The sequence below is a fragment of the Marinobacter sp. B-21 genome (assembly GCF_056857895.1).
In genome coordinates this window covers 56,542-110,474 of sequence record NZ_JBSXNZ010000050.1, presented here as the reverse complement: position 1 = coordinate 110,474, position 53,933 = coordinate 56,542, and the positions used below count along the sequence as shown (strand labels likewise).

Here is a 53,933-nt window from a genome sequence, read left to right as displayed (position 1 = left end):
CCCGAGCTGGCCGTTTTTCGTCGCCGCCTGGCGAGCGCTTCGCAACGGAGTGCTCAACATGGCCGTGCTCGTGGTCCTGTCCGTGGGCACGGGGTATCTGTTCAGCGTCGGCGCGACCTTTTTCTTTCCCAGTGTTCAGTTTTACGAAGCGGTGGCGGTGCTTCTGGTCTTTATCCTGCTCGGCCACTGGCTGGAGATGCGTGCCCGTGCCGGGGCCTCAAATGCCATTCGCTCGCTGATGGATCTTGCTCCGCCCATGGCGAATGTACTGCGCGACGGGCGCGAAACCGAGGTTCCCACCTCCGACGTTCTCAAGGACGACGTCGTCGTTATCCGGCCCGGTAATAAGATCCCCGTTGACGGTGAAGTCCTGGAAGGCGAGTCGCAGGTTGATGAATCCATGCTGACCGGGGAATCCATGCCGGTGGCCAAGAAGCCCGGCGATGCGGTGATCGGTGCGACCATCAACAAAAGCGGAAGTTTCAAATACCGCGCAACCAAGGTTGGTGCCGACACAGCGCTTGCGCAGATCGTCAAGCTTGTGCAGGAGGCACAGAACTCCAAGGCCCCGGCGCAGCTGCTTGCCGACAAGGCGTCCCAATGGCTGGTGCTGATCGCGGTCGTCATTGGTCTTGCGACCTTCGCGGCCTGGTTCTGGTGGATAGGTCAGCCGCTGCTTTTCGCCCTGACGCTGACCATCACGGTCTTCGTTATTGCCTGTCCCGACGCGCTCGGGCTTGCCACGCCGATGGCAGTCATGGTGGGTACCGGCCTGGGCGCCATGAACGGGATTCTGTTCAAGAACGCCGGCGCGCTGGAGGAGGCGACGAAGCTCGACATGGTGGTCTTTGACAAGACCGGGACACTGACGATGGGCGAGCCCGAGGTGGTCGAGGTGGTTGCCGCTTCCGATGTGACGGTTGATGAGGTTCTCGCGCTGGCGGCCACTGTGGAACAGGGCTCCGATCATCCGCTGGCGCAGGCGATTTCGAAGCGTGCGGCAGATCTGGAGGTGCAGACATTGTCCGGCTTCCAGAACATCGAAGGCAAAGGTGCGCAGGCCGAAATCGGGGGCCGGGAGGTTCTTCTGGGCAACCGTCGTCTGATGGACGAACGCCAGGTTGCGATGAATGGTCTGGATTCCGAGGCTCAGCGGCTCCAGGGGGCCGGGCAGACGGTCGTGCACATCGCGCACGGGGGCCAGTTGGTTGGCCTGATCGCCATTGCGGATGCCCCGCGACCGACGGCTGCGGCAATGGTAGCCAAGTTGCGTGAACGAGGCGTCGAGGTTGCCATGCTGACCGGGGACAATAAGGCGACCGCCGACCGGATCGCGGCGAGCCTTGGCATCACCACCGTTCTCGCCGATGTCCTGCCGGGGCAAAAAGCAGACAAGGTAAAAGAGCTGCAAGGCCAGGGCAAGCGAGTGGGCATGGTCGGCGACGGCGTCAATGACGCCCCGGCGCTGACACAGGCCGACGTAGGCTTCGCGATTGGCGCCGGCACGGACGTTGCCATCGAAAGTGCCGACGTGGTGCTGATGAAAAGCGACCCTTACGACGTTGTGGGGGCGATTGAGCTGTCACGGGCGACGCTGCGGAAGATGTACCAGAATCTGTTTTGGGCAGTTGCCTACAATGTGATTGCCTTTCCGGTGGCCGCTGGCCTGTTCTACCCCTTTGTCATCAGCCCGGAAGTGGCGGCGCTGGCCATGTCGGGGAGTTCGGTCCTGGTTGCCGTGAATGCGATGTTGCTTAAGCGGACGCGGCTGGAGGGTATCCATGCAGCGGTAAGCTAAGCCCCGGTCTACGTGGACTCGTTTAAAGCCACTTGCGTAGCAGCAGGCCAAGCGTGTCATACACACCTTTTATGAATCCGCGGTGTTTCCAGGTGATGCCAGTGATTTCACTGGCATCCTGCAAGTCAGTTATGAACTCGTTTCTTAACTGGTCATTCAAGGCTTCGTTTGTGGAGATCAGCGTCAGTTCATAGTTAATAAACAAACTTCTGTAGTCGAAGTTCGCGGTCCCTATGCTGCCCCAGGCATCGTCAACGAGCAGTACTTTGGAATGCAATAGCCGGGGTGTGTACTCGAATATGCGAACGCCGTGCTCCAACAGTTCTCCGTAAATGGCGCGGGCGGCCCATTGTGCGGGGGTCGAGTCGGTCTTTTCGGTGGTCAGAATCCGCACATCGACCCCCCGGCGGGCCGCGAGAACAAGTAGTTTGCGTAATCCACGATCCGGAACGAAATAGGGCGTCGCCAGCCAGATTTTGTCCGATGCTCCGGCCAGTTGCTCTTTGATGGCACACCGCAACTGGACACGACAGGTGCGTGTTGTATTGGGAATGATCCGGCTGTCGCTGACTGTGTGACTGCCCGGGTTCCATTGCGTGTCACCGCACCAGAAGGCGTTGAACAGAGCGTCAGCCTCTGTGGCCAGAGGCCCGTTGATGCAGACATGCATGTCGCGCCATCGCTGGGGGCCGTAAAAGCGCCTTGAACCCTTGCGGTGAATGTTGAACCCGCCGATATACGCCGTTTCACCATCAATGACCAGCAGTTTACGATGATCGCGACGGTTATAGCGCATCGGTTGCCGCCAGCTCCAGCGGTGAAAGCGCTGCAGGCGGACGCCGGCGGCCCTGAGCTGGCGCCGGTGCTGCCGCGTAAGGACGCCGCTTGAGCCCAGCGCGTCAACGTGAATGCGAACGTCGAGGCCGTGGCGGGACTGCTTCATCAGTTCATCGAGCAGCTCAGCCCCCACCTCGTCCGCCGCCAGGATATACGAAGCGAGAAAGATACGCTGGCTGGCGGTACGGATCGAGCGGGCCATCTCCGCATAGAGTTGGTCTCCCTCACCGAACAGCCTGAACACATCCTTCACGGCCCCGCTCTCGGGTTCACAGGCAGCATCGCCGGGGTTGCCGTTCATATCTATAAGCCAAAAGAGCCGATACCCAGGCTGTCATTGGTGTTTCTGATCGACGTTTCCCCATCGTGTTCGGCCCCGGTAAGTGCGCGTATGGCATCGATGGTTTCCGGAACAACAATCGCCTGGTTGTCGACCATATAGGCATAGAACAGCTCATTGCCCTGCACCTTGAGCATGTCTTCCCAAAGTGCGACTTCATACAGGCTGTCGTGAGGCCGGCCAAGGTCGGCCATCAATTCCTTGACGCTGTTGATCGCGCTGAGCCCGTCACTGATCCGGATAAGGGCGATGCGGGAGGAAGTGCGAAACGCGTCGAGCACTTCGTCCCTGCTCGCATCACGTGTCAGTTGTACCGACCAGTAGTGCAGGTGGGCCAGTGTCTCCGGAACCTTGACCGCCATGGTTACCACATCCAGGTCCGGGTCGACACTTTGGGCATCCGGGCCCTGGTGACTGGGAATCTCCGGCTCTGGCACGACCGTATTCATGATCCCGCCCTGATGGCTCTCCCAGGGATCGGTGGCCCGGCGCAGAAGGGTTCCCCGTGCCCGGTCCAGCAGCCCGTGGCGTTTGAGCGCTGACAGGGTACGAATGATCGACGTCGTGTTGCACGATACAACGCGCGTGCAGTCACGGCCGACAGCGCTGGCGTAGTTGGCCTCGGCAACGAATGAATGGCCCGTGCTTTCATGTTTCTCGCCGCCATGAACGATGTACTTGATGCCGAGCTGCCGGTAGGTTTCGATGTTCTTGCTGGCCAGGTGTTTCGGTGTACAGTCCACCACGATGTCAGCGGCCTCAAGCAGGTCGTCAAGCGTGCCGGAGACATCAAGCCCTGCGGCCCTCATGCCGGTGGCATGCTCCGGAGTGGCGCCGTAAAGCGAGTATCCCTTGTGCAGGGCGGCCCGTGGCCGCCAGTCCGTGGCAATGTCAGCCACGCCGGCCAGGGCCATGTCTTTCTGTACGGCAACGGCGTCAGCTACCCGTTTGCCAATAACGCCATAGCCATTGATGGCGACCCGAATAATTCCCTGAACGGCCATATTTGCCCCCCGGTTTCCTGAAAAAGAGTGAACGATCCTGCCAAATCCCCAGTGTAACCACAGTATAGGCGAAGGCTGAATTTCAACTGAACATCCCTGTGAATATGTATCTTGGTGCACTGGCAGTTGCGAAAAGTTGATGCCAGTCAAAAAAGAAATGGCGCTAAAGTCCTTTTCAGGTTCAGTTCAGTCTGGTGTAGTGGGATGATAAACCAGCATGCGGCAATTCCATTACCGGGAGCCAGGTCGAACACTGTGTGGCTGGCCTGGAACAAACGAAAGGATGAACGGACGATGTCTGCAAAACATAATAGCGCTCGTGACGAGAATGACGAGAATACTGTAGCCGGAGAAGCAGGGGGGAAGTATACCTGCCCGATGCATCCGGAGGTGGTATCCGACGAGCCGGGAGACTGCCCCAAATGCGGAATGCACCTTGTGCCTATGGAGCAGGCCGGAACGAGCTCCCATTCCGGTCATTCGCACCATCATTCCGGTCATTCGCACCAGTGTTCCGGAGAGCATGAAAAACCGTCAGGTGATGACCGGAAATATGATCGCGTGCCGCCTGGATATTCGGGTGTGGTCTACACCTGTCCCATGCACCCTCAGGTGCGCCAGACCAAGCCCGGCGCCTGTCCTATCTGTGGCATGGGGCTGGAAACGGAGTCTGCCGCCGTTGACGATGAGGGTCCTAACCCCGAGCTGGTGGACTTTTCCCACCGTTTCTGGGTTGCCCTGGTCTTTACGGTCCCCCTGCTGATTCTGACCATGACCCCCTATGTTGGCATCATGGCCGTTCGCGAATTCTTTGGTGAGCGGGCCTCGCTCTGGATTGAGCTCGTGATCGCCACGCCCGTGATTCTCTGGTCCGGCTGGCCCTTCTTTGTCCGGGGCTACAATTCGTTTCGCACAATGAACCTGAACATGTTCAGCCTTATTGGCATGGGGGTCGGGGCGGCCTACATCTTCAGCATCGTGGCGGTGCTCCTGCCAGGGATCTTCCCGGAAGGCTTCCGGGACTCCGAGGGTAACGTTGGCGTTTATTTTGAGGCGGCAGCCGTTATTGTCACGCTGGTCCTGCTGGGCCAGGTGATGGAGCTGAAGGCTCGTGAGGGCACCGGCAAAGCCATTCGGGCGCTGCTGGATATGGCCGCGAAAACGGCGCGCGTGATCCGGCCCGATGGCACCGAGGAAGAGGTCGCTCTGGAGGATGTGAAGGTCGGTGATCATCTGCGGGTACGCCCCGGTGACAAGGTGCCGGTGGATGGTGTGGTTGTTGAAGGCCGGTCTTCCATCGATGAATCAATGATTTCCGGGGAGCCGGTTCCGGTGGAGAAGGTCGACGGTGACAAGGTAACCGGGGCCACCATCAACGGCACCGGAAGTCTGGTGATGGAGGCGACCCGGGTGGGGGCGGATACCACGCTTAGCCAGATCGTCGAAATGGTCGCTAATGCCCAGCGCAGCCGTGCGCCTATCCAGAAGTTTGCCGATATGGTGGCTGGCAAGTTCGTACCGGCCGTGATTGCCGTGGCGGCCCTGGCCTTTGTGGCGTGGGCCATCTGGGGGCCGGCGCCGGCTCTGTCTTACGCGCTCGTGTCCGCCGTGGCGGTTCTCATCATTGCCTGTCCCTGCGCACTGGGGCTGGCCACACCCATGTCGATCATGACAGCAACGGGGCGAGGCGCCCAGGTGGGTGTGCTGATCAAGAACGCCGAAGCCCTGGAGCGTTTTGCCAAGGTGGACACCCTGATTGTCGATAAAACCGGCACCCTGACAGAAGGCAAGCCAAAGCTGGTGGCCGTGCTGCCGGAATCGGATCATGACGAGACCGAGGTCCTGAGGCTGGCGGCCACGCTGGAGAAGGGGTCGGAGCACCCGCTTGCCGAAGCCATTGTCTCTGGTGCCGAGGCGCGCAATGTGACACTCGGCAAGGCTGACGACTTTGAGGCGGTCACGGGCAAAGGGGTTAAAGGGGTTGTTGATGGCAAGCCGGTGGCACTGGGCAATGCCAGGCTGCTGGAGGAACTGGGGCTGGACGGCGGCCATCTGATGGAGGTTGCCAATGCCAGGCGCGACGAGGGTGAAACGGTTATGTTTGTGGTGCTTGACGGCGCCGTTGCGGGCCTTGTAAGCGTTGCCGATCCCGTCAAGGAAACAACGCCGGCCGCGCTGAGGGCGCTACATGCCGCGGGATTCCGCGTCATTATGGCAACGGGTGACAATGAGCGCACCGCGAAGGCAGTGGCGGGCAAACTCGGTATTGATGAGATTCGCGCCGATGTGCTGCCAGAAGATAAGGCCAGCATCATTCGCGAGCTTCAGAGCCAGGGACGCAAGGTGGCGATGGCAGGGGATGGGGTCAATGACGCGCCTGCCCTGGCCCAGGCCGATGTTGGTATTGCAATGGGAACCGGTGCGGATGTCGCCATTGAGAGCGCGGGCTTTACCCTGGTCAAGGGCAACCTCGACGGCATTGTCCGGGCCAGGCGGCTGTCCCGGGCGACGATGCGCAATATCAAACAGAACCTGTTTTTCGCGCTGATCTATAATGGTGCGGGCGTACCGATAGCGGCGGGCGTGCTCTATCCATTCTTTGGCATCCTGGTAGGGCCTATCTTTGCCGCCTTCGCAATGAGTGCGTCCTCTTTGTCAGTGGTGATGAACTCCCTGCGTTTGCGTCGCGAGAAAATCTAGGGGGGCTGAAAAGCCCCCCAACCTTATTCTCACTGGGTGAAGACTGACTGAGAGGTAATCTTCACACCTGAAAGACCGGTGCGAACCCACCTCCGGGCGTGCGGAAGTTGGTTGTCTGACCCTGATATATACGTGCAGCGGCAAGCAGACTTTTGCCAGCGTATGTGTACAGGCGAATGTCGACTTTTCTGGTGGCCACGGCATCGTCAATTCTCAGGGTTCGTTCTCCTGCGGGAACCAGGTCCTGTGCGATATAACCGCCATTCAGAATGTTTTCGAAAACGCGCCGGGTCACTTTGTCGCCCCGGTAGACGCCCTTGCTGCCATGGCCCGCAACCGGCTTGAAGAACAGTTGGCGCCTGGCACTCCACAACTCAGCCGCGTCATTCCTCGAAACCTGCCTGGTTCTCGGCACGGCCCTCTCCAGATAGTCTGCATCCGCCTCATTTAGCCCCCAGTCCCGTAGCGACTGGGGAGCGGATAGCAGGGTCAGGTTTCGCTTGTCAGCCAGCACGGCGTGCACATGGGGGTTGGGTGTTACCACCGCCGCGCCGTCCAGATACGCATGCCTGAGCGTCGCATGGGACGGGGCGTCCAGTGCGAAATCCACCAGCCGGTTGTACACCATGTCAATGGGCTTGCCACAGGCTGTCAACGTGCCGCTGGCATACTCAAGCTCCGAGGGATCGAGTATCAACGTCTCAATTCCTTTCGCCTGGAGAAGCTGTTGGGCCAACCGGAACTCGGGGAACATAAACTGGGTCTTCGGGGCATCATCCACAATGGCCAGGCGGCTGGGTACGGAATTGGCATGCTGTCTTTGCCACTCCCGGCTGAACATTGTGAACACCGCGTCCTCGAACCCATCGAGCGCCCGATGGGTTGCGGCGGTCGGTTGAGATGGGTCACAGCATCGGTGCTGGGCCCTCGCCAGCACAACGTTCAGAAACGCACCGCCGGCATTGGTGTTGATCTCGATCAGCCGGGGGCCGTCGGGGCCCAGATGAAAGTCATAGCCCATGAACGCCCCTATGGGGCCGGGATCGAAGCGTGCGATTTCCGGTGCCCAGGACAGTACACGCTCAAGGTACGACGGAAGTTCGGTGGCTGATTCGATCGCCTGAACGATCCGTTCCATCGTCGCTATGTCGGCCCGGGGGACGAAAACCGGTGTGTTTGAAAAAAGATGGTGGAGTTCGGAGACCGTGGATGGTTCGTTTCCAGCGTCCGCCAACTGAGTCAGCAGGCTTTTGTCGAGGGCTTTGCGGTCGAGAGTGACGCAGTAGCACTGTTGGTTAAGTCGATCCGCGTGGGTATTGGCCGTCCGTTGGTAACCGTGGGTCGAGTCTTGCATCTGGAGCCCGTAGCTGAGGTGGGTTGTTCGGCGTGTGGAAGCGGGTGTCAGTTATCATAAACGGTCTGGACTATAGTGTCGGCATTAATCCTCGTCAAACAGATGCCAGACAACGGTTTTTAGGTCTGTTTCAGTTTACAGTTTGAGCTTTCTTTGCTATACCTCTGACAGGCTGGAGAATTCGGCCGTTACCAGATAACAAAATCTCATATAAAAAATCTCGTATAAAGAGACGTCGGAGGAACAATGAAAATAACAGGAAAACGCATCGGTCAGGGGTGTTTGGGCGCGTTGCTCGCCGTAAATGGGGTTCCCGCTGCCATGGCTTTGGAAGTGCCCACGTCATCGGGCGTGAAACTGGACATAATTACCCAGGGCAAGTTTCAGCCAACTTACTTTTCCAACTTTGATATGGACAGCAGTAAGGAGGATGGTGCCACGGGGACGTCTGCCGGTGCTGTTCAGGTGGGCGATGAGCACGTCAGGGCGGAAGTGAGGCTTGGTGTTGTCGCCACCGGTAAGAACTGGACCGGGAAGCTACTCCTTGAAAACGACTTTGCCCTGGACGCCAATTCCGTTGACCGTGCATACCGTGGTGAGCGGTTTGGCCTGGAGCAGGCTTACTTTACCTATACCTTTGATCCGGCCTTCACCGTTCAGGGTGGCTGGACCTTCAAGAATCTCGACATGGCCTCCGGGGGGCTGCTGTACGGCGACGACCACCCGCTGTTCGGCGCCACCGGAAAGACCTCCTGGGGCGGTTACGACATTTACTGGATGCCAATCAACGATGGGTTGATCTCGCGGACAAATCCGACTCCTACCATAGCTCAGGTTAACGGGCAGGAGGACTGGGATGTCTATGCCTCGAAGTTTGATATCGACCTGGGGGGTGGCAGTCGAATCTCGCCAATCCTGACGTTTAGTGATAATCAGCAGCAGAACGCCGTGGCGACCTATTTCGGTGTGGAGTACATTGGCAATATCGGAGCCCTGAAAATCCGCGCCGAAGTGCTAGGGGTAACGGGAAGCTTCAATGGCGGGTCATCCACGCTTGAGAATGGTACAGTGGTTGATAATTCCAACTCTGACATCAGCGCCTTTGCGGGTTACGCGAGCGTCGAGTACCCGGTTAGTGAAGCCTTCAATCCCTTTATCGCACTCCGGGTGGCGAGCGGGGATGACGATCCGACCGACAACGACGTAGAAGGCTGGTTGGGGATTACCGATATTGGCCGGTATTCGCCGCTGATCGGTATCGATGGTCAGTTCATGGGCTGGCAGCCTAACTCCAACCGGGCTATTGCCTCGGGTCTCTTTGGTGTGGCCCTTGATCAGGCCGGTCCTGGAGGAGCGGGTTACGGTGGTATATCCAACGCGGGTACCGGTAACAACCCGGGGCAGATCATGCTGTCGTTCGGAAGCTCCGGCAACCTTGCGGCAATCTCGCCGAAGCTGTCCTACCAGGCGCAGATCTTCCCGATGTGGTACCAGCAGACCGGGGGGCTTGAATCGCTCAGCACCGCCAGTGGCTCGGTGGACAGTTTCGCCGGTACCGAGCTGGACGTAGCCGTGAAATACCAGGCCAATGAGTACTTTGCGCCAAGGCTGGTGCTTTCCAGCTTCCTGCCGGGTAAGGGCGTTGAGGATGCGACCGGTGGAGATGATGCGGCCTATGTCGCAATGCTTGAGCTTAACTGGAATTACTAAAAGCTAGAGAGATTTTGTCAATTTATCGCAAAACGATTGAGGCCCGCCGTAACCGGCGGCCTCAATTTCTTTTTTTAAGGGGCATATTGTGAAACGAGTTCTGGCCTTTCTTGTCTTTTTATTCGTGTTGCCGAATGCCCTGGCCGAGGGCTACGACCTTCCTCTGGATTCACTGTCGGAATGGACTGGAAAAAAAGCCATTAGTGTTGTTTCGAATGTGCCGGATCTGGATAAAGATACAGAATTCCTGGCGCTGTTGGGGCGCCTTAGTGTTAGGGGGTTTGATGTTAATTTCGGTCGTTCCGGATTTTCCGATGAAGGGCTTGTTCTGGAAGTTCTTGAAGTAAATGATAAAATTGCGATCTCCATTAAATCCGCTGACTCACAGAAATACTTGCTTTCAACGTTTGTTGATCAGGCGCAACAGGCAACTTCAGTCACTGATTTCAGTACTTCTCCACAGAGAATTCTACCGTTGCCGGCAGGTTTTAATCCAGAGAGGGTTGAAGCGCTGCCTGGGTCAGCCCGTGCGGATAGCCGACTGATTTTTCTTTCCAATGCAACGCTGGCGTTGGGGTCACTCAAGGACGGTAATATACAGGTAATTGATAAACTCCAATCAGACATCAAAAACTCGAAAGCGATTTACCTTTCCATTGGCCAGTCAGACTCAGATCCGAATCCTGAGATTGCAGTGGTATGGGGGCAGGATCGGGACATCTCAGGCAAGGGGCAATACACGAAGATCTACTCTCAACTTTTCGAGGTCTCTGGGGAGGAGCTGCGGGAAGAAACTGAAAAAACAGAGAATGTTGCCATAAGGTTTATTAATAACCAGTTGCATGTCCAGCGATATGAATTGCTTGCCGGAGACATCGGGAAACTGATGGTTGCCTCTGTGAAGGGTTCAGGGATCGGAGCTGGCGAAGAGAGTTCGTCGCTTTCTGACAGAGAAATCTTTTCAGTTTTCCCCATCGACGACGCTACGAGGATCAGTGTCGCTGAAAGCTATCTTGAACTGCAGTCTCCCGGTGGGAAGCCTTTCCCCAGGCTTGAGTTGGGTAGAGTTTCTTTGCCGAGGGTCGCTATGCCATTAAAGGAGAGGAAAATCGTTACTACTCCCGATTACGCTTATTCCGTCAACGAACAATACCTTTCTATTCCCCGGAAGGTTATGGCTGAGGAGGGGGAGGTTATAACCTTTCTGAGAAAGCGCAGGGGGGCTTTTGCAGGGTTAACGTCCGCTTCAGGATCGGATGTAATGGTTAGCGCAAGTTGGGATAGAAGTTCGCCGGGCGCTGGGTTCTCGATTACTCCAATTCGTGAGATTAATTCCTTTGTGATCGATTTTTCATACGTGATAACTGGAGACGAATCGATATTGGTCGTTCTGGCTAATGAGGAGAGTGACAGTCAGGGAGCTAGCCACATATACATATACAGTGTCCCGTCTGGCTAATTCGTCGACCCTTTAAAAGCGTCAGATAGAGGGTCAATTAGGAATCTCGACAGTCACTTGCAAGCCACCACCAGAAGCTGTTGAGAAGGTAACGTGCCCACCGTAACGCTCAACGATTTCTCTCGCTATGGCGAGCCCAAGGCCGTGCCCCGGTGTTTGTTCGTCCAGACGTAGCCCGCGCTGACCCAGGCTGGTCATTTCGTTTTCGTTGACTCCTGGGCCATCATCGGTCACGACCATGCGAGTTAACCCGTTGTCTTGTGATAAGGAAAGTTCAACGTAACCGTTCGACCATTTTCCCGCGTTATCCAGCAAATTTCCCAGGATCTCGTTCAAATCATGCTCTTCAACCGGCCAGCGGCTTTCCTCGGGAAGGGCGCTGGACAGCTCAAAGGATTTTTCCGGGTACAAACGGCCTAGCATCCAAAGAAGATCCCGGGCCTGCTTCAAGGGGTACGCACTTTTTCCAACCTGCGGGCCGGCGAAACGACTGCGCCGCATTTCCGCTTCAAGCTGTTTGTCGATGTCATTCAGCCGGGCTGCCATCTGGTGTCTCAGATCGTTGTTTAGAGGGTGGCTTTTGTCGTCCAGAATCTGCCGGACAGCTGCGATGGGTGTTTTAACGCTGTGGGACAAGTTTGCCAGGGCGTCTCGTGAGCGCTCCAGTCGCTGATCCAAAGAGTCGAGCAACTGGTTGAGCTGCTCCACAAGGGGCTGAAACTCCTCGGGAGACTGGACGTCAATACGCGAAATTTTGCCATCCTGGAGCCTTTTTAGTGCAGCCTTGAGTGTTACAACAGGGCGCATGGATAGGGTAATGCCGAACCAGATCACGGCGACCAGAAGCAGTATCAGCAAAACGGAGACGATGGCAGTCCAGGCATGCAGTTCTGCCTGACTGCGTTTCAATGCGCCGAGATCCTCGGAGACAATCACAGTGATAGGCGTTTCGCCTACCTGGAAGGATTTTCGATAGGCAAGGATATCCGAGGGTGCGTCAGCTATTTCTGTGTCGTGCACCCGAAGGGTTCCGTCATTGCCGGACTCAATCAAGGGCGTTAAAAGAGGCGCCCAGGCCTCGGGCGAAATGATTGTCCCGGAGGGCGACCGTATGGCAAAGGCGTGATGGAAGACATCCTGGAAGTAATCACCGGTCTGGAGCGTATCCACGCGACCATTCGACGTGCGAATCTGGTGTACAAGGAACGCGACTTCGTCCTTGAGCCTGCTTTCAACGAATTCCCTGGACATCCGTTCCAGCAACAAGCCGTGCACCAGCCACGCAAGAACCATCAGGCCAATGCTGGCCGGCAATAGCAGGGCAAGCAGAGTTCCCTTGACTGACGCTGGTTTCCTATGAAACATCGTTGAACAGATACCCCTGGCCGCGCCGTGTTGAGATGGTTTTGGGGCCTACCAGCTTCCTTAGCCTCCGGATATAGGCCTCGATGACGTTTTCACTCGGGTTGTCATTAAGGTTGTAAAGCTGTTCCATCAGCTGCTCTTTCGAGAAAACCTGGCCAGGCCGGCTCATCAGGCAGCGCAACAGGCGGAACTCGGTGCCTGTCAGGGGGTGTTCCGTGCCTCCCTCCAGTTTCAGGCTCTGGCGATTCTCGTCCAATTCAAAGCGGCCGGCCTTTACCAGGGAATGGACTCTTCCTTCGCTTCGACGCACTATGGCGTTAAGGCGGGCGATCAGCTCTTCGGTCTGGAAGGGCTTGGCCAGGTAGTCGTCTGCCCCGGCCTTTAGACCATTGACCTTATCATGCCAATCGTCCCTTGCAGTCAAAATCAATACAGGAAAGCTGACGCGGTTCGCTCGCCATTTTTTCAGCACATCCAGACCGTTACCATCGGGCAAGCCCAGGTCTAATATGCTTATCCGGTAATCCTCCTGCTCGCCAAGAACGATAGCCTCTTTCGCCGTGTAGGCGGCATCCACACTGAACCCTGATTTCTCTAATTGGCGTGTGAGGCCTTGTGACAGCAAACGATCATCTTCGACCAATAGTAATCGCATAGTTGTTCCTTTCCAGTGGCAATATGATCGGCGCAGTCTCGCTGAAACGCCTGAATTCAGCCTGAATAATAATTATTTTGGTATTTTCAGCAAGAATTCAGGTTGGTGAGTGATGGTATCAACCGATTCTGGACATTGCTCAATTTTCGGGGCAAGACGCCACAGGCGTTTACTATAAATCACTACAGGAGAAGATGGGATGAAAGCATCAAAGTTCTTGGTGGCGGCAGCCGCGATCTCGATGTCCGCAACGGCGTTTGCCGCGGGTGCTCACGGTGACGGGCATGGCGACGAGCATGGTGGCGGGCACGGTGCCGGCAACGGCGAACCGGGAAAGGCCTCGGAAGCCTCCCGGACTATCACCGTGGAAATGCATGACAACTACTACGAGCCGGACTCGATTGACGTGAAGCCCGGCGAAACCGTGCGCTTCGTAGTGCAGAACAAGGGTAACCTGGTTCACGAATTCAATATCGGCACGCCCGCCATGCACCAAGCCCATCAGAAGGAAATGATGATGATGGTTGAGCACGGGATTATCCAGGGCGGCACGCTCAATCGCGACATGATGGAAATGGATATGGGGAATGGCAAGGCCATGAAACACGACGATCCGAACAGCGTATTGCTGGAGCCGGGACAGAGCAGGGAAGTGGTCTGGAAGTTTTCCGATAAAGGCGATATCGAGTTTGCCTGCAACGTGCCCGGGCACTATCAGGCCGGCATGTATGGCGAAGTGGATTTCGACTGATCCCTTTCTGATCAATCGTACCCGCCGCGCCGGCGAAATCCTCGGCCTGGCGGGCATTCCTCATAGACTGTTACGTAGTCGGGAAAATCAAAACCATGAACACAACCCTTTTGGCAGGCCTTGCGGCTCTGCTGTTGCCGGTGATCGGCCTGGCAGGGGAATACAGCCTGACAGTAGATCGGGTAAAAATCGATACCGGCGACTTTGTCAAAACGGGTATCGGATACAATGGCAAATCCCCCGGGCCGGTTCTGCGCTTCAGGGAAGGCGAAGAGGTTTCCATCAATGTGACCAATAACCTCGATGAGATGACCTCCATTCACTGGCACGGGCTGATCCTTCCCTTCGATCAGGACGGCGTGCCCGGTATCAGTTTCCCCGGAATCAAGCCGGGAGAAACCTTTACCTACCAGTTTCCCATCCAGCAGACGGGTACCTACTGGTTTCACAGCCACTCCGGCTTCCAGGAGCCTGACGGTGCTTACGGTGCCATTGTCATCGAACCCGAGGGGCGTGAGCCGTTCCGTTACGACCGTGAGTACGTGGTTCAGCTGACCGACAAACACCCGCACTCCGGTGACCGCATCATGCGGAACCTGAAAATGATACCCGATTACTACAACCGCAAGCAGCAAACGGTGGGTGAGTTTTTTTCGGACGTTTCTGAAAATGGCCTGATGAATACGGTCCGGGACCGGATGGCCTGGGGTAACATGCGCATGATGAAAGCGGATGTCGAGGACTTGCAGGGCTTTACCGGTCTGATCAACGGCAAGGGGCCGGAGCAGAACTGGACCGGCCTCTTCGAACCGGGGGAGCGCATCCGGCTGCGTTTCATCAACTCCTCGGCGATGACGTATTTTGACGTTCGGATTCCCGGCCTGGATATGACGGTTGTGCAGGCAGACGGCAATAACGTACAGCCGGTCAATGTCGCCGAATTCCGGATCGGCGTGGCAGAAACCTACGATGTGATTGTCCGCCCCAGGGAGGCGCAGGCCTACACCATCTTCGCTGAGTCCATGGGCCGTTCGGGCTATGCAAGAGCAACGCTGGCTCCGGAAGAAGGAATGGAAGCCGCCGTTCCCCAACTGCGTGAGCCTGCGCGCCTGACCATGGCCGATATGGGCGGCATGCCCGGTATGGACCACGGTAGCATGGCGGGCATGGACCACGGCAGTATGGATATGAGCGGTACCGACGGCATGTCCGGTATGGGCGACCCGTCCATGAAGGGGATGGATCACTCCGGTATGGCCGGTATGGATCATTCGAACATGCAGGAGATGGATCATTCGGGCATGGCGGGCATGGCGGGCATGGACCACGATTCCATGGAGATGCCCAAAGGTGGCGCGAGCGATCCGTTCTACGCGAAGGGCAGTGGCCTTGTGCCCGTGGCGGCGAATGGCGGCAAATTCCTGTCCTATGCAGACCTGAAAGCTCAAAACCCGCTGTATGAAGACCGGGAACCGACCCGGGAAATCGAGCTTCGACTGACCGGCAACATGGAGCGCTATATCTGGAGCATCAACGGCGTTAAGTACGAGGATGCGGATCCGATTCGTCTCCAGTACGGTGAGCGAGTCCGCTTCAAGTTTGTGAACGAAACCATGATGACCCACCCTATGCACCTTCACGGTATGTGGTCCATTCTCGAGGTCGGTGCAGGCCAGTGGAATCCCATCAAGCACACTGTCAGCGTACAGCCCGGAACCACAGTTTATATGGAAACCGAGGTTGATGAACCCGGGCAGTGGGCCTTCCATTGTCACCTGTCCTATCACGCGGCAGCCGGTATGTTCCGCAAGGTGATTGTTGAGGGTGGCCCGGAGTCGGCTCAGGCAAAGGCAGACGCCACGACCGAAGAAGGAGGTGATGCATGAGCCGTATCCGATTCCTGGGTGCCGTGAGCCTGCTTGTTTCGATCGGCTTCCCAACCGCGTTAGCGGCTCAGGAGATGATTTCCGACACCACCGCGCGTAAGCAGCCGCTCACGACCTGGGGTGTGCAGTTGGAGGAGTTTGAATACCGCTACAGTGACGATGATGAGGAGCTGGGAGTCTGGGATGCGGATTCCTTCTACGGCACCGACGATCTGAAACTCCGGTGGATTTCAAAAGGTGAGTACAGCCTGGAGGAGCGGGCCTACGAATCACTGGAAAATCAGCTGGTGGGGCAGGTGCCGATTTCCAGGTTCTTTGATGCCAAAGCCGGCGTCCGGTTCGACACGCCCGAGGGTCCGGACCGGACGTACGCGGTGCTCGGTGTTGTCGGGCTGGCGCCCCAGTGGTTTGAGATCGATGCGAACCTGTACATGAGTGACGAGGGCGACACATCCGCCGACCTGGATGCCGAATACGAGTGGCTGTTGACCAACTACTGGATCCTGTATGCGACTCTGGATGCGACGGTAGCGTTCAGCGAGGACCGGGAAATTGGCGTCGGCAAGGGGTTGGTGTCCACCGAAACCGGCCTCAGGTTGAGTTATGACCTGATTGACCGCACGTTCTCGCCCTATGTGGGTGTGGTGCACGAGCGCAAGTACGGCGATACCGCGGATTTCGCCAAAGCCGGGGGCGGTGGTACGGAAGACTGGTTTGCCGTGATCGGCGCCCGCATCGCGTTCTGATCGTGGGGCTGACGGGCCCGGGATACTCCCCGGGCCCGTTTCTGTCTACACTTTGATCTGGGTCAAGTCCACCTGGAATTTCCACCTGTATTCAGTCGCAGTTCAGGTTGGCATGGTGTGATAGAGGGTAGGTAGCGAGGCAACGAGGTGCACTCCCATGACCAAAGCACACAAAGCAAGTAATCAGGCGCAGTTTCTGTTGCGCCGAAAACTGACCGTCGAAGACCTTGGCGAGAGTGAGTGGGACGATTTTATCCACGAACTCAACCACCATCCCTGCGTCGATTTTGCCGAGCGCAAACCGGGCAACCAGCTGCATGTCACCTTCGATGGGACCCATTGGTCCACCGATGAGCTGCTGGAGCTGATCGAGCTCCATGGAGGCCGGTTGAAAGCGGGCTGGTGGACCCGGCGGAAACTGGCGTGGTATCGCTATACGGACGACAACGTCCGGGCCAATGCCAAGCATGAGCCGTTTTGCTGTTCTAAAATTCCACCCATGAAAAAATAACAGGAGGTTGTATGTCATACACTATCAATCGACTTGTCAGCAATGTGGGTTTCGAGGAGGTGGACAAACGAACGCGTCAGGCGCTTACCGATCACGGCTTCGGGGTGCTGACGGAAATTGACGTCAAGGCCACGATGAAGAAAAAGCTGGACAAGGATATGTCTGCGTACCGGATTCTCGGGGCCTGTAATCCAGGTATGGCCTGGGAAGCCATTGGCGTGGAGCCTCGTGTCGGCGCGATGCTGCCGTGTAACGTCATTCTTCGCGAAGTTGTGGAGGGTATCGAGGTCAGCGCGATAGACCCCGTGGCTTCCATGACCGCTATTGATAACGACGAGCTCAAGCAGGTTGCTGGAAAAGTCAGGGAAATGCTTTTAAAGGTTGTTGAATCGATTTGAGTGACCGAGAGAGATCTGATTCCCGTTGTATCCTGACCTGAGGAGGTGGTTTTATGAAACTCCAGGCGCGTAACCGGTGGCGCTCCTCGCTGGTAGCCACTGTCCTGATGAGCCTATCCCTGACGGCGATGGGAGACAGTGCCCGGGCATTCGTACCCATGGGGACGGCGGATTCCGTGGGCGTTATTGATCTGGAAAGTTACCAGATAACGTCGACGATCAGCGGGACCATCAATACCCATGGCTCGGCACTGACACCCGATGGCCGCTATCTGGTTGCCGGCAGCCTGACCGCTCACGACAGCCAGGAACCGGTCAGTCGCCCGGAGGGCGTGACGGAAGACGAACATGCCGCCCATCATGGGGGCGATGCGCCCGCTGCAACTCCGGAAGACGCCAATACCGGTCGGATCTATGTTGTCGATACCTCCACGAACGCGATTGCCCGCACGCTGGAGGTGCCTGGGCCGGTGCACCATGTCCTGGTGACCCCTGACGGTCGCTACGCTGTTTCCACGCATCCCATGGGCGGCGGTATCAGTGTGGTTGACCTGGAGTCCGGACAGCTGGTTGAAACCGTGGCGACGGGCCCGGCGCCCAACTACTTGGCAGCGACCGACAACGGTCAGTCCCTGCTGGTCAGCAATACCGGCAACGGCACGGTCAGCGAAGTGGATACCCGGCATTGGTTCGTCAAACGCAATCTTCGGGTTGGCGGTAGTCCGGAGCATATGGTGCTCGCCCCCGGCAACGAACGGCTTTATGTCAATGATGTCGACGCGGGCCAGGTTGTTGCCCTGGAGCTTTCCAAAGGCGCCGTGGCGGCAAGGTATGATGTCGGGGCGGAATCTCATGGCGTTGGCCTGAGCGCCGACGGCGGGATACTGTACGCAACCAGTAAGGGCGGCGACCGGGTCGTCCGGATCGATCTTGCCAGCGGGACCCGCCACAGCGTGTCACTGGCGCCGGCCCCCTACCATCTGGCGGTATCTCCCGGCAATGGCCGCCTGCTGGTTACCAGTCGTGCCGAAGGCAGGCTTTGGGTGCTCGATCCGGCATCCCTTGAAATTATTGACGAGATTGCGCTGAATGGCACCGGCCATCAGATTTCGATCCAGTCTCATTGACCGGGCCGGCGCAGGGCCTGAACCGGCGACCCATAACCCGACCATGGCGGGCGGATACCCGGGTATACCCCGCGTGGATTGATGGCAAACAGGCCTGCCGCCACCGGAACGGCAGCAGCAGGCTCAAAGGTTTATTCCCTGTCCTTTAACCTGCCTTTTGAAAACCAGGCAAACAACACCGGCAAGACAAACAGTGTCAAAAACGTGGCTGTCACCAACCCGCCCACGATGACACTGGCCAAAGGCTTTTGTATTTCCGCACCAACGCCATTGGAGAGCAGCATGGGGATTAGCCCCAGCGCCGAGGTGATGGCGGTCATCAACACCGGCCGAAGTCTTGAAACGGCCCCGTCAAACACGGCATCGGCAATGGTCAGACCGTCCGCAATCCGTTGGTTGATGCTTTCCACCATGACGACCCCGTTCAGCACGGCGACACCGAACAGGGTAATGAAGCCCACGGAACTGGGCACTGACAGGTACTGGCCGGAAACCCAGAGTGAAAATACGCCGCCAATCACGGCCAGCGGAACATTCACCAGGATCAGCATGGCCTGGCCAACCGAGCCAAAGGCAAAATAGAGCAGCAAGGCGATCAGTCCCAGCGAAACCGGCACCACCAGTGATAAGCGTTTTTGGGCCCGCTGCTGGTTCTCGAACTGGCCTCCGATATCCACGGAATAGCCGGTTGGCAGATCCACCTGCCCGGCAATCGCCTGACGAATATCTGCGACCACACTGCCCATGTCGCGCCCCTGGACATTGGCCTGTATCACCACCCGGCGCTGTACGTCATCACGACGCACCTGTGGCGGTCCCGATGCGATACCGACCGCGGCCACATCTCCGAGGCGCACCCAGGCACCCGACGGGGCCTGTAAGCGCAGGTCGGCAATGGCTTCGCGGTTCTCGCGAAAACGTTCGGCGAGGCGGACATAGATATCGTAGCGTTCGTTACCATTGATGATCTGGCCGGCACTGGCGCCACCCAGCCCTTCGCGCACCAGCTCCATCACGTCGCCCACAGCCAGGCCGTAACGGGACAAGGCACGGCGATCCGGTTTCACCACCAGTTGCGACTCACCGGCGATTTGTTCCATGGCCACATCGCGGGCACCTGCTATTTCCTTAACCACCGCTTCAATGGCCTGGCCCTTCTCGGCCAGCACGGTGAGATCAGGCCCAAACAGTTTGATGGCAAGCTGTGCTTTGACACCCGACAGCAACTCATCCACGCGGGTTGCGATAGGTTGCGAGAAGTTGAACAGCAAGCCCGGGTGTTGCTCCAGTTTCTGCTCCATCAACGACTGGAGTTCATAGCGGTTGTCGGCGCTGGTCCATTCCGGCACCGGTTTGAGGCCGATATATATCTCAATATTGTTGACGGGTTCAGGATCGCCACCGATTTCAGCCCGGCCAATACGCGACAGGGCATAGGTGACCTCCGGGAACTCCATCAGCATGGCCTCCAGCCTGGGGGCCACTTCCAGCGCGGTGTCCAGGCTGGAGGAGGGGGCGAGTGTCACGCGCAGGTTGATGGTGCCTTCCTCCAGTTCCGGCACGAACTCGGTGCCCAGGCGGGGCAGGACCAGCGCGGCGGACACCACCATGACAACGGCAATACCCACCACCAGTTTGCCGTGCCCCATCGCCCAGGTTAAACCCTTGCGATAGAGCAAATCGAGCGGCCTCAATACGAAGCTCTCGCGTTGCCGGACCCCGCTGCGAAAGAGGTAGGTCGCTAATGCCGGCACGATGATCAGGGCCACCAAAACCGCGGAGAGCATGGCCAGCATGATACTGATGGCCATGGGTTGAAACAGCTTGGCTTCGACACCCTCGAAACTGAACAGCGGCATGAAAACCACCAGAATGATGGCGGTCGCGAAAAAGATGGGGCGGGCCACCTCCTTGCCGGCCTCCTGCAGGCGCAAGGCAATGCCGTGGCGGTCATGGGCTGCATCAGCCGGGTCTTCGTCATCGGAACTCACCAGCGCTTTTCTATGGGTTTCATGCTCTGCATCCGGGTGGGTCAGATGTTTAAACATGTTCTCCACCATCACCACAGAGCCGTCCACCAACATCCCGATGGCCACCGCGATCCCTCCCAGGGACATCAGATTCGCTGACAGGCCAAACCACGACATAACCATCAAGGCGATACCAATTGAGATCGGGATTGAGATCAACACCAGAAAAGTGGCGCGCAGGTTCATCAGGAACAGCGCGAGGATCACCACGATGAAAACGAAAGCCAGCAACAGGGCATTGACGACGGTCCGCACCGCCTGGGTGATTAAATCGGCCTGGTCGTAAAATGCCTCGAAGCGGACACCTTCGGGCAATGCCTGGTTGATACGCCCGATGCGGTCATTGATTCCGTCGATGGTCGCCTTGGTATTGGCCCCCATGCGCTTGAGCACGATTCCGGACACCACCTCGCCGAGATTCTCCACCTCGCCGACGGCATTTTTGCGAGTCATGGTCACCGCGCCCTGGCGGATCTCGCTGCCCAGCGCCACCTGAGCCACGTCGGCTACGGTGATGGTGGTGCCGTCCACGGTTTTCAGCGGCACCTGGCGAATCTGCTCCAGCCCCTGCCCGCCATGATCCAGCCAGCCGGTACCCCGGATCACCAGTTGCTCCTGGCCCCGGTTCATATACCAGCCGCCGACATTGGTGTTGTTGCGCTCCAGCGCCGCCATAATGTCGTCCTGGCTGAGGCCGTAAGCCAATAGCCGGGATGGGTTCAGGTTGACCTGGTACTGGCGCACCTCACCGCCGAAAGAGAGTACATCGGTCACGCCCTCGGCCGGGATCAGCAGCAGCTTTACCACCCAGTCATTGAGGCTGCGCAGGGCCATGGCATCAAAACCTGCGCCCGGTTCGGCCACCAGCAGATACTGATAGACCTGACCGAGGCCGGAGGTATTCGGTCCCATTTCCGGCGTGCCAACCCCATCGGGAATCAGCTCCCTGGCGGCCTGAAGCCGCTCAAACACCAGTTGCCGGGCAAAATAGATGTCCGTGCCGCCCCTGAATACCACGGTGACGCCAGACAAGCCGGTCTTGGAAATGGAGCGCACTTCCTCGACGTCAGGCAGGGCATACATCACTGCTTCGATGGGGTAAGTTATGAGCTGCTCCACCTCTTCGGCGGCGAGCCCTGGCGCCTCGGTATTCACCGACACCTGCACGTTGGTCACATCCGGAAAGGCATCCAGGTTCAGTTTGGGAATAATAAAAACGGCACTGACCGTCAGTGTGATAAGCGCTATTACCACGAGCAACCGGTTGGTGACCGCCCAATCAATGATTCGGTTAAACATGGGGTCTCCTGCTGCTCAGTGGTTATGGGGGTCAAAGCCGCCCTTGGCGATCTGCGAGGCAACAAAGAACGCGCCCCTGGTTACGATACGGGTCCCCGGCCGGACGCCGGTGATTTCACGTAACTGCCCGAGTGCACGGCCCAACTCGACCTCCACCGGCTGGAACTCGCCGGGATGGTCTTCCACGAATACCGTCCAGTCCCCGTCCGCTGAGCGCATCAGCGCGGTTTCCGGTACCGCCAGCACGGGTTTTTGCGTGCGGAACCGGAAATACACCTCGGCAAACTGGCCCGGGTGCAGGCGGTGTTCCGGATTGTCCACCAGCAGGCGCACGGTGCGGGTGCGGGTGATGGGATCGATGGTGTGGGCCTCCTGCGTGACCGCGGCCGTTGCGCGTACATCGCCGGTTACGACGTCGGCCTGTGTTCCGGCACCCAGGGTCAGGGAGAGGTTAGCGGGCAGGTGGGCTTCCACCCAGAGCTGCTCTTCATCCGCCAGCGCAATCAACGGTGCGCCCGCCTCGATACGTTGGCCCTGCTCGAAATCGTCGGAAAGCACTGCGCCATCGATTTCGGCGCGCAGGGTATATTCTCCCAATGCCACGGATTGCGGTGACGCCAGCGATTGCAGATCCGAGTTGGACAGGCCGTAGGCCAGCAGCGTTGCCCGGGCCGCCTCAAGGCTGGCCTTGGCGCTGACATAACGCTGTTCCCCCACGGTTGTACGCCCCAGTTCCCGCACCCTTTGCCACTCGGACCAGGCCGTGCGGTAGCCGGCTTGTGCCTGTGCCACGCTCTCGCTGAACAGGGTGACCAGAGACTGACCTTGCTTGACGTGATCACCGAGTGCGACGTGTCGGCGCAGCACGACTGATGCTACCCGGGGTGATACCCGGTAGCTGGTGTAGCCGTTGGAGAGGACTTCCCCCGGCGCGTAAAGCCGATAATCGACCGGGCTGGCGGCAAGGGCCTCCACTTGGATATCCGCCCGCGTCATCTGCGCGGGATTCAAGGACGTGGAAGCGGCTTCCCCGTGACTTTCCTCGCGGTGATCGTCACCTTCACCCTGATCGCCATGGGCTGCGGCAGGCGTGGTTTTCTCGTACTCGTGGGCATGCCCCGACTCAGATTCCCTGGCAAGGCTTGCGGTTGCTGTCGCAAGACCAGCGACCAGAAGAGCTGTCAGTGTTTTGTTCATATTTGTCATCCTGTTATTCATTCGTTGGCGCTGTTGCGGGCATAGTCGCGCGCATCAGGCGGCCCGATTGCTGGAGCACCTCGGTGAGCGCAAGCCGTGTCTGTGTTGCCAATTCGATGCCTGAACGCAGGCTCTCGGCGCGCTGATTCAAGGCCAGCAGATAATCGGTGGTGGACAGGTCACCGCTGCGCCACTGGCGTTCCAGCAGTTCGGCGCTGTTCTCCACCCGCCCCCGGACGACGTCTTGCCAACGGCGGTATTGCTGTTCATAGCGCTGCCAGGCGGCGTAGGCGGCTTGCCAGTCAAAACGCTGCTTGCGGTAAACGGCCTGGAAGCGGGCTTCCGCCTCCAGCGCGGCGCGTTCGGCGGTGCGGGTCTCAAAGCGAAAGTTGTTGCGCACATTCAGCGGGATGGAGAAGGTCAGCCCGACAACGCTCTCGCCTTCATCACGACCGGCATTGAGCCCAACGGTCGGTTCCGCCCGGGCGCTACGCCGTGTCACCTCGGCTTCCTCCTTCAGCGACTGCCAGCGGGCGTGCGCGCTGGCCACCGCCGGATGCCCCAGCAGCTCCCGATCCGGGACAGGGCCTGGCGTGGACGGCCAGAAATCATCGGGAATGCCGCCCCGCTCCGGGGTCCACCGCGGCAGCAGCTCGCGTACCCTGGTTTCAGCCCTCTGCAAGGTGGCTTCCACCTCGGCGACCTGGGCCAACTGTTGCGACAGGGAAAGGAAGGTGAGTTCGGCATCGATGCTGCCCAGATCACCCGCCTGCTGGCGCTTCTCCACCAGTTCGAGCAGGGTGTTGAGTTGCTCCTGTTGCGCCTGGCTAATGGCCGCGGCGCGACTGGCCGACTGCCACTCAACCAGCGCGGCCACCGCCTCAGCGGTCTTGTCCAGTACTCGTTGCCGGTACAGCGCTTCGGCAGCGCTTCGCAGATAGCCCGCTTGCTGCCGTCTTGCGCCCCGTCTGTCCCACCAGTCGATGGTCTGCTGAACGCCGACGCGGTAGTTGTCGTCGTCGCCATTACGCTCCAGATCGGTGGACAGCTCCGGGTTGTAGATAGGCTGCTCCACCGCATCGGCACTGGCGTTGGAACCCAGCCATTGCTCGCGAGCGGCGAGCACGTCAGGGTGTTGTTGTACCTGGGATGCCAGCCAGGCGTCCCAGCCGGAAGTTTGTGCGTGGGCAAGCAGGGGCAGGACAAGCACGCACGCGCTCAGCAAGGCCTGCCAGGGCCAGTCAAATCGTCTCATAATGATAGTCCTGCGGTTCCATGATGTATCACCCTGGAATAAATGCCATTGTGGTGCTGTAGCCCTGGGCTACAGCGGCTGGTGACGCGCTTTTGCGATGTAATCAGGCGATGGGAGGGCGGAACAGGGAAGGGAAAATGCCGGAGGTGAGGTTGGCCTGATAGTCGGCTTGGCCGTTTCCTGAGAGCAAGACAGCCAGGTGTGAAGCCGCTCCGGTCAGGACCACTGCGCCCTGGACCTGGCCATGGCAATGGCAGCAATGGCGACAATCGTATAAAGACAGGTCGGGTTGGTTGGCGGTCTGCTTGGCGAGCTGGCTGTTGTTCGGGGTATCAGTGGGCGGGTGCGTATGGTCGAATTCCAGGTGTTCCGTCCCCGATTGATGAAACCTATGGGTGTCCGCCATGGCAACCGCCGATTGCAGGGCAATCAGTAAAGCCAGTAAACAGGTCAAATAATGGCGGATCATGAGAACGGAGAAATCCTTAAGCGGGCAGGCTCACTACACGAGTGTCGAAAGACCATCGGATTATAGACGAGATCCCGCTGCCGCTCCAAACAAGATTAAAACATCAACAATGCCAACGGGTTGGCCTGATTTTGGCTATAATTTCCAGCATCGGGTCCGGCCGTTTCGCCTAAAACTGTTAAATTTGTCGGTTCTTCCGCAGCAACCGGACTATTTGCTTGACCTTTGAGCACTCATACCTGCTAGCAGCCTGTCGGACTTAACCAAGCAGTATCGAAGTGAGATAATCAATACAACACGGGCCACAACCGGACTTCAATGATGGGACACTTTGTACTTGCCGATCGGGACACTGACTTTCTGCTTCCCCCTTCCATTCAGGATTGGTTGCCGGAGGATCACCTGGCCCGGTTTGTCGTTGAAGTGGTTGATCAACTCGATCTGTCTGCGCTCACCCGACAATACACGGGGCGCGGTTCGCGGGCCCATCATCCTGCCGTATTGCTCAGCTTGTTGATTTACGGATACGCGACCGGCGTTTTCTCCAGCCGCAAAATTGAACGAGCCACCCACGACTCGATTGCATTCCGTTATCTGGCGGCCAACACGCATCCTGACCATGACACGATTGCCACCTTCCGCCGGCGCTTCCTTCCTCAGATTGAGGCTCTGTTTGTCCAGGTTCTGCTGCTGGCTCGGGAAATGAATCTGGTGAAGCTGGGCCGGATCGCTCTGGATGGCACCAAGGTGAAAGCAAACGCCAGTAAGCACAAAGCATTGTCCTATGCACATGCCAAAAAGATCGAGGCACAACTCAAAGCGGAAGTGAGCGCACTTGCCGCCCAAGCTGAGGCGGCAGATCAGGTGCCGGTGGTTGAGGGTATGGATATCCCCGCTGAGATCGCTCGGCGTGAATCCCGGCTGGAAGCACTGGCTGAAGCGAAGCGGGCGATTGAGGCACGAGCGCAAGAGCGCTTTGAACAGGAGCAGGCTGACTACCAGCAAAAACAGGCCAAACGGCAGGCCCAGAGGGACGCCGGAAAAAAGCCTCGGGGCCGGGCGCCTAAACCACCGCAGCCCGGCCCTCGGGATACCGATCAGGTGAATCTGACTGATGAAGAATCGCGCATCATGCCCGTCTCCGGCGGCGGCTTTGAGCAGTGTTACAACGCTCAGGCCGGGGTGGATACCGAGACGATGCTGGTTATCAGTACGCACATGACCCAGGCGACAAACGACAAACAACAGATCGTTCCAGCCATCACCCGGATAGGAGCGTTGCCGAAGGCTCTCGGCACCGTTACGGATCTGCTGGCCGATACAGGGTACTTCAGCAAAGCCAATGTCCAGGCGTGCAGGGAGAAAAACATCCGGCCGTCACTGGCGGTGGCGCGTGATCAACACCACTTATCCGTGTTTGATCGGTTCGCACCCGATGATCCGGCGCCTGTCACGGACGACCCAGTGACACAGATGAAACACCAGTTAACAACCCAGTCCGGACGAGCACTGTATGCACTGCGAAAACAAACGGTGGAGCCCGTGTTCGGAATTATCAAACAGGTGATGGGCTTGAGACAGTTCTCGATGAGGGGACTGGAGAAGGTTGCGGGCGAGTGGACGTTAGCCACGCTGGCGTGGAATGTGAAGCGGATGAGCGTGTTGAAAATGGCGCAGTGAGGGCCTTTTCACCCGCCCAAAGGCCGATCTGGTGCACCTCAAGGTACCATAGAGGCCAACCTGGACTCTCTGATGACCACTAACGGCCAAACTCGGGAAGCCAAGCGAACAAGACAACTTTAAATAACGCCTGTCAGGTGCAAGTCCGACAGGCTGCTAGAAAGCAACAATAAGCAGAAAATAACGATAACCAGACAATCCGAGAACGCGTATGAGCCACAAATCGTTTACCCTTACTGCACTCATTTTGACCCTGGCGGTCTATTCCTTCCGGGCATTGGCCCAGGCTCCGGATGCTGAACAACTGGTGGCCGGCATGGAGGACACCCTCTGGTCCGACAGCAATCACGGCCGTTTCGCCATGCGGATCGAATCGGAGTACTGGACCCGCACTCTGGAACTGGAAGCCTGGATGGACCGCCCGGAGTACACGCTGATCCGCATTCACGCGCCCAAAAAAGAGGCTGGCATTGGCTCGCTGCGAATCGGCGATGCCATGTGGAATTACCTGCCCAAGGTTGATCGCACCATCAAGATCCCGCCATCGATGATGCTGCAGCCCTGGATGGGTTCAAACTTCAGCAACGACGATCTGGTCAAGGAAAGCTCGTTCGTTGAAGACTACACCCATGAGCTGGTCGAGACCGACGATTCGGGCGAGGTGCCTGTGTACCGGATCGTCTCGACGCCCCGGCCCGACGCGCCGGTGGTGTGGAGCCGTTTGGAATTCAGGATCCGCGCCGATGCTATCCCGGTGTCGGCTGCTTACTATGGCGAGCGCGACCAGGTCGTCAAGCGCATGACCTATGACCAGATCGAAACCATGGGCGGGCGCCGCATTCCCACCCGCTGGACGATGGTGGACGCCGATAACCCCGAGTCCCGCACGGTGATCACGATTGAGTCCATCGAATTCGACCTGCCGCTCGATGAGGCGCTGTTTTCATTGCGCCGCCTGCGCAACCCACAGTGAGGGCCCGGTATGAGCATCGTCAATGTGGAGAAAGCGTCGCGGATCTACCGTCAGGATTCGATTGCCGTCAAGGCGTTGGATGAAGTGTCGGTCGCCATCGACGCCGGTGAGTTCACAACGCTGGTGGGCCCGTCAGGGTCGGGCAAGACCACCCTGCTGAACCAGATTGGAGCCCTGGACGAGCCGGATAGCGGGCGTATCCAGGTGGCGGGTGAGGAAATCACCGGGCTCAGCCGCAAGAAGCGGACCCTTCTGCGGTTGTGGAAGATCGGCTTTGTGTTTCAGGAGTACAACCTGATCGGTGTGCTGTCGGCGCAGGAGAATGTCGAATATGTGCTGATGCTTCGCGGAGTGCCGTTTCGGGAGCGCCGCGCCGAGGCCGGGCGCATTCTGGTGGAGGTCGGTCTGCAGGGACTGGAGCGGCGCCTGCCCCATGAATTGTCCGGCGGCCAGCAACAGCGTGTCGCGGTGGCCCGGGCGATTGTCAGCAAGCCGGCCATTGTCCTGGCAGACGAGCCTACGGCCAATCTCGACTCCACCACCGGCGCGGCCCTTCTGGACCTGATGCGAGGGCTCAATGCCGAGCACGGCATTACCTTTGTGTTCTCCACCCACGACCCGATGGTGATGGAACGCGCACGGCGGATAATCCATCTCCGGGATGGCCGTGTCGAGCGTGAGGAGCGACGGCCATGATGGCGTGGTTACGGCTGGCTTTTGGCAATCTCCGGGTCAATCGCCGGCGCACGGCCATCACACTGTTGTCGGTGGCCGTGGGTGTCGGCGGGCTGGTGTTTATCTGGGCATTCATCGATGGCATCAACGCCCAGATGATCAATAACATGACCGGTTATGTAACCGGCGACCTGAAGGTGCATCAGCGCGGCTTTCATGACGATCGGGAAATGAACATCGCCCTGGCCGAGCGTCGGAATCTTGCCGGGGAGGTGTCGGCTGTAACCGGTGTGGCGGCAACCACGCCCAGGGTGATGGGGCATGCCCTGGCCAGCGGAGCGGACCAGTCACGGGCATTGCAGGTGATGGGCGTCGACAGCGCGACGGAGCCAAGGGTCACCCGGCTCGACCGGTCGATTGTCCGCGGCCGCTATCTGGCCGCCGGCAATGAGATCCTTGTGGGCGTGGACGCCGCCAGTGCCCTCGATGTCTCCCCCGGCGACGAGCTGGTGCTGGTGGTGCAGGCGGCGGACGGCTCCATCGGCGCCGACCGGTTCGAGGTGGTGGGCGTGTTCGAGACCGGCATCAAGCGCATTGATGGCTTCCTGGCCCAGATGCCCCTGGCCTCGGCCCAGGCGCTGTATGCCTTTCAGGGGCGGTTTACCGAGATCGCGGCCCGGGTACAGGATGCCGACCAGCTCGACCAGGTGGTCGGCGCCGTGCGGGATCGGCTGCAGGGCCACGACGTGGAGGTCCTGGGCTGGCCGGCCCTGATGCCATCGCTGGTGCAGATGGTGGCCTTTCACGACGCCGTCGCCTATATCGTGATCTTCGTGGTGTTCGTGGTAGTGGCCGCCGGTATCGTCAACACCATCCTGATGTCGGTACTGGAGCGTAGCCGGGAGTTTGGCGTGATGCTGGCGCTGGGTACACCCGGCAGCCGTGTGGTCTGGCTGGTGCTTCTGGAAACCACGATTCTGGCCGGCCTTGGCTACCTGCTGGGGCTGGTGCTGGGATTGTCGCTGACCGGCTATTTCGGCAGGTATGGGCTGGATTTCAGCGCCTATATCAAGGCCATGGATACCATGCCGGGGCTCAGCGGCATCGTTTATCCCACCATTGAATTCCAGCGTCTGGTGGTGATTGGCGTTGTGGTGGTCTCGGTAGCCTTGCTGGCGGCCGCCCTCCCGGCCTGGAAGGCGAGTCGCAACAGTCCGCTGGAGGCGATGGGAGCCAGGCGCAAGGTGATCAACCGCATCCGCCGGATTCACTGGCAGGTGACGTCCGATCACCGGCTGCTGATTTTCGCGCAAATGGCACTCCGTTCGGTGTTCCGCAACCCGAGACGGTCAGTGATTACCGGCTCCGCCACCGCGTTTGGGCTGGCGGCCTATCTGTTCCTGTACGCCTTCGCCGATGGTTTCTTCGAGCAGATGATCCAGAACTCGACCCAGCAGCTCAGCGGGCACGTGCAGGTGATGGAAGCGGGACACGCCGTCGATCTGTCGCCAGCTCTGCGCATCGCCGACAGCCCGACGCTGCTGAGGCAGTTGCGGGCGCGCCCTGAAGTGGAGGCCGCCGCGCCGCGGGTGGTGCTTCGTGCCATGGTGGCGAATCCGGGGAAAAGTCTGCCAGTGGAACTGGTGGGTATTGCGCCGGAACAGGAGAGGGCCGTCACCGAACTTGCCGGTTATATTGAGCAGGGAGCCTACGTTCAGCCAGGCGACCAGGGGGTCGTGATTGGCCGAAAGCTGGCTGAGGAGCTGGATGCCCGGCTGGGCGACAAACTGGTCATCACGGTACAACAGGCCGGCGGCGACCTGGCCTCCGGCGCTCAGGCGATTCGCGGTATCTACCGTACCGGAAGTGACCTGTTCGACAGTGAGTATGCGTTTGTCGATATCGAGGCCGCCCGTCGCCTGGGCAGCCTGCAGGGGGACGAAGCCTCGCGGATCGCGCTGCGGCTGTCGGACCGCGCCGGGAGCGCCGCGCTGGCGCGCACCCTGAACAAGTCGCTGAGCGGGGACGGACTGGTGGCCCAGGACTGGGAAACCCTGCTGCCGGTGGTGGTCCAGATGGTGGAAATGAGCCAGGTGGATTTCTATCTCATCCTGTCGGTGGTCTTTGTCGTGGTGGCCATCGGGGTCATGAATACCATGGTGATGTCGGTGATGGAGCGGACCCGGGAACTGGGCGTCATGCTGGCACTGGGAACCCGAGGTGCCCAGTTGCTGCTGACGATTGTGTTCGAGGCGTTCTTTCTGGCGGTGCTGGGCATGGTGGCCGGAACCCTGGCGGGCGGTGCGCTGGTCTACTGGCTGAACCAGGCCGGCATTGACCTGTCCTCGATCAGCGGGGCGCTGGAAACCATTCCGGGCATTACCGACCGGGTCTATCCGGTGCTGATGTTTGATCATGTCTGGCTGCCCAGCCTGCTGCTGTTTCTCTGTTCGGTGACGGTGGCGCTGTATCCGGCATGGCGAGCGGCGCGGCTGGATCCGGTCGAGGCCATTCATCATGGCTAGGCGCTGGCAAGTGGCGCCGGGGCTGGTCTGCCTGATGCTGGCTTCAGGTGTTGAGGCCGGGTTCAGCCAGTCCGGATCGCTGAAGAATCTCAGCGTCGGCTCGCGCTCGTTGATCGACGGTGATCGCTACGTTTCGAACCTTACCCGCCTGCGTCTGAACCCCCGATATCGATATCAGGACTGGATTGTGGACGCGGCCTACGACCTGGAACTGGTTTCGGGTAGTTTTCTGGACAGCCCGGAGTTCGCCTTGCTCAGGGATGCTCCGGAACCTCGCTACTGGGATCTGCAGGGGGATATTCACGAGTCGGGGACATTGCTGGCGCGTCACCAGCTCTATCGTGGCACGGTGCAGTGGCGGTCGCCGGCCGGTGATTTCCGCTTCGGGCGCCAGCAGGTGAACTGGTCCACGGCCCTGATCTGGAACCCGATGGACATCCTCAATCCTGTCAGCCCCTTGCAACTGGAGCCGGATGAACGGGTGGGTGTGGACGCAATTCTCTGGGACAAACCCTGGGGAGCCCTGGGACGCATTAGCGCTGTCCATGCCCCGCAACACAATGACGGCGAGGCCAGTACGGCAGCCCGGGTCAAGCGCTATATTGGTGGTGTAGATGCCGGGCTGATGGCAGGTGAGTTTGCCGATGTCACCAGGATAGGCTTTGACGGCAGTGGCTCGGTGATCGGCACCGGTTGGCGCACGGAATTCGTCTGGAGCGACCCGGACGCCAGCGACAGCTACTGGCAGGGAGTGGCGGATCTGAATTGGTCGTTTCGCAATGGGTTCAATCTGGCACTGGAATATTTCTACAATGGCCGGCCCGTACCGTCGGGAAACTCTGGCCTTGGAAACCTGCTGTCCACAGATCCGCTCTATGCCGGGCGCCATTATACCGGGTTGCTCGCATGGCAGGATATCAATCCGTTTTGGCAGTACCGGGTAGTGGCCATCCGCAATGTTGATGATGCAAGCTGGGTACTCTATCCCCGGTCCACCTGGACGCTTCCCTTCAGCCAGGAAATCTATCTCACAGCCGGAGCCCAATGGTTTGGTGGTAACGACACCAGCGAGTACGGAATGCTTGAGCCTCTGGGATTGGTGGAGATGCAATGGTACTTCTGAATATTCTGTCTGGTCGTATTTTGGCGCCCACAATCAAAGAAGTATCACTCTACCCAGGCGTTCCTTTATATGTACATTTCAGCAAATGAATCGTGTGGCGGTTTAATGGGCAGTTATTTAGTGTATAGGCCACTCGACGGTCATCTTTTTTTTAAGAGGTGTCAAAAATTCAGGTTTGTTTCAGGGTATTGTGTTTTACTTTGCAGTACATGGGGCAGTCATCGTACCTGACACGGTTGTCCTTTGTGTTATCTCAGGTTTGTCCTTGCCGCAGAAGCCTCTGCGGCTTTTTTATGCGCTGCAATGTGCTTGCTCGCCTTTATGTGCCATACCACTGAGACCCTCAGGCATTTCACATTGTTGGGCTGGTGGTAAAGGCTTTATATTCAGAAAATAATTGCCGATCCTGTCTGAAGAGTTTTTTAAAGCATCAGTTTTCGGAGTGATTCTGAATAGTTAATGAAAAACCAAAGATTCTCTCGATTTTTATCACATGAAACACAAATTGAGCCAGATCAAAATATCCTGAAAACCCAGGTAAGTTCAGTTAGAGTTCAGGTTTGAGATTTAGCATCGCGTACCTGAACAGATTAACAGACTTCTGTGGAGACCTACCCTTGGCTATTCCTGCTCGCTATTTCAGATCCGTCATCTTCGGGGCGTTGGTTTTGACCAGCCTGCCCGGTTGGGCGGAGCCCAGACTTCAACTGGCGAATGTGATTGATGCCGCCATTGAATACGATCCATGGCTTCGCCAGAGTGCCCAGATACAGGAGGCATTACTGGAGGAGTCCATTGCCGAGGGGGCCCTGCCCGACCCGCGACTGACACTTGGCGCCGCGAATCTGCCCGTGGATACGTTCGACACCGGGCAGGAAGCAATGACCCAGGCTACGGTCGGACTCATACAGCGGATTCCGCGCGGCGACAGCCTGCAGCTGTCGCGAGACAGGAAGGAAGAGCTGGCGGGGGAGCAACCTTTTCAGAGGGAGAACCGGCGCGCCAGGGTGGTGGAAACGGTGACCCGCCTCTGGCTTGATGTGTGGGAGGCACAACAGAGCATCGGTCTGATTGAGGATAACAGGGATCTTTTCGAGCAGCTGTCCGACGTAGCCGAGGCAGGTTACATAACCGCCACCATGATCTCACGGCAGCAGGACGTTGTCCGGGGCACCCTGGAGCTTACGCGCCTGGATGACCGGCTGACCGACCTGAGGCTGAAGCTGCAATCAAGTCAGGAAGCTCTGGGTGAGTGGATCGGGTCGAAAAATGCCTCGCTGGAGGTAACCGAAACGGTGCCCCCCGAACTGCTGACAGCGCTTCGGGACGGCTGGTCGGAAACCAGTGCGGGCACCCTTATCCGTCACCCCCTGATCCGTTCCACGGATCAGCAGATCAAGGCCCGGGCCATTGATGTGGATCTTGCCCGCGAGGCTTACAAGCCCGAATGGACGGTTTCTGCGCAATATGGCTACCGGGATCGCGTGCCCGGCGGGCAGGACCGGGCGGATCTCTTCTCCGTGGGGATTGGTTTTGATCTCCCGCTGTTTACCGGCAATCTCCAGGACCGGAAGCTGAACGCCTCAGCGGCCCGGCTCGAAGCAGAAAAGACAGAGCGAGTTTTGCAGCTTCGCGTGATTCAGGCAAGAGCCCGCTCAGCCCTTGCCCGGATTAAACGGCTTGATGACCGCATCGGGATATACCAGCAGTTCTTGCTGCCGCAAATGGAAGAGCAGGCCGAGGCCGCGCTGACCGCCTACAACAATGACGACGGCGATTTCGCCGAAGCCGTACGTGCGCGGATCGACGATCTCAACGCCAAGATTGAGCTGATCGGGATGACGGCGGAGCGGGCCCGGAACTTCGCCAGTTTCCGTTACCTGACCTCAGGCTCTTCCGAAGTACCTTCACTTTCACAGACTCGCTATCAGGACTGACCATCATGGCTAATTTTGTTCGCCCGCTGGGCTTTATACTGCTTGGTGGCATTGCCGGGGCCGGGGCGGCCTATTGGCTGGCCTCCGAAACCGCAACGGCACCAGCTTCCGGGGAAAAGGAGCCCTTGTACTGGGTGTCACCCATGGACGCCAGCTTCAGAAGTGACAAACCGGGCAAGTCGCCCATGGGCATGGATCTGGTTCCGGTTTACGAGGACAGCGGGAGCGCTGACGACTCGCCAGGCACCGTCCGGGTTGCGCCGAACATTGTCAATAACCTGGGCGTTCGCACGGACGAGGCCATCAGGGGGCAGTTGCCCAGCAATATTATTACCGTGGGCTACGTGCAGTATAACGAAGACGAGTTGTACCACATGCACCCCCGTGTTGAAGGGTGGATCGAGAAACTTTATGTAAAGTCCGAGGGCGACCCGGTTGAGAAGGGCAAGCCTGTTTACACCCTCTACTCACCCACCCTGGTGAATGCCCAGGAGGAATTGCTCCTGGCACTGGACCGGAAAAACCCGCGCCTGCTCAGGGCGGCCGAGGAGCGCTTGTCGTCGCTGAATGTCTCGGACCGTTTGATCCGGACACTCAGGGAGACCCGTAACGTACAGCGGACCATAACCTTCTATGCCCCCGCCGCCGGGGTGATTGATACCCTGAATATCCGTGAGGGTGCGTTTGTCAAGCCCGGAGATCCGGTCATGTCCATCGGCTCACTCGACGAGGTCTGGGTGATCGGAGAGGTGTTCGAGAGCCAGCTCTGGGCCATCAGGACTGGCGATCCGGTAGAGATGACCCTGGACTACATGCCCGGGCGCAGCTGGATGGGGCAGGTGGACTATGTGTACCCGGAAATCAATCTCGAGACCCGGACCGCACAGGTCAGGATGCGCTTTGACAATACCGATGGCATGTTGCAGCCGGGCATGTTCGCCAGCGTTAACATGCAGGGCGATCCGAGCGAAAGGCGCACCCTGGTGCCCCGGGAATCCGTTATCCGCACCGGACAGAGTGACCGCGTTGTTCTGGCGCTGGAAGAAGGTGCCTTCAAATCGGTTAACGTTACCACCGGACGGGTAGGGGATAAGTATGCCGAGATTCTCGAAGGCGTCGTTCCCGGCGACAGAGTGGTGGTCTCGGCGCAGTTCCTGATTGACTCTGAATCCAGCAAGACATCGGATTTCCGCCGGATGTCGCCGCCGTCCGCAGGGGCGATGGACCCGGATATGAACCATTCAGGGCACACCATGGACGCGGGCAAGGCTGATGCCAAGGGCAGTCCTGAAGCCATGAATCATGAGGGGATGGACCCGAGCGCAATGGACCAAAGCAAAATGGATCAGAGCGAAATGGACCATGGCAAGATGGATCATGACGGAGGCGCCTCATGATTGCGTCGGTCATTAACTGGTCTGTCCAAAACCGTTTTCTGGTAATGCTTGCCGCCGTATTGCTGACCGGGTTCGGGCTGTACTCGGTGTCGAAGACGCCGGTGGATGCCCTGCCGGATCTCTCGGATGTCCAGGTTATCGTTAAAACCAGCTACCCCGGCCAGGCCCCGCAGGTGGTGGAAGATCAGGTGACCTATCCGCTGACCACGGCCATGCTCTCGGTGCCCGGTGCGGTGACGGTCCGGGGCTACTCGTTCTTCGGCGACTCCTATGTCTATATCATCTTTGATGAGGATACGGACATGTACTGGGCCCGCTCCCGGGTGCTGGAATACCTTTCCCAGGTAATACCCAGCCTGCCTGAATCGGCCCGGCCTCAACTGGGGCCGGACGCGACCGGGGTTGGCTGGGTTTACCTGTATGCCCTGGTTGACCGGACAGGGAACAACGACCTTAGCCAACTGACCACCCTGCAGAACTGGTTTCTGAAGTACGAGCTGCAGACAGTGCCCGGTGTCTCGGAAGTGTCCACGGTCGGCGGCATGGTCAAGCAGTACCAGGTCAAGGTCAATCCCGAAAAACTCCGGGCATTCGGTATCCCCCTGTCCCACATCCAGAACAGCATCAAGCGGGGCAACAAGGAAATCGGTGCATCGGTGATCGAGATGGCCGAGGCGGAATACATTGTCCGCTCGACTGGCTATATCCAGTCCCGTGAAGACCTCTTGTCGATTCCACTGGGTCTTGACGTAAACGGCACGCCGGTCCTGATGAAGGATGTGGCAAGCGTTGAGATCGGGCCGCAGGCGAGACGTGGCGTTGTGGAACTCAACGGCAACGGAGAGACCGTAGGCGGCATTGTGGTAATGCGGTTTGGTGAAAATGCCCAGCAAACCATTAATGGCGTGAAGGCCAAGCTGGAAGAGCTGCAGTCAAGCCTGCCTGAAGGTGTTGAGGTGGTGACGGTTTACGATCGCTCTGGCCTGATCGAGCGCGCGGTCAATAACCTCGGGTTCAAGCTGCTCGAGGAATTTGTGGTGGTGGCTCTGGTGTGTATGATTTTCCTGTTCCACGTCCGCTCGTCGCTGGTGGCAATTATCAGCCTGCCCGTGGGCATCCTGACCGCCTTTATCGTTATGTACTTTCAGGGTATCAATGCCAATATCATGTCGCTCGGGGGGATCGCTATTGCCATCGGTGCCATGATCGACGGCGCCATCGTGTTAATCGAGAACATGCACAAGCATATGGAGAGGACGCCGCTGACGCCCGAGAACCGATGGGAAATAGTAGCCAGATCGGCCTCGGAGGTCGGGCCGGCGCTGTTTTTCTCGCTGTTGATCATCACTGTCAGTTTTGTGCCGGTGTTTGCCCTGGAAGCCCAGGAAGGGCGGATGTTTGCGCCCCTGGCGTTCACCAAGACCTACGCCATGGCCGCCAGTGCCGCCCTTGCAGTGACTCTGGTCCCGGTGCTCATGGGTTACTTCATTCGTGGCAAGGTGCTGCCGGAGCACAAGAATCCGCTGAACCGGCTGCTGGTGGCTGCCTATATGCCGGCCCTGAAGCTGGTGCTCCGGTTTCCGCTGTCTACGGTGCTGGCATCGGTACTGGTTCTGGCTGTCGGCCTTTGGCCGGCAACCAGGATCGGGAGTGAATTCATTCCCAACCTGGATGAGGGGGACCTGATGTACATGCCTACCACCTACCCGGCCATCTCGATTGCCGAGGCCAGGAGGCTGGTGCAGCAGACGGACAAGCTGATCGCCACGGTGCCCGAGGTTAAAACCGTGTTCGGCAAGGTGGGCCGGGCGGATACCGCTACCGACCCGGCGCCGCTGACCATGGTAGAGACCTTTATCCAGCTCAAGCCCAAGGATCAGTGGCGGGACGGAATGACCACCGATAAACTCAAGCAGGAGCTCAATTCGCTGATTCGCTTCCCGGGGGTAACCAATGCCTGGGTCATGCCGATCAAAACCCGCATCGATATGCTGGCAACGGGTATAAAAACCCCCGTGGGCATCAAGGTGGCCGGCCCGGATCTCTCGGTTATCCAGCGCATCGGCAAACGTCTTGAGGAGATCCTGGAGAAGGTTCCAGGCACCAGTTCTGTCTATTCCGAGCGGGTCGCCGGCGGGCGCTACATCAAGGTGGATATTGACCGGGAGCGTGCCGCTCGTTATGGCCTGAATATCGATGATGTTCAGCAGGTTGTGGCCTCGGCCATTGGCGGAATCAACGTGGCGCAGACCATTGAGGGGCTTGAGCGCTTCCCGATCAATCTGCGCTATCCGGAGGATTACCGGGACTCACCCGAAAAACTGAAGCAGCTTCCTGTGGTGACTGAATCCGGCCAGCGGATCGCGCTGGCCGACGTGGCCGATATCCGGGTGGAGGACGGGCCGCCCTCCATCAAGAGTGAAAACGCCCGCCTGAATGGCTGGAGCTATGTGGATATCGAAGGTGTGGATATCGGCACCTATGTCCAGCAGGCGCAGGCCGCCGTGAAGGAGCAACTGGACCTGCCCGCCGGTTACTCCGTCAACTGGTCTGGCCAGTATGAGTATATGCTCCGTGCCAAGCAGAAACTGAGCCTGGTGGTTCCGGTGACACTGGTCGTTATTGTCCTCCTGCTGTTCCTGAACTTCGGGCGCTTTGCGGAGGTGGGTATCATCGTGGCTACCTTGCCCTTTGCCCTGGTTGGCGCCTTCTGGTTGATGTATCTGCTGGGTTACAACTTCTCGGTTGCCGTCGGCGTCGGCTTCATCGCCCTGGCCGGTGTTGCCGTGGAGATTGGTGTGATCATGCTGGTCTATCTCAATCAGTCCTACGAGTCGATGCTGGAAACCTGTGAAAAGAGCGGGCTGAAGCCAAGGCGGGAAACCCTTCGCCATGCAGTGCTTCACGGTGCCGGAATGAGGGTGCGGCCGATAATGATGACCGCGGCCGCCATCATCGGCGGTCTCATACCGGTCATGATGGGCGGTGGAACCGGATCGGAAGTCATGGGGCGGATTGCCGCGCCCATGGTCGGAGGCATGATCAGTGCCGTGATTCTGGCACTGCTGGTGATACCGGTTGGTTACTACCTCTGGAAGCGCGCGGGCGTTGCAGAGTGAGCCGTCGCCGGTTTACTTTTCAGGCTCTTGCCTGGCCCTTGCCCGGAGTCATTCCGGACAGGTTCCCCGGGGGAGGCTGAAGCGGAATTGATCCCTGTCCCGCAATCGGTTCGCGGGTGTGGTAGCGTAAGGCCTTTGGCGGATCCTTTCCCGAAGAAACGGAGGCTTTATGCTGGAACGGCTGCAACGCCGGTTGGGACTGCAGACCATACCAGGGGTGTTTTTCACCTCCGCCGGGGTAGCGGCCTTCTTTGTTGCCCTGGCTGTCCCGTTTGATGAAACCGTTGCCGAAAGTTTCGGGCTGCTCACCGGCTGGGTGGCCCGTAACCTGGGTTGGTTCTATATTCTCTCTGTCAGCGCCCTGCTGATCTTCCTGCTGGGCCTGGCGGTCAGCCGTTACGGCAATATCCGTCTGGGAGCAGACGACAGCCGCCCGGATTATTCCAACCTGACCTGGTTCACCATGCTGTTTGCCGCTGGCATCGGCACCATACTCATGTTCTGGGGCGTCGCCGAGCCGGTGTCCCACTTCGCCAGTCCCCCGTTTGAAGGCGTGCAGCCGGGCTCGGAGCGGGCTGCCAGCGATGCCATGACCATCGCACTGTATCACTTTGGCCTGCATACCTGGACCATCTTTGCGATACCGGGGCTGGCGATCGGCTACTTCGCCTACCGGCACAATCTGCCCATGCGCATCAGCAGCCTGTTCTATCCCATCCTCGGGGAGCGGGCGTTCGGTCCATGGGGCTGGGCGGTGGATGTGATTGCCGTGCTCGGCACCCTGTTTGGTATGGCAACCTCCATGGGGCTGGGGACCCTGCAATTGAACAGTGGTCTGAACTACCTGTTTGGTACGCCATCCACCGGCGTGGTTCAGGTTATTCTGATTACGGTCATTACCGGCATCGCGGCTACCTCGGTGGCCCTGGGGCTCGACAAGGGCTTGCGCCGGCTATCCCAGCTTAACATCGTGCTGGCCGTGGTCTTGCTTGTGTTCGTGCTTGCCGTCGGGCCCACCGTGTTTATTGCCGAGGGTATGGTCCAGAGCGTGGGCAGTTATTTCGACGCCTTGCCCTGGCTGGCTTTCTGGACCGAGACGTTCAGGGAAACCGACTGGCAGCGGCAGTGGACCCTGTTCTACTGGGCCTGGACCATTTCCTGGGCACCCTACGTTGGTATCTTCATTGCCCGGATCTCCCGGGGCCGGACCATCCGCGAGTTTGTCGCCGGTGTTCTGCTCGCCCCCACGGCCTTCACGCTGGTGTGGTTCGGGATCTTCGGGTTATCCGCCATTCAGGTAGAGATGAACGGCCAGATTGCGCTGGCGGAGCAGGTGCAGCAGGACCCATCGGTGGCGATTTTTGCCTTTCTCGAGGCTTTTCCCCTTGCAGACGTGGCGTCGGCCCTGAGTGTCGCCATTATCGTTATTTTCTTCACCACCTCATCCGGTTCCGCCTCCCTGGTGATCGACATGCTGACCCGTCGGGATGACCAGCCCTCCCTGGTGCGCCAGCGCATCTTCTGGGCGGCGGCCCAGGGCGTTATTGCCGCCACCCTGTTGCTGGCGGGTGGGCTGGATGCCCTGCAGAACGTGATCACCTCCCTGGGTTTGCCTTTCGGTGTTTTGCTGGTCTTCATGGCGGTGGCCCTGGTCAGGGCGCTGCGTGCGGATTACCGGGGCTACAGCATGAACGAACTGGTCCAGGGGCGGGCCTTCCCGGAAGTGGAGGCCACCTCCGAAGCCAAACAGGAGAACGACTATGTACCGGAAACTGTTGATCGCCATTGATCCGGAAGACGACGGCGAGGGCAAGCGTGCCCTGGAAGCCGCCATGGACCTGCTGGCGGAGGATGGTGAGCTGCACCTGGCCAGCGTCTATAATCCCGGTGGTGGCGGGTTTTTTCCTCATGTTACCGAAGAAGCGCCCGAGCAGAAGGAGGCGCAGGTCCGGGAGGTGCTGGATCTGCTTGCACGCAAATACCTGCCTCTGGACCGTGACGCGCACCTGCATGTGGTGGCGGGAAATGCCGGCGAAAAACTGGTGGGCCTGGCGGGCCAGCTCTGTGCCGACCTGATGTTACTGGTATCCCGTGGCGGCTGTGGTCGCTGGTCCCTGCGTCGGGCGACCGTGGAGTATGTCTCGGCGAATGCCCCCTGTCCGGTACTGGTTCTGCCGTCGCTGGAGAAGGCCGGGCTGAAAAAGAGTGAAGAAGGCTGCAACTGACTAGTCGAACAGCGGCAACTGATCGGAGTGGCTCGCGGATTGTACTTTGGGCCGCTTCTGAAGCTTCAAAGGATTGTTTATGGCCCGGTTCAGTGATCATCTGTCTGCTCCGTCAGTGCTGATCTTCGACTGGCATGGCACGCTTGTCGACACCCACGATGCCATGTTCAGTGCCATGGAAGACATGTTGCCGCAGCTGGAGGATCTGGGGCTGGTGGAGCGGCTGCTGCCGGAGGGTCAGTGCCGCACTGCCGATGATGCCAGGCTGGTTCGTTATATCCGGATTTTTCGCCGCTTGCATCCACGCATACTGGCGGAGCGCAGGGTATCAAGGACTGACATATTCAACGCTATTTTTGGCGAGGATAAAACCGCGAAGCTGATTGCCCACAAGGCCTATAACGAGGCGTACCGTCGGTATTTCGGGCAGGTCAGACCTTTCCAGCCTGGTGCCTATGAGTACCTGTCGGCCCTGAAGGCGATGGGCATCCGGCTGGCGGTATCGACCAACCGGAACCGGGAGTTCCTCGACAAAGAGCTGCGCACGGTGGACGAGGGGCGCTGGCGGGATCTGTTCGATGCCACGGTGTGCGCGGATGATGTGACCGAGTACAAGCCGGATCCCGAAGTCATCCTCAAGGCCCTTGAGAAACTGGGGCTGCCGGCCGATGAGAGGGCGTGGTATATCGGTGACAGTTACGTCGACATGCTGACCGCCAACAAGGCCGGTGTGTCCGGCATTTTCTATAACGGTGCCTGCTGGGAACCGGGCCGGATAGATAGCTGGTTCTCACACCGGGACGCCCCTGCAGCCATTCTTGACAGCTTCGAGGACCTGATGGATCTGCTGGCGCTGCTCGAAAGGAATGAGCCTGAGGCGTTCCGTCAGGCGCCCGCGGAGGTAAGACCGAGACCCTACCCACCCCCTCAGCGCCCCGAACCCCGGATAGAACCGGACTGGCACCCGGCGGCCGTCAAACTGGTCCGGCCGGCGGTCATCCTGTTCGACTGGCACGCGACTCTGGTGGATACCCTGGACGCCATGTACCACGCGGTGGATGACATGTTGCCGGACTTTCACCGGCTCAGGCTGATGGACCGGATGGTGGCCCCTGAGGACAGCAAGACACCGGAGGACGTCAGGCTGGTTGCCTACGTGCGCGAGTTCGCCAGGCTACACCCCAAGGTGAAGGCCGACCGGAAAATCTCCCGGACCGACATTTTTGAAGTGCTGTTCGGGGAGGATCAGGAAGCCAAACAGATTGCCCACAAAGCCTTCAATCACCACTACCGGAAGCACTATGGCACGGTGAAAGCTTTTGAACCCAAGGTGTGTGAAGTGCTGGAGGGATTGCGGCGTCTGGGGATTCAGATCGGGGTGATCACAAACCGGGACCGGGAGTTTTTTGAGCATGAGCTGGCTGCGGTGGAAGACACCGGCTGGACCCATCTTTTCGATGTGGATGTGTGCGGCGACGATACACCAATGCGCAAGCCGCATCCGGATCAGTTGGTATTGGCAGTTCAGAAACTGGATTATCCGCCGGACCCGAGCGTCTGGTATGTGGGTGACAGCACCACCGATGTGATTGCCGCCAAGAGGGCGGGCATGACCTCGGTGTTCTTTAACGGCGCGCAATGGGACCTGCCGTGGCTGAACAAGATTTTTCCGGGCACCCACAAACATCCCGACAAGCCGGATGTCGTAGTCAACGATTTCTCGGAATTCTGGGCGCTGGTGCTGGCCTGCGAAATCGGGCCGCCGTGAGCACCATCGTTATATGTGTTCCAATCGTGCCAGCAAGTTATCGGCGTGCATCACCATGCCCAGCACATTGGGCAGCTCTATCCAGTCATAGGCATCGGCATGGACCGCCAGCCATTCGCCTCCGAACACCAAAACTCCCCAAAAGAGGTAGTAGAAGTACGCCAACAGCCCAAGGGTGGTTCATACAACAAACTGGTAAACTGAAACTCAGCTGACCCGCATCAAAATGCGAGCCGAAGGATTACCGTAAAATCCCTCCAGCTCCCCTGAACATGGGGTCAGATGAACTTTCATCTGACCCCAATTTCATCTGACCCCGAGTTTACTATGACCTCCGACCCTGCACTCAAAACCCAAGACTCCGCATTGCCGGAATTCATCTGGGACGACGCCCTGATCCGCCGCTACGACCTCAGTGGCCCGAGGTACACCTCCTACCCAACGGCCGTTGAGTTCAACCAGAACTACCCGATTGAGGACATGGTCAAGGCCGCCGCCCGCAGCAAGGCCAGCGACCGGCCATTATCACTCTACACCCACCTGCCGTTCTGCGCGCACCTGTGCTACTACTGCGCCTGCAATAAGGTGATCACCAAGAAACGTGACAAGGCCATGCCCTACGTGGAGCGGCTGCTGAAAGAAGCCGCCATCCAGTCAAGGCTGTTCGGTGCGAACCGACCGGTTACCCAGCTGCACTGGGGCGGCGGCACCCCCACGTTTTTGCCGAAGGAGGTGATGGAACATCTGATGGCGGGGTATGGGGAGCTGTTCAATCTGCAAACCGGTGATGACCGGGACTACAGCGTTGAGATCGACCCTCGGGAAGTGGACCAGGACACCCTGCCCACACTCTGGGATCTTGGGTTCAACCGGATCAGCCTGGGTGTCCAGGACGTGAACCCCGAGGTGCAGAAGGCGGTGAACCGCATCCAGCCCCGGGACATGACCGAGGCCGTGCTGAGTGAGGCACGGCGGATTGGCTTCCGCTCCATTAACCTGGATCTGATCTACGGCCTGCCCTACCAGACCCCGGAAAGCTTCGCGGAAACCCTGGAGGCGGTCATCGAAATGTCGCCGGACCGGCTCTCCGTATTCAGCTATGCGCACCTGCCGGACCGCTTTTATCCGCAGACCCGGATCCAGTCCGATACGCTGCCGAGCCCGCAGCAGAAACTGACCATTCTCCACAACACCATCAACCGCCTGCTGGAAGCCGGCTACGAATACATCGGCATGGACCACTTCGCCAAGCCGGATGACAGCCTGGCTGTGGCCCAGCGGGAAGGCCGGCTGCACCGGAACTTCCAGGGTTACACCACCCATTCGGAGTGCGATCTGGTGTCCCTGGGTGTGTCGGCCATTGGTCAGACCGACGATGCCTATTTCCAGAACAACCACGACCTGCCGTCCTGGGAAGCGTCCATTGATGCCGGCCAACTGGCGATCACCAAAGGCGTGAACCTGACCCGTGACGACCGCATTCGCCGTTGGGTGATCGGCCAGCTCATCTGCCAGTTCCGGCTGGATCGCCAGCAGTTCGCGGCGGTGTGGCAGGAAGACCTGGACCGCTACTTCGCGGATGAACTCAGCCGCCTGAAGCCCATGGTGCAGGATGAACTGATTGCCGATGACGGCAGCGTTCTTCAGGTCCAGCCCGCAGGCCGGTTGCTGATCCGGGCCATCTGCCAGATCTTTGATCTCTACCGCAAGGAAGGCGCCAGCCAGCGGTTCTCCCGGATTATCTGACAGGCCTGTCGAAGACGGGGGGCCGAACTCGGGGTCAGAAGAAAGCGTTCTTCTGACCCCATATTCAAAGTCGAGTGAAGTCGGGGTCAGATGAAGGCTTTCATCTGACCCCTTTTTACTTCTGTTGGTTTCAGCTGTACGCCGGCACCTTGAACTCATTGGCAAGGTCCTGAAGTACCCTCGCCAGCCGTGCCTGCTCGCCGGTCACCTGGGTGATTTCCTGGGACCCGGTCAGCGTCAGGATCGCGGCCTCACTGACCGATTCCATGCTGCCTGCCAGTTCCCGGGTTACTGCAACCTGTTCCTCGGAAGTGGCCGACATCTCCTCAGTAGCTGCCGCCACCTGTTCGATCTGTTGCTGCTGGTTTTTCACCTGGCTTGAATTCTGGCCAGCCGTGGAGCTGGTTTCCTCGGTAGCCGTCGCCAGTTGAACGCTGGATTTGTCGATCTGCAACAGGGCGTTGCCGAAGCGCCCGAACAACTCGTTGATCGCTTTGCCAATAGTGCCCACTTCATCCGTGCTGGCGATTTCAATGTCACGGGTCAGGTCCTTGTTGTCCATGGCGAACTGCACGCCTTCAAGCAGGCGCCCGACCTGCAGGTTGATGGCACAGATGATGACGAGCATAAGCACCAGCATCGCCAGAACCGCGCCTGCCGCAATGGCGGATGCAGTGATTAGGTCATTGCGGGCGTCGGCGACCCCGGCGGTGGCCAGAGCCATTACATCAGCCAGCATGTCCTTACGAAACCCGTTGAGCTCGCCAATCCGTTCGGTGGTGTTGTTGAACCAGTCTGCCGCATCCAGGGCATACATGCCGGAAGGACTGCTGAACAGGGTTTCGCGCTTCTCCTCCAGGGACTGACTTGCAGCAGTGCCCGACTGTTTTTCAAGAGTTGCGCGAAGTGCGGTGTCCGAGGCCTGCATCGCCAGTGCTTCGTTGAAGTAGGCTTGCTGCTGCCCGCCGAGTCCGGCGATACGGCGCAGGGTAGGAAGATCAAAGTTTCCGCTGCGAATCAGGAATGCACCAACCGCGCGTTCCCGGCCTGCTCGCTCTGCCAACTCCGCCAGGGCGTAGTAAGCATTAACGTCACGGGTCAGCTCCGGATCGGTGGTCTGTCGGATAATCAGAGCAATCCGGTCAATCAGTTCCATGATCATTGCGGTGTAGCGCGACGCGGAATCGCCCGCGGCAATGCTTCGGTTATCGATTGAACTGCGCAGGGAATTCAGGTTGGCCAGGCCCTGGCTCACTGCCTGTAGGCTGGTTTCAACGCTGCGATCAAAGGAGGCGCCTGCCAGCAGGGCGTCAATTCCGCGGCGATAGTCCGAAATGCGGGTATCGGTTTGCCGCCGTTGCTCCGCCAGCTCAAGCTCGGCCTGGCGGGCGGCGTCGGTACGGGGTTGGCTGGCGAAGAGGACTGCGGACCTGCCGCGTTCCTTCTGCAGACTCTCGGTCAGAGGGTCGCCGATTTCAGCGAGTTCCACCATGGAACGCAACTGGCGCATATTGCTCAGCTCGTTGTAGCTCAGAGCAATGCTCTCAGCGGCGAAATAGAGAATAACAAGCAGGGCAGGCACCACCAGAGTGGTCAGCTTGCCCCGCATGGAGAGATTATTGATGAAGTTCATAGCCTTGCCTTGTTTGATCAGGGAATGCGCTCATTATCCCGGTGCCGGTAGGCCGGCTGCTATCGGCGAGACGGGGTAGCTGTGGAGGTAGTTTCAGGCCTGTAAGCTACTGTAAGTGATTGTTAAATAACTGGCATATATAAAGAAAAATATGCATAGGTATAAGTGCGTAGAGCACCACTTTGGAGGTATTCCTCTGTGTGTGCCAGCGAACAGACCCGGGTATGGCGACGAGCTAGCTTGAAACCGAAGTTATAGCCAGAGGAGGGTGTGATCATGAGCATGTTTAGTGCAGACGAAATGAAAGGAAAGTGGAAACAACAGGTTGGAAAAGCAAAGCTGGTCTGGGGCAATCTGACAGAGGACGAACTTCTTGCGGCGGAAGGGCGAAAGGACAAGCTTGCAGGCCTGATTCAGGAGCGGTATGCCATAACCCGCGAAGAGGCTGAAAAGCAGGTTAAGGAATTCTTCGGTAAGAATTAAGATCGGTCCGTCCGAACCATGAGTCAAAATGCTCATGGTTTGGTGCTGGGCTCAACAGGGGTGCATAGCCATGCTGGAAACAATTGCCATTGTTCTACTGATTCTTTGGGCTTTGGGTTTGGTGACCTCCTATTCCATGGGCGGCTTTATCCATATTCTGCTGGTGGTCGCGATTGTGGTAATACTGCTTCGGGTAATCCGGGGCCGTAGTCTCTGAACCTTCGAACCTTGCGCTGACAAAGGTCAAGGCAGTTCCTGCGCGAGTAGCGGTAAGGTACCGGCATTCTTGAAGTGGAGAATGCCATGGAACTCGTCTGCCCGGCCGGTAGCCTGCCAGCCCTGAAAACCGCGGTGGATAACGGTGCCAATGCCGTGTATTTGGGTTTTCGGGACAGCACCAACGCCCGCCAGTTTGCCGGCCTGAACTTCAACGACAAACGTGCCGCCGAGGGTATTGACTATGCCCACCTGCGAGGCGCACGGGTGTTCTGTGCCATCAATACCTACCCGCAACCGGATGGCTGGGAGCAGTGGAAGGGCGCGGTAGACCGCGCCGCAAGCCTGGGTGTGGATGCCATTATCCTGGCCGATATGGGCCTTCTGGATTATGCCGCCAACAAGTACCCGGATATTCCCCGGCATCTGTCGGTGCAGGGCTCTGCCACCAGCCACGAGGCGCTCTCGTTCTACAAGGATAACTTCGATATCCGCCGGGCGGTGCTGCCCCGGGTTCTCTCGCTGGACCAGGTTCGTGGTGTGGCTAAACACAGCCCGGTCGAGCTGGAAGTGTTTGCCTTCGGGAGTCTGTGCATCATGGCCGAGGGTCGATGTTATCTCTCTTCCTACCTGACCGATGAGTCCCCCAATACCCGTGGCGCCTGCTCTCCGGCCAAGGCTGTGCGCTGGCAGGAGACACCGCGGGGGCTTGAATCCCGGCTGAACGATGTGCTGATTGACCGATATGGCCAGGGTGAATCCGCCGGCTATCCGACCTTGTGCAAAGGCCGTTTCGAAGTGGAGGGCAGTGTCTACCACGCCATTGAGGAACCGGTCAGCCTGAATACGCTGGACCTTCTCCCGGATCTCCGGGAGCTGGGCATAAGTGCCGTAAAAATCGAGGGTCGTCAGCGCAGCCCCGCCTATATCGCCGATGTTGCCCGCACCTGGCGCCACGCGCTTGATCATCTCGAGTCCGGCTCCGGCATGTTTACGGTTGACCCGCAGTGGCGCAGCACCCTGGCGGGACTTTCCGAAGGCGGCCTGACAACGCTGGGCGCATACCATCGCAAGTGGAAATAAGGTTCTACCGATTATGATGAAGTTATCGCTGGGCCCGATTCTGTGGTTCTGGTCCAGGCAAACCGTTTTCGATTTCTATGCCAACGCCGCCGAGTGGCCGGTGGATACCATCTATCTGGGCGAAGCCGTGTGCAGTCGTCGCCGTGAGCTGAAACCGGATGACTGGTTTGATCTGGCCCGTGATCTGAAAGCCTGCGGGAAGGACGTAGTGCTTTCCACCCAGACGCTGATCGAATCCGACGCGGATCTGCGCCGTCTGCGCCGGATCTGTGACCAAAACGAGTTTGTGGTGGAAGCGAATGACCAGAGCGCTTTGCAGGTGGCTATTCGTAATGACATTCCCTTCATAACCGGCCCGTCCATGAACGTCTACAACGTGGCCACGCTCAAGGTGCTGGCAAAACAGGGCCTCAGGGGCTGGAACCTGCCGGTGGAACTGGGCAAGGGAACCCTGGATCAGCTGATCAAGGGTTTGAAAGAGGAAGGCCTGGACTTACCGGCAGAGGTATTCGCCTGGGGCTTCCTGCCCCTGGCCTGGTCATCCCGTTGCTTCACCGCACGGCATTACAATCTTCCGAAAGATAACTGCGAGTTCCGCTGCATCGAGCATCCCGATGGTATGGAATTGCGCTCCCGGGAATCTCAGGAGCTGTTCCGGATCAACGGTATTTCCACCTTGTCTGGCTCGCGCTATGACCTGATGCGGGAGCTGCCGGAGATGGAGCGGATGGGGGTGTCAACGATCCGACTGAGCCCGGAACATCAGGGTATGGATGAAGTGGTGCACCGCTTTGATCAGGTGCGCCGGGGTGTAACACCGGCAACCGATCCGCTGCAACTGGTGGAAGCGCCACCCTGCAACGGATACTGGTACGGCAAACCGGGAATGGAACTGGTCGGCTAAGGCCGGTCAGTCATTTAAGGATTGAACGCCAGGGAAACGGTCAGACACATACTTGCTGTGGCATTGGATGCAGTTGCCGGTCATTTCGCTGAATAGCTTGTGCTGCTCTTTCGTGCCTTTACCCCTGCCTGCCTCTGCCAGCGATGCAGCAAGCTGGTGGAATTCCTTGTCCAGCTTGATAAAACCGTTGGGTACTGCCGACATCAGGTCTTTGCGATCCTGTTCGGTCAGTGACTGTTGCAGGATGAAGCTGTCGTGAATCTTCTGGGCATTCTCTGCAACACTGTCATGCTGGCCCATGACGATGGCCGAATGAATCTGCCCCATGGTCGACTGAATGGATCGCATCTCTTCGCGCAGCAGACGGTCCAGCTTGTCGGTCAGCTTGGGGGTGACTGGTTCATCCGCCGTGACAGTGAACGGCAGAGCGATGCTCAGTGCCAGGGTGGCCAGAAGTGCGCAGGTTGTTTTTGTCATGGTATAGCCCTCTATTAATGAATGGCGAGCGCCGTTCAGGTTATCACTATCAGATAGTATGCCTGTTGAGATATGCTAATTTCTGACAGCTGTCCCCACTTTCCGGGCTATCCGGAGTTAGCGGAGGCGGCCCATCCCAGATCCTCCAGAATTACGTAAAGCGCCGGCAATGCCAGCAGTATCAGAATGGTAGACACCAGCAGTCCGAAGACGACCGAAATCACCAGCGGGATCACCGCCATGGCCTGAGTGCTGGTTTCGGCCAGCAGGGGCAGAAGGCCGGCGATGGTGGTGCTTGTGGTAATCAGAATGGCGCGGAAGCGGGCGCGGCTGGCGGCACCGGCGGCTTCGGTGGCGGTCATGCCCCGTTCCCGGTAGGTTTTGACAAACTGAACCAGCAAAATGGCATTGTTCACCACAATACCCGCCAGTGAGGCCGCGCCGATCAGCGAGGGCATGGACAGGTTGTAGCCCATCAGCAGGTGACCCCAGACCGCGCCCATAAAGGCCACCGGGATCGACAGCATGACAATGATCGGCTCCAGGTAACTGCGGAACTGGAACGACAGGATCAGGAAGATCCCCAGCAGGCCGATCAGCAGCCCCCGGGCGATGGACTGGCCGGTTTCCTGGGAGCGGGCGGTTTGGCCTTCCACCTGCAGGCTGATCTCTGGCCATTGCTCACGGAGCTTCGGAAACGCCTGGTTCTGCAGGTCCGCCACGATGGCATCGGCGTTGGTTTTTCGGCCGTTCACATCGGCCGATACGGTTACTGTGCGCAGACCGTTAATGCGGGTGACCTGTGACCATTGCCGTTCCTCGGCGATGGTCGCCACTTCGCGCAACGGAACCATCTGGCCCTTTGCCGTGGTGATCACGGTATCTTCCAGGAATTGGCGGGTGTTGCGTTCGGCGCTGGCCTGGCGCACCAGGATTTCGATGTGTTGGTCACCGATCTGCACCGTATCCACAATATCGCCCAGAAGGCCGGTGCGGATCTGGCTGGCTACTTCAGCAGTGTTCAGGCCGAGGGGTAGGGCGCTGTCGTTCAGTGTCAGTATCCGCTGGGGCTTGCCGGGGCGAAGATCATCCAGCACGTTGAAGGTACCGTTATAGCTGGCGACTTCTTCGCTCAGATAGCGGGCCGCGGCTTTCAGTTCGTCCAGATCGGTGCCTTGCAGGCGGACTTCGATGGGAACGCCCGCGGGGCCGAAGCCGGGCTCCTGGATGTTCAGGGCAATCAGGCCGGGGATTTCGCCGATCTCCTGGTACCAGCGGTCGGTTAGGGTGACCAGATCCACGGTACGGATTTCGGCGGTCAGCAGGTCTGCCATAACCGTTGCCACGTGGGCGCCTTTCTCGCCAGCCCCCGCGTGCTGGTTGAAGCGGGTCTGGATGTTTCTCACCAGAGCTTGCCGGCCGGGCTGCTCCGGAGCGTATTCCTCGTTGAGTCTTTGCATGGCTTCGGTTATGCGGTTGGTAATGGCCTGTGTCTGATGCAGGGGTGTGCCCTGGGGCATCAGCACCCGGGCTTCCAGTACGTCACCATCAATCTCCGGCATGGCTTCCATCCGTACATGACCGCCGGCCATCAGCCCCACCGAGCCAAGGATAGTCAGCAGCATGGCCGCCAATACGCCGTAACGGAAACGGATGGCGCTGTCGGCCAGTTGTCCCACTTTTTCGCGAACCTTTTCAAAGCCACTGTCGAAAGCAGAGCGGAAGCAGGAAGGCGCTTTCTCGCGCTTCTTGCCCAGGCCGTTTCTGAGGTGGTGGGGCAGTATCCAGAATGCTTCGATCAGTGAGGCGGCCAGGGCGGCAATAAGAACGACCGGCAAGACCTCCAGCACTGACCCCAACTCTCCTGCCAGAAATGCCAGAGGAATGAACACGGCAACCGTGGTCAGGAATGACGACAGCACCCCGGGCAGGATTTCCTGTGTGCCTGTGACCGCCGCTTCCAGCGGGCTGCAACCCTCGGCTGCACGCTGGGCGATGTTGTCGGTGATCACCACCGAGTCATCCATAACAATACCGATAGCCATAAGCAGGGCCACCAGGGTGATCATGTTCAGGGACAGCCCTGTCAGGACCATCATCACAAAGGCTCCGGCAAAGGCGGCAGGGAGGCCGAACAGTGCCCAGAAGGCGAGCCGGGGGCGGAAGAACAGTGCCATTACCAGACCCACCAGCAGTAAGCCGGTGATACCGTTGGCCACCAACATTTGCAGGCGGTCCTTGACGATCGACGTCATATCCTGGGTGATTTCCAGTTCTACAGTGCCAGCCCGGCGGGCTTTTTCCTCATCAACGAACGTTTGCAGCGAGTCCATGACCCTCAGGGCATCGTCATGGCGGTTCTTGTGAACCTCCAGAACGATGGCGCGCTGGCCGTTGAATTCCACCCGTTCCTCTTCCCGTTCATGGGCTTCGGTAATGGTGGCAAGGTCGCCGAGGGTCAGCACGGCACCGGCTTCGCCACCGACGACCGGAAGTTTGGCCAGGGCCTGTAGTGAGCGCCGTTCATCGACAAACCGCAGCTGTATATCCTGGCTGTCGGTTTCAATGTTGCCCAGGGGCATGTCCAGGTTCTGGCTGCTGATGGCGCGGGCAATGTCTCGCACACCGAGGCTATACTGGCGCAGCAGGTCGCGGGAGACTTCGATGTGCCACTGGCGCTGGGACAGACCAACGGGAATGACATCGGCCACGCCTTCCATGGCGAAAAGCCGGTCTTGCAGCTGGTTGGTGTAAGTCTCCAGATGGGCGAAGCTCATGGGTCCGTAAACCGCGATGGCGGCCACCAGGTTGGTGCGGTAGAGCTCGCGGATAATCGGGTCTTCGGCTTCTTCGGGCAGGTCGGTCAGGGCCTCGGTTTCGGTGCGAATATCATCCAGAAACCGGCCCATATCGCCCTCTGGTGACATGCTGGCAATGGTCTGGGCCTGGTTGTCCCGGGCAGTGCAGGAGATTTCCTTCATGTAGTCCACCCGCTGCAGCGCCTCACCCAGGCGCTGGCAGATGGCTTCTTCCACATCCGCCGCAGTGGCCCCCCGGTATTCTATGGTGATGCTGACTTCCGGCGGCAGGTAGTCCGGAAAGGTTTCCCGGGTTAGGTTCGGTGCGGCAAACAAGCCCATCGCCAGCATCAGAATCAGCAGCAGATTGCCGGCGGTGGGGTGGCCGGCGAACCAGCGGATCACCGTTGCTCTCCCATAACTTGGTGCTGCAGAGCTTTAAGGGCCTGATCATCGGTTTGCGGGGCTAACGGTGTGCCTTCAATGGCCGGCACCAGATCATCGAGAATCAGGCGGTCACCCGGCTTCAGACCGTTTGTAACGATAGCAAGGTCACCCTGCTGCCAGGCAACGGTGACTGGCTGGCGTTTCAGGCGGTCATCTCTGTCCGCCAGGTATACCTCGCCCTGGTGAATGGTGCTGGCCGGCACCACCAGCACTGGATTGGGTGTAGGCGCTGTGATAGACGACTGCACAAACATGTTTCGTACCAGCGGTGGCCGGGCTGGCGGGTTGGCATTGCGATAAGGCTCCTCCACCGCTATCACCGCCTGAATGGTGCGGGTGGCCGGATCAAGACTGCTGGTGACCCGGGTCAGCTTGCCGGGCCAGCGACTGTCGGGAGCGCCGGTGGGGTACACCCACACCGTCAGTGAGTCCAGCGGCAGTTGTTGGTGGAAATCGGGAAAACCCTCGGGTGCTTCCCCAGGGGCTGTCGGGGCGGGAGCACCCGGGATCTGGGACAGCACGTTCCGAAGCTCGGACATTTCCAGCTGCACCGTGACTTCTGCGGCAGAAATGTCGTCTGCCACAAACAGGGTCTGGCCGGGGCTCATCTGTTGCCCGGTTTCGATTTCGGACTGGTGAACCCGCATATCCCAGGGGGCTTCAAACCGGGTATCTTTAAGGTCTTCCCGGGCACTGGCCAGGGCCGAATCACTCCGGGCCAGGCGGGCGTTCAGGGTCTCCCGTTTTACCGGAATCAGGTTGAGCTGGTTTTTCAGTGACTGCACAGCCTGTTGTTGCTGCAGGGTGGCCCGCTGTTGTTCATCCAGCCGGGTTTCAGACAGGGCACCACGATCCGTCAGGGTTTTTGCCCGCTCCAGCTCCCGCTGGGCCAGGGCCAGCCGGCGGTTTTCCAGTTTCAGCAGTTCCCGGGCGTTCTGCTCTTCCTGATCCAGTTGCCGAAGCTCTGCCTCAAGGCCGGCGATATCGGCCTTGGCGGAGGCTTCCGCGAGTTCGTAGCGGGTCGGGTCTATCTGTAGCAAGCGGGTGCCTTCGGGGATCAGGTTGCCGCTTTCCAGCTCCGGGCTCCTCCAGATAATGCGACCGCCCACATTGGCCACTGCCTTCCAGCTCCGGGCCGGTAACACCTGACCATAACCACGTGCTTCGGTGCGAACGGTGAGGGGAGTAACTTCAAGGAGCCTGGCTGGTGTCGCTGCCAGCTGTTCAGCTGTGCGCTCCGGTGGTTGCTTCAGTTTCACCATGATCACCACGAAGGCGATGCCGGCAATCAGCGTCAGGGCGAGGATGAGCTTATTTTTTCGGGTCATCGGGAATCTCCTGGAAGCTTGCGCTGAACAACCGGAATATGCGAGGGGCTACCTGTTCCAGGTCGCGGACATCGCCACCCACCATGCCCTGAACTACCAGCCCCTGAATGGCACCCAGATAGAGCACGGCAGCAGCTTCCGTGTCGATGGTCGGGGTTATGCATTGCTGTTCAATACCAAGATTCAGCAGAGAGACTACTTTCTGCCGGTAGGTGGCCAGGGTCTGACGGATAATGCGTTTCGCCCGGTGGTTGCCCGGTTTCTGGAGCTGTCCCAGCATCAACTGAGGAATGCCGGGGTGGCTGGCAACATGCAAGCCCAAAATTGGCCCCGATGCTGAGCTGCCGCTGAAGTAACCTCGCTGGTTGGTTGAAAACGAGGTGCCCGTCAATTTTCCACCCGGCTCATGGAGATGAGACCAAAGACTGGGGTTTGATAAGAATCATTATCATTAGGTTTTTTCTGTTGTAAAGTTGGTGTGGTTCATCAGGGGTAACGCTATGAA

41 protein-coding genes (1 of these 41 running past the window's edge) are annotated in these 53,933 nt (G+C 58.8%); 27 read left to right on the top strand and 14 right to left on the bottom strand.

Annotation, left to right across the window (positions count from 1 at the left end):
• On the top strand, positions 1–1,798 hold a 1,798-nt coding region (locus AC13C0_RS04085; RefSeq protein ID WP_482953987.1), incomplete at its 5' end, for a copper-translocating P-type ATPase.
• A gap of 22 nt (positions 1,799–1,820) precedes the next feature.
• Here the strand turns inward: AC13C0_RS04085 and AC13C0_RS04080 are convergent.
• Together AC13C0_RS04080 and AC13C0_RS04075 are read right to left on the bottom strand one after the other, a co-directional pair.
• Positions 1,821–2,936, bottom strand: coding sequence for a phospholipase D-like domain-containing protein (locus AC13C0_RS04080; protein WP_341582619.1), 1,116 nt, complete (start codon positions 2,934–2,936; stop codon positions 1,821–1,823).
• Positions 2,937–2,938: 2 nt separating this feature from the next.
• Positions 2,939–3,979 (bottom strand): type II glyceraldehyde-3-phosphate dehydrogenase, encoded by a 1,041-nt coding sequence (locus AC13C0_RS04075; protein WP_341582618.1) that lies wholly within the window; start codon positions 3,977–3,979, stop codon positions 2,939–2,941.
• Between the two features lie 294 nt (positions 3,980–4,273).
• On the opposite strand from AC13C0_RS04075, the gene AC13C0_RS04070 reads away from it, so the two are divergent.
• Positions 4,274–6,679, top strand: coding sequence for a copper-transporting P-type ATPase (locus tag AC13C0_RS04070; protein ID WP_446685825.1), 2,406 nt, complete (start codon positions 4,274–4,276; stop codon positions 6,677–6,679).
• Positions 6,680–6,740: 61 nt separating this feature from the next.
• On the opposite strand, the gene AC13C0_RS04065 is transcribed toward AC13C0_RS04070, so the two are convergent.
• A complete protein-coding gene (locus AC13C0_RS04065) occupies positions 6,741–8,033 on the bottom strand; it encodes an ATP-grasp domain-containing protein (RefSeq protein ID WP_341582617.1) in 1,293 nt (430 codons plus the stop codon).
• 246 nt (positions 8,034–8,279) lie between these two features.
• Here AC13C0_RS04065 and AC13C0_RS04060 point away from each other — a divergent pair, with 246 nt between their 5' ends.
• Positions 8,280–9,743: a hypothetical protein gene (locus AC13C0_RS04060; RefSeq protein ID WP_341582616.1), complete on the top strand. Its 1,464-nt coding sequence runs from the start codon at positions 8,280–8,282 to the stop codon at positions 9,741–9,743.
• An 88-nt stretch (positions 9,744–9,831) separates the two neighbouring features.
• A complete protein-coding gene (locus AC13C0_RS04055) occupies positions 9,832–11,202 on the top strand; it encodes a hypothetical protein (protein WP_341582614.1) in 1,371 nt (456 codons plus the stop codon).
• Between the two features lie 33 nt (positions 11,203–11,235).
• Here the strand turns inward: AC13C0_RS04055 and AC13C0_RS04050 are convergent, their stop codons facing one another.
• Positions 11,236–12,567, bottom strand: coding sequence for a sensor histidine kinase (locus AC13C0_RS04050; protein ID WP_117618250.1), 1,332 nt, complete (start codon positions 12,565–12,567; stop codon positions 11,236–11,238).
• Positions 12,557–13,222: a response regulator gene (locus AC13C0_RS04045; protein ID WP_039881786.1), complete on the bottom strand. Its 666-nt coding sequence runs from the start codon at positions 13,220–13,222 to the stop codon at positions 12,557–12,559. The genes AC13C0_RS04050 and AC13C0_RS04045 overlap by 11 nt, the downstream gene beginning before the upstream one ends.
• A 199-nt stretch (positions 13,223–13,421) precedes the next feature.
• Between AC13C0_RS04045 and AC13C0_RS04040 the strand changes: the two genes are divergently transcribed.
• The 6 genes from AC13C0_RS04040 to AC13C0_RS04015 all read left to right on the top strand — a co-directional run bounded on the left by AC13C0_RS04040 (position 13,422) and on the right by AC13C0_RS04015 (position 18,641).
• Positions 13,422–13,973 carry a cupredoxin domain-containing protein gene (locus tag AC13C0_RS04040; protein ID WP_482953986.1) on the top strand — a complete coding sequence of 184 codons (552 nt, stop codon included), beginning with the start codon at positions 13,422–13,424 and terminating at the stop codon, positions 13,971–13,973.
• Positions 13,974–14,068: 95 nt separating this feature from the next.
• Positions 14,069–15,859, top strand: a complete 1,791-nt coding sequence (locus AC13C0_RS04035; RefSeq protein WP_341582611.1) for a copper resistance system multicopper oxidase — start codon at positions 14,069–14,071, stop codon at positions 15,857–15,859.
• Complete coding sequence (locus AC13C0_RS04030) at positions 15,856–16,605, top strand: copper resistance protein B (protein WP_117618246.1); 750 nt, start codon at positions 15,856–15,858, stop codon at positions 16,603–16,605. Before AC13C0_RS04035 ends, AC13C0_RS04030 begins: the two co-directional genes overlap by 4 nt.
• 157 nt (positions 16,606–16,762) lie before the next feature.
• Positions 16,763–17,116 carry a hypothetical protein gene (locus tag AC13C0_RS04025; protein WP_117618245.1) on the top strand — a complete coding sequence of 118 codons (354 nt, stop codon included), beginning with the start codon at positions 16,763–16,765 and terminating at the stop codon, positions 17,114–17,116.
• Between the two features lie 11 nt (positions 17,117–17,127).
• The gene (locus tag AC13C0_RS04020; protein ID WP_117618244.1) at positions 17,128–17,514 is read left to right on the top strand and encodes a DUF302 domain-containing protein; all 387 of its coding nucleotides are present in this window, start codon (positions 17,128–17,130) and stop codon (positions 17,512–17,514) included.
• 53 nt (positions 17,515–17,567) lie between these two features.
• Entirely contained in the window at positions 17,568–18,641 is a 1,074-nt protein-coding gene (locus tag AC13C0_RS04015) for a YncE family protein (protein ID WP_341582609.1), read from the top strand.
• 131 nt (positions 18,642–18,772) lie between these two features.
• Here AC13C0_RS04015 and AC13C0_RS04010 read toward each other — a convergent pair whose 3' ends face one another.
• From AC13C0_RS04010 to AC13C0_RS03995, 4 genes are all read right to left on the bottom strand, one after another.
• Positions 18,773–21,970 (bottom strand): efflux RND transporter permease subunit, encoded by a 3,198-nt coding sequence (locus AC13C0_RS04010; RefSeq protein ID WP_117618242.1) that lies wholly within the window; start codon positions 21,968–21,970, stop codon positions 18,773–18,775.
• 15 nt (positions 21,971–21,985) lie between these two features.
• A complete protein-coding gene (locus AC13C0_RS04005) occupies positions 21,986–23,167 on the bottom strand; it encodes an efflux RND transporter periplasmic adaptor subunit (protein ID WP_341582607.1) in 1,182 nt (393 codons plus the stop codon).
• A gap of 13 nt (positions 23,168–23,180) precedes the next feature.
• Positions 23,181–24,422: a TolC family protein gene (locus AC13C0_RS04000; protein WP_117618240.1), complete on the bottom strand. Its 1,242-nt coding sequence runs from the start codon at positions 24,420–24,422 to the stop codon at positions 23,181–23,183.
• A gap of 103 nt (positions 24,423–24,525) precedes the next feature.
• Positions 24,526–24,891, bottom strand: a complete 366-nt coding sequence (locus AC13C0_RS03995; protein ID WP_117618239.1) for a hypothetical protein — start codon at positions 24,889–24,891, stop codon at positions 24,526–24,528.
• 321 nt (positions 24,892–25,212) lie between these two features.
• Between AC13C0_RS03995 and AC13C0_RS03990 the strand changes: the two genes are divergently transcribed.
• The 12 genes from AC13C0_RS03990 to hemN all read left to right on the top strand — a co-directional run bounded on the left by AC13C0_RS03990 (position 25,213) and on the right by hemN (position 44,059).
• Positions 25,213–26,571: an IS1182 family transposase gene (locus tag AC13C0_RS03990; RefSeq protein WP_341582790.1), complete on the top strand. Its 1,359-nt coding sequence runs from the start codon at positions 25,213–25,215 to the stop codon at positions 26,569–26,571.
• Positions 26,572–26,782: 211 nt separating this feature from the next.
• Complete coding sequence (locus AC13C0_RS03985; protein ID WP_227539489.1) at positions 26,783–27,544, top strand: outer membrane lipoprotein-sorting protein; 762 nt, start codon at positions 26,783–26,785, stop codon at positions 27,542–27,544.
• Positions 27,545–27,553: 9 nt separating this feature from the next.
• Positions 27,554–28,240, top strand: a complete 687-nt coding sequence (locus AC13C0_RS03980) for an ABC transporter ATP-binding protein (protein ID WP_117618238.1) — start codon at positions 27,554–27,556, stop codon at positions 28,238–28,240.
• A complete protein-coding gene (locus AC13C0_RS03975) occupies positions 28,237–30,744 on the top strand; it encodes an FtsX-like permease family protein (RefSeq protein WP_341582605.1) in 2,508 nt (835 codons plus the stop codon). The genes AC13C0_RS03980 and AC13C0_RS03975 overlap by 4 nt, the downstream gene beginning before the upstream one ends.
• Entirely contained in the window at positions 30,737–31,867 is a 1,131-nt protein-coding gene (locus AC13C0_RS03970) for a hypothetical protein (RefSeq protein ID WP_482953985.1), read from the top strand. The genes AC13C0_RS03975 and AC13C0_RS03970 overlap by 8 nt, the downstream gene beginning before the upstream one ends.
• Before the next feature lie 617 nt (positions 31,868–32,484).
• A complete protein-coding gene (locus tag AC13C0_RS03965; RefSeq protein WP_482953984.1) occupies positions 32,485–33,804 on the top strand; it encodes a TolC family protein in 1,320 nt (439 codons plus the stop codon).
• Positions 33,805–33,809: 5 nt separating this feature from the next.
• Positions 33,810–35,201: an efflux RND transporter periplasmic adaptor subunit gene (locus AC13C0_RS03960; RefSeq protein ID WP_482953983.1), complete on the top strand. Its 1,392-nt coding sequence runs from the start codon at positions 33,810–33,812 to the stop codon at positions 35,199–35,201.
• Positions 35,198–38,320 carry an efflux RND transporter permease subunit gene (locus AC13C0_RS03955; protein ID WP_482953982.1) on the top strand — a complete coding sequence of 1,041 codons (3,123 nt, stop codon included), beginning with the start codon at positions 35,198–35,200 and terminating at the stop codon, positions 38,318–38,320. Before AC13C0_RS03960 ends, AC13C0_RS03955 begins: the two co-directional genes overlap by 4 nt.
• 169 nt (positions 38,321–38,489) lie before the next feature.
• Complete coding sequence (locus tag AC13C0_RS03950) at positions 38,490–40,109, top strand: BCCT family transporter (RefSeq protein ID WP_482953981.1); 1,620 nt, start codon at positions 38,490–38,492, stop codon at positions 40,107–40,109.
• Entirely contained in the window at positions 40,081–40,545 is a 465-nt protein-coding gene (locus AC13C0_RS03945; RefSeq protein ID WP_482953980.1) for a universal stress protein, read from the top strand. Before AC13C0_RS03950 ends, AC13C0_RS03945 begins: the two co-directional genes overlap by 29 nt.
• Before the next feature lie 79 nt (positions 40,546–40,624).
• Complete coding sequence (locus AC13C0_RS03940; protein ID WP_482953979.1) at positions 40,625–42,313, top strand: HAD family hydrolase; 1,689 nt, start codon at positions 40,625–40,627, stop codon at positions 42,311–42,313.
• Positions 42,314–42,640: 327 nt separating this feature from the next.
• Positions 42,641–44,059 carry an oxygen-independent coproporphyrinogen III oxidase gene (gene hemN, locus AC13C0_RS03935; RefSeq protein WP_117618229.1) on the top strand — a complete coding sequence of 473 codons (1,419 nt, stop codon included), beginning with the start codon at positions 42,641–42,643 and terminating at the stop codon, positions 44,057–44,059.
• A 130-nt stretch (positions 44,060–44,189) separates the two neighbouring features.
• Here the strand turns inward: hemN and AC13C0_RS03930 are convergent, their stop codons facing one another.
• On the bottom strand, positions 44,190–45,692 hold the full coding sequence (locus AC13C0_RS03930; RefSeq protein WP_482953978.1) for a nitrate- and nitrite sensing domain-containing protein: 1,503 nt from the start codon (positions 45,690–45,692) through the stop codon (positions 44,190–44,192).
• A 276-nt stretch (positions 45,693–45,968) separates the two neighbouring features.
• Between AC13C0_RS03930 and AC13C0_RS03925 the strand changes: the two genes are divergently transcribed.
• The 4 genes from AC13C0_RS03925 (at position 45,969) to AC13C0_RS03910 (ending at position 48,378) form a co-directional block, all read left to right on the top strand.
• On the top strand, positions 45,969–46,175 hold the full coding sequence (locus AC13C0_RS03925) for a CsbD family protein (protein WP_117618227.1): 207 nt from the start codon (positions 45,969–45,971) through the stop codon (positions 46,173–46,175).
• Between the two features lie 70 nt (positions 46,176–46,245).
• Positions 46,246–46,392, top strand: coding sequence for a lmo0937 family membrane protein (locus AC13C0_RS03920; protein ID WP_117618226.1), 147 nt, complete (start codon positions 46,246–46,248; stop codon positions 46,390–46,392).
• Between the two features lie 86 nt (positions 46,393–46,478).
• Positions 46,479–47,474, top strand: a complete 996-nt coding sequence (gene ubiU / locus AC13C0_RS03915; protein ID WP_117620332.1) for a ubiquinone anaerobic biosynthesis protein UbiU — start codon at positions 46,479–46,481, stop codon at positions 47,472–47,474.
• A 13-nt stretch (positions 47,475–47,487) separates the two neighbouring features.
• Entirely contained in the window at positions 47,488–48,378 is an 891-nt protein-coding gene (locus AC13C0_RS03910; protein ID WP_117618225.1) for a U32 family peptidase, read from the top strand.
• A 6-nt stretch (positions 48,379–48,384) separates the two neighbouring features.
• On the opposite strand, the gene AC13C0_RS03905 is transcribed toward AC13C0_RS03910, so the two are convergent.
• The 4 genes from AC13C0_RS03905 to AC13C0_RS03890 form a co-directional block, all read right to left on the bottom strand.
• Entirely contained in the window at positions 48,385–48,855 is a 471-nt protein-coding gene (locus AC13C0_RS03905) for a cytochrome c (RefSeq protein ID WP_117618224.1), read from the bottom strand.
• A 107-nt stretch (positions 48,856–48,962) separates the two neighbouring features.
• Positions 48,963–52,058 carry an efflux RND transporter permease subunit gene (locus tag AC13C0_RS03900; RefSeq protein ID WP_482953977.1) on the bottom strand — a complete coding sequence of 1,032 codons (3,096 nt, stop codon included), beginning with the start codon at positions 52,056–52,058 and terminating at the stop codon, positions 48,963–48,965.
• A complete protein-coding gene (locus tag AC13C0_RS03895; RefSeq protein ID WP_117618222.1) occupies positions 52,055–53,428 on the bottom strand; it encodes an efflux RND transporter periplasmic adaptor subunit in 1,374 nt (457 codons plus the stop codon). The genes AC13C0_RS03900 and AC13C0_RS03895 overlap by 4 nt, the downstream gene beginning before the upstream one ends.
• Entirely contained in the window at positions 53,412–53,750 is a 339-nt protein-coding gene (locus AC13C0_RS03890; RefSeq protein ID WP_341582587.1) for a hypothetical protein, read from the bottom strand. The genes AC13C0_RS03895 and AC13C0_RS03890 overlap by 17 nt, the downstream gene beginning before the upstream one ends.
• Before the next feature lie 178 nt (positions 53,751–53,928).
• On the opposite strand from AC13C0_RS03890, the gene AC13C0_RS03885 reads away from it, so the two are divergent.
• On the top strand, positions 53,929–53,933 hold the 5' portion of the coding sequence (locus tag AC13C0_RS03885; RefSeq protein WP_117618220.1) for a 4Fe-4S binding protein. Its footprint extends 1,429 nt past the window's final position; the window shows 5 of its 1,434 coding nt (coding positions 1–5); its start codon is at positions 53,929–53,931; its stop codon lies beyond the right edge, outside the window.

Excerpts from the sequence above, each read along its gene's own strand:
- AC13C0_RS04080 (WP_341582619.1), bottom strand. The coding sequence starts at position 2,936 with ATGAACGGCAACCCCGGCGATGCTGCCTGTGAACCCGAGAGCGGGGCC.
- AC13C0_RS04075 (WP_341582618.1), bottom strand. The coding sequence starts at position 3,979 with ATGGCCGTTCAGGGAATTATTCGGGTCGCCATCAATGGCTATGGCGTT.
- AC13C0_RS04070 (WP_446685825.1), top strand. The coding sequence starts at position 4,274 with ATGTCTGCAAAACATAATAGCGCTCGTGACGAGAATGACGAGAATACT.
- AC13C0_RS04065 (WP_341582617.1), bottom strand. The coding sequence starts at position 8,033 with ATGCAAGACTCGACCCACGGTTACCAACGGACGGCCAATACCCACGCG.
- AC13C0_RS04060 (WP_341582616.1), top strand. The coding sequence starts at position 8,280 with ATGAAAATAACAGGAAAACGCATCGGTCAGGGGTGTTTGGGCGCGTTG.
- AC13C0_RS04050 (WP_117618250.1), bottom strand. The coding sequence starts at position 12,567 with ATGTTTCATAGGAAACCAGCGTCAGTCAAGGGAACTCTGCTTGCCCTG.
- AC13C0_RS04045 (WP_039881786.1), bottom strand. The coding sequence starts at position 13,222 with ATGCGATTACTATTGGTCGAAGATGATCGTTTGCTGTCACAAGGCCTC.
- AC13C0_RS04040 (WP_482953986.1), top strand. The coding sequence starts at position 13,422 with ATGAAAGCATCAAAGTTCTTGGTGGCGGCAGCCGCGATCTCGATGTCC.
- AC13C0_RS04035 (WP_341582611.1), top strand. The coding sequence starts at position 14,069 with ATGAACACAACCCTTTTGGCAGGCCTTGCGGCTCTGCTGTTGCCGGTG.
- AC13C0_RS04030 (WP_117618246.1), top strand. The coding sequence starts at position 15,856 with ATGAGCCGTATCCGATTCCTGGGTGCCGTGAGCCTGCTTGTTTCGATC.
- AC13C0_RS04025 (WP_117618245.1), top strand. The coding sequence starts at position 16,763 with ATGACCAAAGCACACAAAGCAAGTAATCAGGCGCAGTTTCTGTTGCGC.
- AC13C0_RS04020 (WP_117618244.1), top strand. The coding sequence starts at position 17,128 with ATGTCATACACTATCAATCGACTTGTCAGCAATGTGGGTTTCGAGGAG.
- AC13C0_RS04015 (WP_341582609.1), top strand. The coding sequence starts at position 17,568 with ATGAAACTCCAGGCGCGTAACCGGTGGCGCTCCTCGCTGGTAGCCACT.
- AC13C0_RS04010 (WP_117618242.1), bottom strand. The coding sequence starts at position 21,970 with ATGTTTAACCGAATCATTGATTGGGCGGTCACCAACCGGTTGCTCGTG.
- AC13C0_RS04005 (WP_341582607.1), bottom strand. The coding sequence starts at position 23,167 with ATGAACAAAACACTGACAGCTCTTCTGGTCGCTGGTCTTGCGACAGCA.
- AC13C0_RS04000 (WP_117618240.1), bottom strand. The coding sequence starts at position 24,422 with ATGAGACGATTTGACTGGCCCTGGCAGGCCTTGCTGAGCGCGTGCGTG.
- AC13C0_RS03995 (WP_117618239.1), bottom strand. The coding sequence starts at position 24,891 with ATGATCCGCCATTATTTGACCTGTTTACTGGCTTTACTGATTGCCCTG.
- AC13C0_RS03990 (WP_341582790.1), top strand. The coding sequence starts at position 25,213 with ATGGGACACTTTGTACTTGCCGATCGGGACACTGACTTTCTGCTTCCC.
- AC13C0_RS03985 (WP_227539489.1), top strand. The coding sequence starts at position 26,783 with ATGAGCCACAAATCGTTTACCCTTACTGCACTCATTTTGACCCTGGCG.
- AC13C0_RS03980 (WP_117618238.1), top strand. The coding sequence starts at position 27,554 with ATGAGCATCGTCAATGTGGAGAAAGCGTCGCGGATCTACCGTCAGGAT.
- AC13C0_RS03975 (WP_341582605.1), top strand. The coding sequence starts at position 28,237 with ATGATGGCGTGGTTACGGCTGGCTTTTGGCAATCTCCGGGTCAATCGC.
- AC13C0_RS03970 (WP_482953985.1), top strand. The coding sequence starts at position 30,737 with ATGGCTAGGCGCTGGCAAGTGGCGCCGGGGCTGGTCTGCCTGATGCTG.
- AC13C0_RS03960 (WP_482953983.1), top strand. The coding sequence starts at position 33,810 with ATGGCTAATTTTGTTCGCCCGCTGGGCTTTATACTGCTTGGTGGCATT.
- AC13C0_RS03955 (WP_482953982.1), top strand. The coding sequence starts at position 35,198 with ATGATTGCGTCGGTCATTAACTGGTCTGTCCAAAACCGTTTTCTGGTA.
- AC13C0_RS03950 (WP_482953981.1), top strand. The coding sequence starts at position 38,490 with ATGCTGGAACGGCTGCAACGCCGGTTGGGACTGCAGACCATACCAGGG.
- AC13C0_RS03945 (WP_482953980.1), top strand. The coding sequence starts at position 40,081 with ATGTACCGGAAACTGTTGATCGCCATTGATCCGGAAGACGACGGCGAG.
- AC13C0_RS03940 (WP_482953979.1), top strand. The coding sequence starts at position 40,625 with ATGGCCCGGTTCAGTGATCATCTGTCTGCTCCGTCAGTGCTGATCTTC.
- hemN (WP_117618229.1), top strand. The coding sequence starts at position 42,641 with ATGACCTCCGACCCTGCACTCAAAACCCAAGACTCCGCATTGCCGGAA.
- AC13C0_RS03930 (WP_482953978.1), bottom strand. The coding sequence starts at position 45,692 with ATGAACTTCATCAATAATCTCTCCATGCGGGGCAAGCTGACCACTCTG.
- AC13C0_RS03925 (WP_117618227.1), top strand. The coding sequence starts at position 45,969 with ATGAGCATGTTTAGTGCAGACGAAATGAAAGGAAAGTGGAAACAACAG.
- AC13C0_RS03920 (WP_117618226.1), top strand. The coding sequence starts at position 46,246 with ATGCTGGAAACAATTGCCATTGTTCTACTGATTCTTTGGGCTTTGGGT.
- ubiU (WP_117620332.1), top strand. The coding sequence starts at position 46,479 with ATGGAACTCGTCTGCCCGGCCGGTAGCCTGCCAGCCCTGAAAACCGCG.
- AC13C0_RS03910 (WP_117618225.1), top strand. The coding sequence starts at position 47,488 with ATGATGAAGTTATCGCTGGGCCCGATTCTGTGGTTCTGGTCCAGGCAA.
- AC13C0_RS03905 (WP_117618224.1), bottom strand. The coding sequence starts at position 48,855 with ATGACAAAAACAACCTGCGCACTTCTGGCCACCCTGGCACTGAGCATC.
- AC13C0_RS03895 (WP_117618222.1), bottom strand. The coding sequence starts at position 53,428 with ATGACCCGAAAAAATAAGCTCATCCTCGCCCTGACGCTGATTGCCGGC.